This window comes from Streptomyces sp. NPDC059092, from assembly GCF_042756365.1.
GTDB lineage: Bacteria > Actinomycetota > Actinomycetes > Streptomycetales > Streptomycetaceae > Streptomyces.
The window spans coordinates 1-57,671 of the sequence record NZ_JBHZEJ010000012.1; the positions used below are offsets into that span (position 1 = coordinate 1).

42 protein-coding genes and 4 pseudogenes are annotated in these 57,671 nt (G+C 70.3%); 17 read left to right on the forward strand and 29 right to left on the reverse strand.

The features are described 5' to 3' along the window. Nucleotides 1–59: 59 nt before the first annotated feature. Nucleotides 60–1,085, reverse strand: a complete 1,026-nt coding sequence (locus ACFXPL_RS10035; protein WP_384915443.1) for an LLM class flavin-dependent oxidoreductase — start codon at nt 1,083–1,085, stop codon at nt 60–62. A 122-nt stretch (nt 1,086–1,207) separates the two neighbouring features. On the opposite strand from ACFXPL_RS10035, the gene ACFXPL_RS10040 reads away from it, so the two are divergent. The 4 genes from ACFXPL_RS10040 to ACFXPL_RS10055 all read left to right on the forward strand — a co-directional run bounded on the left by ACFXPL_RS10040 (nt 1,208) and on the right by ACFXPL_RS10055 (nt 5,876). Continuing rightward, on the forward strand, nt 1,208–2,026 hold the full coding sequence (locus ACFXPL_RS10040; RefSeq protein WP_384915775.1) for a response regulator transcription factor: 819 nt from the start codon (nt 1,208–1,210) through the stop codon (nt 2,024–2,026). Then, nucleotides 2,023–4,167, forward strand: a complete 2,145-nt coding sequence (locus tag ACFXPL_RS10045; protein ID WP_384915446.1) for a sensor histidine kinase — start codon at nt 2,023–2,025, stop codon at nt 4,165–4,167. The genes ACFXPL_RS10040 and ACFXPL_RS10045 overlap by 4 nt, the downstream gene beginning before the upstream one ends. 145 nt (nt 4,168–4,312) lie before the next feature. Next, the gene (locus ACFXPL_RS10050; RefSeq protein WP_384915449.1) at nt 4,313–4,834 is read left to right on the forward strand and encodes a hypothetical protein; all 522 of its coding nucleotides are present in this window, start codon (nt 4,313–4,315) and stop codon (nt 4,832–4,834) included. Nucleotides 4,835–5,198: 364 nt separating this feature from the next. Further along, entirely contained in the window at nt 5,199–5,876 is a 678-nt protein-coding gene (locus tag ACFXPL_RS10055; protein ID WP_384915452.1) for a class F sortase, read from the forward strand. Between the two features lie 54 nt (nt 5,877–5,930). Here the strand turns inward: ACFXPL_RS10055 and ACFXPL_RS10060 are convergent, their stop codons facing one another. From ACFXPL_RS10060 to ACFXPL_RS10075, 4 genes are read right to left on the reverse strand one after another with little or no spacing between them, the layout of a single operon-like run. Beyond that, nucleotides 5,931–6,974 (reverse strand): NAD-dependent epimerase/dehydratase family protein, encoded by a 1,044-nt coding sequence (locus ACFXPL_RS10060; RefSeq protein ID WP_384915455.1) that lies wholly within the window; start codon nt 6,972–6,974, stop codon nt 5,931–5,933. Next, nucleotides 6,971–8,968 (reverse strand): fatty acid CoA ligase family protein, encoded by a 1,998-nt coding sequence (locus tag ACFXPL_RS10065; protein ID WP_384915458.1) that lies wholly within the window; start codon nt 8,966–8,968, stop codon nt 6,971–6,973. Before ACFXPL_RS10065 ends, ACFXPL_RS10060 begins: the two co-directional genes overlap by 4 nt. A gap of 5 nt (nt 8,969–8,973) precedes the next feature. Further along, a complete protein-coding gene (locus tag ACFXPL_RS10070; protein WP_384915461.1) occupies nt 8,974–9,882 on the reverse strand; it encodes a hypothetical protein in 909 nt (302 codons plus the stop codon). Nucleotides 9,883–9,884: 2 nt separating this feature from the next. Continuing rightward, the gene (locus ACFXPL_RS10075) at nt 9,885–10,940 is read right to left on the reverse strand and encodes a 3-oxoacyl-ACP synthase III family protein (RefSeq protein WP_384915464.1); all 1,056 of its coding nucleotides are present in this window, start codon (nt 10,938–10,940) and stop codon (nt 9,885–9,887) included. A 324-nt stretch (nt 10,941–11,264) separates the two neighbouring features. Here ACFXPL_RS10075 and ACFXPL_RS10080 point away from each other — a divergent pair, with 324 nt between their 5' ends. Continuing rightward, nucleotides 11,265–12,728: a cytochrome P450 gene (locus ACFXPL_RS10080; protein ID WP_384915467.1), complete on the forward strand. Its 1,464-nt coding sequence runs from the start codon at nt 11,265–11,267 to the stop codon at nt 12,726–12,728. 30 nt (nt 12,729–12,758) lie between these two features. Here the strand turns inward: ACFXPL_RS10080 and ACFXPL_RS10085 are convergent, their stop codons facing one another. After that, nucleotides 12,759–13,670, reverse strand: a complete 912-nt coding sequence (locus ACFXPL_RS10085) for a LuxR C-terminal-related transcriptional regulator (protein ID WP_384915470.1) — start codon at nt 13,668–13,670, stop codon at nt 12,759–12,761. A gap of 309 nt (nt 13,671–13,979) precedes the next feature. Then, nucleotides 13,980–14,227, reverse strand: a pseudogene (locus tag ACFXPL_RS10090) (spore photoproduct lyase family protein); the annotation flags it as partial. Nucleotides 14,228–14,536: 309 nt separating this feature from the next. Between ACFXPL_RS10090 and ACFXPL_RS10095 the strand changes: the two are divergent. From ACFXPL_RS10095 to ACFXPL_RS10105, 3 genes are all read left to right on the forward strand, one after another. Continuing rightward, the gene (locus ACFXPL_RS10095; protein ID WP_384915473.1) at nt 14,537–16,057 is read left to right on the forward strand and encodes a cryptochrome/photolyase family protein; all 1,521 of its coding nucleotides are present in this window, start codon (nt 14,537–14,539) and stop codon (nt 16,055–16,057) included. 356 nt (nt 16,058–16,413) lie between these two features. Further along, complete coding sequence (locus ACFXPL_RS10100; RefSeq protein WP_384915476.1) at nt 16,414–17,013, forward strand: hypothetical protein; 600 nt, start codon at nt 16,414–16,416, stop codon at nt 17,011–17,013. A 628-nt stretch (nt 17,014–17,641) separates the two neighbouring features. Next, nucleotides 17,642–18,418 carry a polysaccharide deacetylase family protein gene (locus ACFXPL_RS10105; RefSeq protein WP_384915479.1) on the forward strand — a complete coding sequence of 259 codons (777 nt, stop codon included), beginning with the start codon at nt 17,642–17,644 and terminating at the stop codon, nt 18,416–18,418. 138 nt (nt 18,419–18,556) lie between these two features. On the opposite strand, the gene ACFXPL_RS10110 is transcribed toward ACFXPL_RS10105, so the two are convergent. Continuing rightward, entirely contained in the window at nt 18,557–19,300 is a 744-nt protein-coding gene (locus tag ACFXPL_RS10110) for a hypothetical protein (RefSeq protein ID WP_384915482.1), read from the reverse strand. A gap of 215 nt (nt 19,301–19,515) precedes the next feature. Beyond that, complete coding sequence (locus ACFXPL_RS10115; protein WP_384915485.1) at nt 19,516–20,163, reverse strand: TetR/AcrR family transcriptional regulator; 648 nt, start codon at nt 20,161–20,163, stop codon at nt 19,516–19,518. Nucleotides 20,164–20,729: 566 nt separating this feature from the next. Between ACFXPL_RS10115 and ACFXPL_RS10120 the strand changes: the two genes are divergently transcribed. Next, nucleotides 20,730–21,290 (forward strand): hypothetical protein, encoded by a 561-nt coding sequence (locus tag ACFXPL_RS10120; RefSeq protein WP_384915488.1) that lies wholly within the window; start codon nt 20,730–20,732, stop codon nt 21,288–21,290. Between the two features lie 40 nt (nt 21,291–21,330). Here the strand turns inward: ACFXPL_RS10120 and ACFXPL_RS10125 are convergent. From ACFXPL_RS10125 to ACFXPL_RS10145, 5 genes and pseudogenes are all read right to left on the reverse strand, one after another. Then, nucleotides 21,331–21,441: pseudogene (locus tag ACFXPL_RS10125) on the reverse strand (short-chain dehydrogenase); the annotation flags it as partial. Nucleotides 21,442–21,536: 95 nt separating this feature from the next. Further along, nucleotides 21,537–21,905: a nuclear transport factor 2 family protein gene (locus ACFXPL_RS10130; protein ID WP_384915491.1), complete on the reverse strand. Its 369-nt coding sequence runs from the start codon at nt 21,903–21,905 to the stop codon at nt 21,537–21,539. A 37-nt stretch (nt 21,906–21,942) separates the two neighbouring features. Continuing rightward, a complete protein-coding gene (locus ACFXPL_RS10135; protein WP_384915494.1) occupies nt 21,943–22,788 on the reverse strand; it encodes a DUF1684 domain-containing protein in 846 nt (281 codons plus the stop codon). 292 nt (nt 22,789–23,080) lie between these two features. Beyond that, a complete protein-coding gene (locus ACFXPL_RS10140; protein WP_384915496.1) occupies nt 23,081–23,701 on the reverse strand; it encodes an NAD(P)H-dependent oxidoreductase in 621 nt (206 codons plus the stop codon). Nucleotides 23,702–23,833: 132 nt separating this feature from the next. Further along, nucleotides 23,834–24,673 carry an NAD(P)H-binding protein gene (locus tag ACFXPL_RS10145; protein WP_384915499.1) on the reverse strand — a complete coding sequence of 280 codons (840 nt, stop codon included), beginning with the start codon at nt 24,671–24,673 and terminating at the stop codon, nt 23,834–23,836. Nucleotides 24,674–24,754: 81 nt separating this feature from the next. Between ACFXPL_RS10145 and ACFXPL_RS10150 the strand changes: the two genes are divergently transcribed. Further along, the gene (locus ACFXPL_RS10150) at nt 24,755–25,711 is read left to right on the forward strand and encodes a cupin domain-containing protein (protein WP_384915502.1); all 957 of its coding nucleotides are present in this window, start codon (nt 24,755–24,757) and stop codon (nt 25,709–25,711) included. A 123-nt stretch (nt 25,712–25,834) separates the two neighbouring features. Here the strand turns inward: ACFXPL_RS10150 and ACFXPL_RS10155 are convergent, their stop codons facing one another. From ACFXPL_RS10155 to ACFXPL_RS10165, 3 genes are all read right to left on the reverse strand, one after another. After that, entirely contained in the window at nt 25,835–26,050 is a 216-nt protein-coding gene (locus tag ACFXPL_RS10155; protein WP_384915505.1) for a DUF6243 family protein, read from the reverse strand. A 94-nt stretch (nt 26,051–26,144) separates the two neighbouring features. After that, entirely contained in the window at nt 26,145–26,546 is a 402-nt protein-coding gene (locus ACFXPL_RS10160; RefSeq protein WP_384915508.1) for a DNA-binding protein, read from the reverse strand. After that, a complete protein-coding gene (locus ACFXPL_RS10165; RefSeq protein WP_384915511.1) occupies nt 26,543–26,791 on the reverse strand; it encodes a hypothetical protein in 249 nt (82 codons plus the stop codon). Before ACFXPL_RS10165 ends, ACFXPL_RS10160 begins: the two co-directional genes overlap by 4 nt. A 271-nt stretch (nt 26,792–27,062) precedes the next feature. On the opposite strand from ACFXPL_RS10165, the gene ACFXPL_RS10170 reads away from it, so the two are divergent. After that, entirely contained in the window at nt 27,063–34,079 is a 7,017-nt protein-coding gene (locus tag ACFXPL_RS10170) for a glycoside hydrolase domain-containing protein (RefSeq protein ID WP_384915514.1), read from the forward strand. Between the two features lie 112 nt (nt 34,080–34,191). Here the strand turns inward: ACFXPL_RS10170 and ACFXPL_RS10175 are convergent, their stop codons facing one another. The 8 genes and pseudogenes from ACFXPL_RS10175 to ACFXPL_RS10210 form a co-directional block, all read right to left on the reverse strand. Continuing rightward, the gene (locus tag ACFXPL_RS10175) at nt 34,192–35,025 is read right to left on the reverse strand and encodes a PIG-L family deacetylase (RefSeq protein WP_384915517.1); all 834 of its coding nucleotides are present in this window, start codon (nt 35,023–35,025) and stop codon (nt 34,192–34,194) included. 879 nt (nt 35,026–35,904) lie between these two features. Continuing rightward, on the reverse strand, nt 35,905–36,186 hold the full coding sequence (locus ACFXPL_RS10180; RefSeq protein WP_384915778.1) for a hypothetical protein: 282 nt from the start codon (nt 36,184–36,186) through the stop codon (nt 35,905–35,907). A gap of 43 nt (nt 36,187–36,229) precedes the next feature. Then, nucleotides 36,230–36,484, reverse strand: a pseudogene (locus tag ACFXPL_RS10185) (transposase); the annotation flags it as partial. 269 nt (nt 36,485–36,753) lie between these two features. Next, nucleotides 36,754–38,727, reverse strand: a complete 1,974-nt coding sequence (locus tag ACFXPL_RS10190; protein ID WP_384915520.1) for a hypothetical protein — start codon at nt 38,725–38,727, stop codon at nt 36,754–36,756. 79 nt (nt 38,728–38,806) lie between these two features. After that, nucleotides 38,807–39,628, reverse strand: coding sequence for a carbohydrate ABC transporter permease (locus ACFXPL_RS10195; protein ID WP_384915523.1), 822 nt, complete (start codon nt 39,626–39,628; stop codon nt 38,807–38,809). Nucleotides 39,629–39,659: 31 nt separating this feature from the next. Beyond that, nucleotides 39,660–40,589 (reverse strand): carbohydrate ABC transporter permease, encoded by a 930-nt coding sequence (locus tag ACFXPL_RS10200; RefSeq protein ID WP_384915526.1) that lies wholly within the window; start codon nt 40,587–40,589, stop codon nt 39,660–39,662. Nucleotides 40,590–40,594: 5 nt separating this feature from the next. Next, complete coding sequence (locus ACFXPL_RS10205) at nt 40,595–41,884, reverse strand: ABC transporter substrate-binding protein (RefSeq protein ID WP_384915529.1); 1,290 nt, start codon at nt 41,882–41,884, stop codon at nt 40,595–40,597. Nucleotides 41,885–41,959: 75 nt separating this feature from the next. Beyond that, entirely contained in the window at nt 41,960–42,994 is a 1,035-nt protein-coding gene (locus ACFXPL_RS10210) for a LacI family DNA-binding transcriptional regulator (RefSeq protein ID WP_384915532.1), read from the reverse strand. A 123-nt stretch (nt 42,995–43,117) separates the two neighbouring features. On the opposite strand from ACFXPL_RS10210, the gene ACFXPL_RS10215 reads away from it, so the two are divergent. Continuing rightward, the gene (locus ACFXPL_RS10215) at nt 43,118–44,728 is read left to right on the forward strand and encodes an FAD-dependent oxidoreductase (protein ID WP_384915535.1); all 1,611 of its coding nucleotides are present in this window, start codon (nt 43,118–43,120) and stop codon (nt 44,726–44,728) included. A gap of 13 nt (nt 44,729–44,741) precedes the next feature. Here the strand turns inward: ACFXPL_RS10215 and ACFXPL_RS10220 are convergent, their stop codons facing one another. Beyond that, complete coding sequence (locus ACFXPL_RS10220; RefSeq protein WP_384915538.1) at nt 44,742–45,779, reverse strand: LacI family DNA-binding transcriptional regulator; 1,038 nt, start codon at nt 45,777–45,779, stop codon at nt 44,742–44,744. 18 nt (nt 45,780–45,797) lie between these two features. Next, entirely contained in the window at nt 45,798–48,266 is a 2,469-nt protein-coding gene (locus ACFXPL_RS10225; protein ID WP_384915541.1) for a glycoside hydrolase family 2 TIM barrel-domain containing protein, read from the reverse strand. A gap of 149 nt (nt 48,267–48,415) precedes the next feature. Here ACFXPL_RS10225 and ACFXPL_RS10230 point away from each other — a divergent pair. Continuing rightward, nucleotides 48,416–48,574 (forward strand): annotated as a pseudogene (locus ACFXPL_RS10230) (integrase core domain-containing protein); the annotation flags it as partial. Nucleotides 48,575–48,743: 169 nt separating this feature from the next. Then, nucleotides 48,744–51,938, forward strand: a complete 3,195-nt coding sequence (locus ACFXPL_RS10235; protein WP_384915545.1) for a family 78 glycoside hydrolase catalytic domain — start codon at nt 48,744–48,746, stop codon at nt 51,936–51,938. Between the two features lie 375 nt (nt 51,939–52,313). Here the strand turns inward: ACFXPL_RS10235 and ACFXPL_RS10240 are convergent, their stop codons facing one another. Then, on the reverse strand, nt 52,314–52,544 hold the full coding sequence (locus ACFXPL_RS10240; protein ID WP_384915548.1) for a DUF6243 family protein: 231 nt from the start codon (nt 52,542–52,544) through the stop codon (nt 52,314–52,316). A gap of 505 nt (nt 52,545–53,049) precedes the next feature. Here ACFXPL_RS10240 and ACFXPL_RS10245 point away from each other — a divergent pair. Together ACFXPL_RS10245 and ACFXPL_RS10250 are read left to right on the forward strand one after the other, a co-directional pair. Next, complete coding sequence (locus tag ACFXPL_RS10245) at nt 53,050–54,468, forward strand: DEAD/DEAH box helicase (protein ID WP_384915551.1); 1,419 nt, start codon at nt 53,050–53,052, stop codon at nt 54,466–54,468. A 375-nt stretch (nt 54,469–54,843) separates the two neighbouring features. Continuing rightward, complete coding sequence (locus ACFXPL_RS10250; RefSeq protein ID WP_384915554.1) at nt 54,844–55,014, forward strand: hypothetical protein; 171 nt, start codon at nt 54,844–54,846, stop codon at nt 55,012–55,014. An 868-nt stretch (nt 55,015–55,882) separates the two neighbouring features. On the opposite strand, the gene ACFXPL_RS10255 is transcribed toward ACFXPL_RS10250, so the two are convergent. Then, nucleotides 55,883–57,100, reverse strand: coding sequence for a DUF4365 domain-containing protein (locus tag ACFXPL_RS10255; protein WP_384915557.1), 1,218 nt, complete (start codon nt 57,098–57,100; stop codon nt 55,883–55,885). A 280-nt stretch (nt 57,101–57,380) separates the two neighbouring features. Here ACFXPL_RS10255 and ACFXPL_RS10260 point away from each other — a divergent pair, with 280 nt between their 5' ends. Continuing rightward, nucleotides 57,381–57,650 carry a hypothetical protein gene (locus ACFXPL_RS10260; RefSeq protein WP_384915560.1) on the forward strand — a complete coding sequence of 90 codons (270 nt, stop codon included), beginning with the start codon at nt 57,381–57,383 and terminating at the stop codon, nt 57,648–57,650. Nucleotides 57,651–57,671 lie beyond the last annotated feature (21 nt).

Here is a 57,671-nt window from a genome sequence, read left to right on the forward strand (position 1 = left end):
GCACAGGCCCGTACGACGCGTCGTACGGGCCTGTGCCGGCCGGTGGCGGCGGACCGGCCTCAGCCGGTGGCGGCGGGCCGGCCGAGCGCCGGTCCGAGGCGGGTGGCGATGTCGGTGAGGATCTGGACGTAGTCGTCGTGGCCGAAGGTGAACGGCAACGCGAACGCCACCTCCTCGACCTCGCGGAACGCCGCGTGGGAGTGGAGCCGTTCGGCGATCTCCGCCGAGGTCCCGACCAGATCGGGCGCGAACATCAGGCGTGCGGGACCCTGCGGAGTGGTGGTACGCGGCAGGCGGGTCCTGGCGTACTCCTCGTACTTCGCGCGCTGTGCGGGCGTGGCGCTGTCCGTCGGGATGACGACGAGCCCCTGCGAGACACGGGCGCGTTCGCCGTCGGGGTGGTGGGCGCGGAAGGCCCGGATGTGCGAGAGCTGGATCGCGGCGAAGTCCAGGGGCTCTCCCGGCCCCTCCGGTGTCTCCGCTTTGACGACGCTGCTGGTGAGGAGGTTCATGCCGTGCTCGCCGGCCCACCGCGCCGACCGCAGGCTGCCGCCGCCGTACCACATGCGCGCGCCGAGGCCGGGGGAGCGCGGCTCGACCCTGTCGGAGAAGGACTCGAAACCCTGGACGCCGCTGAAGCCGGAGGCGCGTTCGCCGCGTACGAAGCCCAGCAGCCGCCGCACGCGGCCGTGGCCGAAGTCCTCGGCCTCCGCCGTGTCCGGGTAGAGCGCTTCCTTGACCTGGTCGTAGTTCATCGGCGGCCCGACGCTGACCCCCGGGTTGAGCCGGCCGCCGGAGAGGATGTCGACGGTCGCCAGGTCCTCGGCCAGTCGCAGCGGATTCTCCCAGCCCAGAGGGATGACCGCCGTGCCCAGCTCGATCCGGGAGGTGCGCTGCGAGGCCGCCGCCAGCAGGGCCACGGGCGAGGAGACGCCGTACTGGAGATGACGGTGGCGCACCCAGGCGCTGTCGAACCCCAGCCGCTCGCCCAGCTCGATGATCTCCAGGGTCGACTCGTGTCCCGGGCGGGGATCGGCGCCGTCGAACAACCCGATCGTCAGGAAACCCAGCTTCCGTAGCTTCATGCGGGGCCGAACGCCGGGCCGGGCCCGGTTCATTCCCGTACGCGAGCCTTTCGTGCGCAACTCGCGTTCCGGGTAGGGCAGTTGGTGTTTCGCATACGATCGTACGCGTGTGCGCAAACATCATGGTCGCCGAAGACGACGCGAAGCAGGCCGAACTGGTGCGCCGCTACCTGGAGCACGAGGGGCACGCGGTCACGGTCGTCGAGGACGGCCGTGCCGCACTGGAGGGGGTCCGGCACAGAGAGCCCGACCTGCTCGTCCTCGACGTGATGATGCCCCGGGCCGACGGCCTCGACGTCGTACGGATCCTGCGCGCCGAAGGCCGGGAGGTGCCGGTGCTGATGCTGACGGCCCGCTCCACCGAGGACGATCTGCTGCTCGGCCTGGATCTGGGCGCCGACGACTACATGACCAAGCCGTTCAGCCCGCGCGAGCTGATGGCACGCGTGCGGACGCTGCTGCGCCGCCACCGGCGCAGCGGCGCTTCCCCGGATCCGGGACCCGGCTCCGGGCCTGTGCCGGTCCCCGCGACCGCGACCGCGACCGCGCTCGCGCCGGTGCCGGTGCCGGTGCCCGCTCCCGCCGTGGAAGCCGGGCCCGAGGACGAGGTGCTGTCGGTGGGCGCGCTCCGGGTCGATCCGGCCCGGCACGAGGTGTCGGTCGCGGGCACGACGGTCGTGTGCACGCCCGGCGAGTTCCGTATCCTCGCCGCGATGGCGGCGGAACCTGACCGGGTCTTCACCCGGCAGCGGCTCCTGGCGGAACTGCACGGCTTCACCACGTACATCAGCGGGCGGACCGTCGACGTACACGTCATGCATCTGCGCAAGAAGATCGAGCGTGCTCCGCGCCGGCCGACCCGGCTGCTCACCGTGTTCGGTGTGGGTTACAAGCTGACGGACCCCGCGAAGAACGGACCCCGTGAAGAACGGACGCCATGACCCGTCGTGAGAAGCGCACCGCCGCACGCCTGCCGCTCCGCAAGAGCCTCCTCGGCCGGCTGCTCACCGTGTCGGCGCTGGTGGCCTCGTGCTCGGTCGCCGCCACCGCCTGGCTCGTCGTGCAGACGACCACCGTCGCGATCCGCCAGGAGCAGGGCCAGAACCTCAGCGCCGACGCCACCATCTACAACACCCTGATGGGGTACGCGGCCACCCACCCGAGCTGGGAGGGTGTCGACGCCACGGTACGGAAGCTGGCCCGGGACTCCGAGCGCCGGATCACGCTCACCACCCAGGACCGGCGGCCGCTCTTCGACTCCGCCGCCTCCGAAGCCTCCGCGTCCGGGCCGGGTCGGGCCTCGTCCGCCGACGCGTCCGTCGATCCGCTGCCGTCGCAGGCGTCGGCGGTCGTCGATCCGCTCTCCGTCGACACCGCGCTGGTGCCCGACGCGTCCTCCGGGGACGCGGACCGTGTCGATCCCCGCGCCGTCGGGCCGTTCCTGCTGCCCGCGGACGAACGCACGACCCTGCGCCGGATCGCCGTCAGGAAGGTGGAGTGCCTCAACGGGCTGGGCGTCGCCGCGGACATCGTCGACAGCCCGAGCGGCCGGCCCCGTATCCACTTCGTCAGCAGCAGCGACAACGAGCGCTCCATGGACGCCAAGTGCCTGACGAGCAAGTCGGACGGCCCCACCGAGACCGAGAAGAAGGCCCTCGACGCCCTCAACCAACTCGCCGACGCCTGCCTGAAACGGCAGGGCAGGACCGGCGTGGAACTGAACCTGGACCTGTCCTGGCGGCGGGAGTACACGGAGGCCACGGCCGGCGCAGTCCCCGCCGAGCTCCCCGTGGACGACTCCGGCGGGGCGAGGCCGGCCGGGCAGGAGGCCGCCAAGCGGGCGGAGGACGAGGAAATGGCCCGTGCGACGGCGGCGAAGGAGCGGGCGGCGGCGGCCTACGGGAGCCGGGGGCCGCTGACCGAGGTCCGGAACAGCAAGTACGACCGGGCCATCGCCTCCTGCGTCGGCAGCGCCCGCCGCGAACAGCTCACCGGTCATGTCGCCGCGCCCGCACTGCTGTTCATCGGCGGCCCGCGCGCCGTCAGCGTGCCCGGGTTCGACCTCTCACCGACGAACACCGCCCGTATCGCCGGGGTCGCGGCCCTCGTCCTCGCCCTCACCGTCGGTGCCTCGGTGATCGCCGGAACCCGCTTCGTACGCCCGCTGCACGCGCTCACCGGCGCCGCCCAGCGGATGCGGGACGGCCTGGACTCGGCACCCGTGCCGGTCGGGGCGGACAACGAGATCGGCCGGCTGGCCACGGCCTTCAACGACATGGCCGCACACCGCGCCCGGCTGGAGGCCCAGCGCAAGGCGATGGTCAGCGACGTCGCCCATGAACTCCGTACGCCGCTCAGCAACATCCGCGGCTGGCTGGAGGCGGCACAGGACGGTCTGGCCGAACCCGACCCGGCGTTCGTCTCCTCGCTGCACGACGAGGCGGTACAGCTCCAGCACATCATCAACGATCTCCAGGACCTGGCGGCGGCGGACGCGGGCGCGCTGCGGCTGCACATGGAGCCGGTACGGATCGACGACCTGCTCGGCCAGGTCGCCACGGCGCACCAGGCCCTGGCCGAGACCGCGGGCGTCACGCTGGCGCTCGCCCCGGCCGCGCCCGGCACCCCGGGACCGCCACTGCTCGACGCCGACCCGGTGCGGCTGCGCCAGGCCGTCGGCAACCTGGTCTCCAACGCCGTACGGCACACCACGCCCGGCGGACGGGTGACGCTGCGCTCGTACGTCACCGACGCGGCGGACCCCGGTGAGGAGGTGGCCGTCGAGGTCTCCGACACCGGTACCGGTATCCCGGCCGCCGATGTCCCGCATGTGTTCGACCGCTTCTGGCGGGCGGAGAAGTCCCGTAACCGGTCCACCGGCGGCAGCGGCCTCGGCCTGGCGATCGTCCTCAAGCTCGCCGAGGCCCACGGCGGCACGGCGAGCGTGGCGAGCACCGAGGGGGAGGGCTCGGTCTTCACCCTGCGGCTGCCGGCCGCGCCGGAGACCGGCCCGGTCGGCAGAACCGGAGAGACGGGGGAGGTTCAGGGAGGCCACGAAGGCCAAGGAGGCCGGAGAGGCTGACGGTCCCATCGCTCGGCCCTGATGCGATGACTATGACGCCCTGACAGGTTCTTCACATGTGGCCGACAGGCTGGGGCCATGCCCGGAACCTGGTGCGACTCGGCAACCAGGCACCACCCACACCGGGCCGGAACTGGAGCATCCCATGTCCCGTCATCTCCGCCTGCGTCTCGCCGTGCTGACCGCTGTCGCGGCCGGCGCGCTGCTCGCCCCGGCCACCGCGGCCGTCGCCTCCGACCAGGCCCAGGCCTCGGCGCCGAACGCGGCGGCGACCGCTACGCCGGGCAAGGAGTCGGCCGAAGAGTCCACCGACGCGAAGATGAAGGAGGCCGCGGCGGCGAAGAACGCTGCCGCCAGGAAGGCCGAGGCGGCCAAGCGTGCGGAGGACGGCGCGGTCCCGCGCGGCGCCGTCGCCGCGGGCGACGCGCCGTCCGACGGCTCCGTGACCGCCAAGAAGAAGCGGGCCGAGGACGAGAGGGCCATGGCGGCCAGGAAGGCCGAGGCCGCCAAGGCGGCCCCGCGCGGCGGCGTCGCCGCGGGCGAGGCCCCGGCCGGATCCTCCTCCGGTGTCGCCCCCCTCGCCGGTACGGCCGCAGGCGCGCTGCTGCTCGCGGGCGCCGGCACCTTCGTCCTGCGCCGCCGCTCCACCACGCGCGCCAACGGCTGACCCGAACACCGCACACCGCCACACCGGCGCACCGCTACACCCGCGCACCGAAACGCCGTTACACCCGCGCACCTGCCACACCCGCGCACTGCCAGCCGAGCCCGTGAGCCGTACGGGCCGGACGTGAGGTGAACACCCGCGCACTGCCACACCCGCGCACTGCCACACCCGCGCACTGCCACACCCGCGCACTGCCACACCCGCGCGCCGATACGCCGCGCACCCCTACGCACCGCGCACCCCTACGCCGTACACCCCGTGCCGCACACCGCACGACGCCTGATCAGGCACACCGTGGCGCCGCCCCTTTCGCGGGGCGGCGCCATCGCTTCTTTCCCCGCCCGTCCCACCCCTGGAGCCCGTCGTGTCCACCGCGCACCCTCAGGTACGGCGCCCCGGCACCCTGCCGGCCCTCGTCCTCGCCCTCACCGCCGCCGTCCTCCTGACGCTCACCGGCTGTTCGTCCACCCCCGGCGCCGCGGCGTCCGACTCCGGCACCGTGGCCGTCGGCGCCCCCTCGTCCGACGGCGGGAAGGCGGACCAGGACGGGGCGTCCGACGGGGACGCGGAGCCCTCCGGCGGTACGGAGGGTGGCGCGCCCGCCGCGCCCGCCGAGGTCGACATCCCCTCGGTCGGGATCACCAGCTCCCTCATGGACCTCGGCCTCAACGCGGACGGCACCGTCGAGGTCCCGCCGGCCGAGAAGGGGATGACCGCGGGCTGGTACACCGGCGGCGCCGTACCCGGAGAGACCGGCGCCGCCGTGATCATCGGCCACAACGACACCCGCTTCGGCAAGGCCGTCTTCCACGACCTGAAGAAGATCGCCAAGGGTGCGGACATCACCGTCACCGACGAGCGGGGCGAGACCGCGCACTTCACCGTCACGGCCACCGAGAGCGTCAGCAAGAACTCCTTCCCCACCGACAAGGTCTACGGCCCGACGGACGACCGCGCCCTGCGGCTGATCACCTGCGACGGCGACTTCGACGCCCAGGGGCACCCGGTGAACAACCTCATCGTCTACGCGACGCTCGCCTGACGGGCCTCCGGGCGGGCGGGAGCAGCCGTCACCCCACGGCGTCACCTCAAAGCCTCACCGCACGGCGCGCTTGAACTGCTCCACTCCGCCGACCGAGGCGACCCACGCCATGAGCTGTTCCAGCCCGTCCTCCTGGCTGATCACCGGCACGTAGCCGAAGTCCCGTTCCGCCGCAGCCGTGTTGTACGTGGTCGAGCGGGTGAGCAGCGCCACCGCGTAGCGGGTGAGCGGCGGTTCGCGGCGGGCGGCGAGCGCGGGCAGGCGCCATGCCAGCTCGACGGCCTCGACGAGGGCGTCCCGTACGAGCGGGGGGATCCGGCGGGTCGGCGGCCGTACGTCGAACAGTTCGGCCAGCCGTACCAGCAGCTCCCGCAGGTCGGTCCGCTCCCGGTCGGCGACGAAGTACGCCTTGCCGCCGACCCGTTCGGCCGGGGCGCCCGCCGCCAGCAGCGACGCGGCGACCGCGTTGTCGCAGTGGCAGAGCGAGGTCAGCACCTGCCGTCCCGCCGCCAGGTCGGGCAGCCGTCCCGCCGCCATCCGCCCGACCATCCGGGGCAGGAACCCGGCGCGGTCGCGCGGCCCCCAGACGCCGCGCGGGCGCAGCGAGACCGTGGTGAACTCCGGCCGGTTCGCGGACAGCACCAGGCGTTCCGCGGCTGCCTTGGTCTCGGAGTAGAGGTTGTAGTAGCGGCTGGGGTAGGGGGTGGACTCGTCGATGCCGAGCCGGTCCCCCTCACCGACCCGCATCAGCGCGCTGGGGCTGCTGATGAAGACGAATCGCTCCGCCCCGGCCTTGCGGGCGGCGTCCATCAGCAGTCTGGTGCCGAGGACGTTGGCGCTCCAGAACTGCTCCCGGGTGCCGTGCTCGACGACCCGCGCGGCGCTGTGGTGGACGACGTCCACGCCCCGGACGGCGCGCTCCAGCGAGGCGGCGTCCTCCAGGTCGCCGTACGCCGGTTCCAGGCCGGGGTTGGCGCGCAGCCGGGTCGGGTCGGCGCTCGGCCGGACGAGGACCCGTACGTCGTGGCCCGCGTGCAGGGCTGCCTCGGCGAGGTGTCCGCCGAGGAATCCGGAGGCGCCGGTGATCAGGACCTTCATGACGCTCCCGTGCTCTCGTCCCGTGCCGGGGCGGCGGGCGGCAGGGTGCGCCACCAGGTGGCGCCGTACAGCATGGTCAGGCCGGCGGTCGCGGCCCCGCCGTATCCGGCCGCGCGGCCCCGCGGGAGCGCCGCCGGGATCTGGGCGGCGTGGACGCCGACGCTGAGGAAGGCGTCGGCCCACCACAGGGCCCGTACGACCGGATGGTTCGGCAGGACCGGCCCGGCCAGCAGGTAGGCCCAGCCGGCCAGCGGTACGGCGCGCAGCGCCCAGGTCCGCGCGGTGGTGGCGGGGCGGCGGCGCGCGGCGAGTTGCCGCGCGGCCCAGACGGCGAGCTGTTCCCGGCCGATCTTGGCGTTGTGCCGTATGTCCACGGGGAAGGCCGGGTGGCGCAGGAACTCCTCCAGGCCCTGGGTCACCTCGTGCTCGGCGGCCAGCTTGCGCAGCTGCGGTACGAGTTCGCGCCACCGCTCGTCGGTGACGCCCGGTTCGGTCTCGACGCAGACCACCGGTCGCTCGGCGCCGGGCTCTCCGACGCCGACCAGGGCGGCGCGCCGGACCTCCGGGTGGGCGTTGAACACGCCTTCGCACCGCACGGTGTGCAGGTCGCCGCCGGGGGTGCGGACCCGCTGGGCGCGCCGGCCGCAGAACCAGAGCCGTCCCGACGTGTCCAGGTAGCCGAGGTCGCCGGTACGGTGCCACAGCCGCGTGGTGCCGTCGCCGGTCTCCTCGGGGATCTTGTACTGGGCGTTGGCGGCGGGGTCGCGGTGGTAGCCCTGGCTGACGGCGTCCCCGGCGAGCACGATCTCGCCTATCTCGCCCTGCGGCAGGGCCAGTTCGGAGTCCCATCGGGCCACGGGTCCGTCGGACACCTGGATGATCCGTACGGCCATGCCGGGCAGTGGGCGGCCCACGCACGTACCGGCGCCGGACGCCGAGAGCGCGGCCGTCCCGCCGAGCACGTCGGCCGACTCGACGGAGGAGATCGGCAGCGCCTCGGTGGCCCCGTAGGTCACATGGAGCTCCGCCTTCTCGCCGAGCGCCCCGCGTACGGTCGCCACGACGTCCGGCGGTACGGGGGCCCCGCCGGCGGCCACGAACCGCAGGTCGGGCAGTGCGGTCCGGTGCTGTTCCAGATGCCGCCCGAGCACCCGCAGCAGGGCCGGGGAGGCGATCATGCTGGTGACCCGGAAGCGGGTCAGGGCGTCGGTCAGCAGTTCCGGCCTGGCGTCGGCGACCTTGGCGGGCGACACCGGCGCGAGGACCAGGGTCGAGCCGAGGAGCAGGTCGAGAATGCCGTACGCCGGCAGGGTGATCAGGGAGACGTCGTCGCTGTCGCGCTCGTGGACGGCCTGGAGGAGACGCAGCATGGGCGCGCTCATCCGGTGGGTGTACTCGACGCCCTTGGCGGGGCCGGTGCTTCCCGTGGTGAAGGCGATCATCTGGAGGTCGCCGGCGGACGGCCGGGGCAGGGCCTCCGCGCGTGGGCCGGCGCGCAGCCCCGCCAGTGTCTCGCCGCCCCAGAACCAGCGGCGGCCCACGGTGACCTTGGCCCGGACGTCGCCGAAGGCGCGGCGGCCGAGGACCCGTACGACATGCGCGACGGGCAGGCCGATGAACGCCTCCGCGCCCACCGCCCGGTAGCAGTGCAGCATCCGTTTGACGCCCATGCCCGGGTCCACCACGACCGGGACGGCGCCGATCCGGATCAGGGCGAAGACGACGGCGAACAGGTCGGGGCCCGGGGGAGTCATGAGGATGGTCCGGGTGGACCGGGTGATGCCGATCCGGTGGAAGCCGGCCGCCAACCGCTCTATCTGGTCGTGGAGTTCGCCGTAGGTCAGCTCGCTGTAGCGGATCGACCCGTCGGCTTCGTGGCCGTCCGGGTAGACGATCGCGGCCTTGGCGGGGAAGGTGCGGGCGTTGCGCTCCAGGATGTCGGCGGGGCCCTCCTCCGGGCCCTCCGGGCGCGTCGCCGCCGGTGTCGTGGTCATCCGGGTCACCGGTCCTGGGGCCGGTAGCGTACGCAGGTGACGCTCGGGCCGGCTCCGGCGGCCACGAACAGCAACTCCTCGTAGCCGTCGGGCAGTCCGTCCCGTACGGCCTGGAGATAGCTGAGCACCGGGGCGGCGGTGTGCGGTTCGCCGCCCGCCGTGTCCGGCACCTCGGGGGCCACGACGGCCGCGCCGTCCAGGCCCAGGCGCCGGGCCAGCTCCTCGGGGAAGCCGGGTGCGGGCCGGTTGCAGACCAGCAGCGTACGGTCCGGTGCCAGGTCCTGTTCCCGGACGTACCCGGCGACGCTGTCGGCGGCGAGGTCCAACAGCCGCTCCGCCCAGCCCTCTTCGTGGCGTACGGTGATCTGCCCCCGTTCGGCGCCGGTCCCGCCGGCCAGGTTCACGTAGCCGGTCGTCCCCGCGGTGGACCGGGCGCTGTAGGCGCGCACCGGCCCGAAACCGCTCCCGCCGTCGGCGCAGCGCTCCAGCAGCAGGGCCGCGCCGAGGTCGGCGTACGGATAGTCGGGGTCCAGGCGGGCGTTGCCGCCGGGGTGCACGTCGGCGGCCGTGACCAGGACGCGTTCGGTGCTGCCGCTGCCCAGCAGGGCCTGGGCGACCTGGACGGCGTTGAGGACGCCGCAGGCACCGTTCATCAGGTCGAAGGAGAGGCCGGGCGACCGGTCGACGGTGTAGTCGAGGCTGGTGCCCACCTCTTTCTGCACCAGCGCGGCCATGGCGGGTTCGATGGCGTTGTTCTCGCGGTAGACGCCGACGTTCACCAGCACGCCCACCGCCTGGGGCGCCAGCCCCGCCTGGGTCAGACAGTCCTGGGCGGCCTCGGCGGCCAGCCGTATGTCGGAGGTGTGGACGGCCCGCGGCGCGGTGGCGGAGGCGGCCCTGATGATCGTACCCACGGTCAGACTCCCAGATTGGTGATCGTCACGGACAGGCCCCCGGTGACCACGCCCGAAGCGGCGGGCACCAGCAGGTACTTGGCGCCCCGGCGCGCGGTCCCGGCCCGCAGGTGCTCGCCGAGCGTGACGAAGTGCGAGGTGCTGGCGGTGTTGCCGAGGTAGTCCGCCGTGGACAGCGTCTCGGGCATCGCGGTGCCGAACTCCGCCTCCCCGTGCTCCTGCATGAACTCGATGAAGCGGGTGGAGACCTGGTGGTGGATGACGTAGTCGAACTTCTCGCCCGCGAAGTCGGCGCCGTCCTTGGCGAGGAAGTCGCTGTAGAAGCCGGACCAGATCTTGCGCCGGCCCTCCGCCTGCTGGGTCTTGGAGTCCGTGTACATGGCGAGGCCGCCCGTACGCTCGGAGGGCATGGCCAGGCACAGGTGGGAGTACTCGGCGGCGGTCATCAGCTCGACGTGGTGGATCCGGTCGGCGTCGTCCTCGGACTCGTCGAGGATCACCGCGGCGCCGGAGTCCCCCACCGTGAGGGAGGCGAACTGGGGGTCGCGGGACGTGTCCATCTCCGCGGCGGCCGTCCGCGCGATGGGGGTGATGCGCTCACCGCTGACCACCAGGCCGTTACGGACGATGCCCTCGCGGATCATCCGGTCCAGGATGTGCACGCCGGTGATCATCCCGGCGCAGGCGTTGGACAGGTCGAAGTGGATCGCCGTGTGGGCGCCGAGCTCCTCGATGAGCATGCGGGCGAACGACGGCTCGAAGAGGTACGTGTCACCGCCCTTGCTGCGGCTGATCGACGTGGAGATCACCACGTCCAACTCGGCAGCTTCGTAACGGGAGTTGCGCAGCGCGTCCTGGGCGGCGCGCAGGGCCAGCCCGAAGGAGTCCTCGCCGGCGTCGGCATCGGCGACCCGGCGGGCCGTGACGCCGGTGACGCGCTCCAGGGGCACTTTCCGCGCCCCCCTGATCGTGGCGACCAGCTCGGATGTCGGCTGCACCGCGGCGGGCAGATAGGTCCCCAGCGCTTCGAAGCGGCTGGCACGCGCGTTCGTCGCCATCCCGTCCTTCTTTCTCGATCCGGGTCCCGCGCGGGCGTCTGCCGCGCGAAACGGTGCCGCGCCCGCACGGTTGCGGACGCGGTCGGGCGGAGGGTGGCACCGGCGTCGGGGCGCGGCCCGCCGTCGGCGGACGGCCGCGGCCCCCGGCGGCGTCGGGACCACATTCTTCGCGCATCCCGTCCTCCAAGGTCACTACGTGGACACGTAGGACCGGCACTACGTATCCACGTAGTGCCGGTCGCCGGGCGGGTCTGCCAGTCTCGACGGTGACGCGGTGATCACGGAGCGCAGGGGCGCGGAGGGTCGCGGAGGGGAGCGGAGAGGATGAGCATGACGGACGGCGCGCACCCCCCGGGACCGGCCGGTCCCGGCCTGGAGGTCCCGGGACCGACCGGCTCGCGGCTGGTCCGCTCCCTGCTGGAGCTGCGCGGGAATCCGATGCGTACGTTCCGGCGCGCCCAGCGCGAGTACGGGGACGTCGTCCGCCTCGGCGCGGACCTGCCCGGTCTGCGGCTCGACCTCCATCTGGTCTTCTCCGCCGACGGCGCGCGGGAGGTGCTGGCCACGCAGGCCGCGAACTTCCGCAAGGACAACGTCATGTACGAGGTGATCCGGGAGTCCTTCGGCAACGGTCTGCTCACCAGCCAGGACGACGCGTACCGGCGTCAACGCCGCCTGATCCAGCCGCTGTTCACCCGCCGCCGGGTCGACGGCTACGCCGACGCCGCCGGTACGCAGGCGGAGTCGCTGGCCGAGCGGTGGCGCGGCGCGCCCGATGCCACCGTCGACCTCACCCGCGAGATGCCCGCCTTCGCGCTCCGCGCCCTGTGCCACATCCTCTTCGGCGCCGACTCCGACGCCGCCGTCCAGGTGGTGAACCGCTGTCTGCCCGTACTCATGGACTACACACTGGAGCGCGGCAACACACCGCTCACGCTGCCCCGCCACTGGCCCACGCCGCGCAACCGGCGGGCCGCCGCCGCCCAGCGGGAGCTGTACGAGCTGTGCGACCGGATCATCGCGGAGCGCCGGGCGGGCCGGGCGGCGCGCGGGGCCGCGGCCCTGAGCGCCGGCGGCGAGGCGGACGACGACCTGCTGGGCCTGCTCATCGGCGCCTCCGGCGAGAACGACGACGCGCTCGGCGTCGACGAACTCCGCGACCAGATACTGATCTTCCTGGTCGCCGGGCACGAGACCACCGCGACCGGGCTGGCCATGGCCCTGTACCTGCTCGCCCGCCACCCGGAGGCGCAGGCCCGCGCCCGCGAGGAGGTCGACCGGGTGCTCGCCGGGCGCCGGCCGGGAGCCGCCGACCTGGACGCTCTTGCGTACCTCACGCGGGTGCTCAAGGAGGCCATGCGCATCCAGTCGCCGGTCCCCTTCATCTCCCGCCGGGCCGTCGCCGACGCGGTGGTCGACGGGCACCGCATCCCGGCCGGGGCCGATGTGATGGTCTGCGGCGCGGTCACCCAGTACCACCCGGCGTACTGGCCGGACCCGGAGCGCTTCGACCCCGAGCGCTTCACACCGGAGGCCGAGGAGGGCCGCCCGCGCTACGCGTGGTTCCCGTTCGGCGGCGGCAGCCGGGCCTGCATCGGCCAGCACTTCTCGATGCTGGAGTCGGTCCTCTGCCTCGCGGTGCTGCTCCAGCGGTACGAACTGCGGCCCGTGGGCGCCGAGATCCCGCTCGGCAACACGGTGACGCTCAAGGAGAACGGCCCGATCCGCTGCCACCTCACCGCACGCACCGCCGCCCCCGCCTCCGCGAAGCGGTACGCCGCCGGATGAAGGTGACCGGACGGTGCGGCGGCGGCGTCGTCAGCAAGCCCCTTCGACGTTCGGCGTCCGGTGCGCGGCGAGCTGCCCGACCGGCGAACTGAGCATATTCGCCAACTGGACACGCGACCGGACTCCCAGCTTCTGGAAGATGCGGCGCAGATGAAAATCGACGGTATGGGGTGAAATGGAGAGTCGGCCCGCTATCTGATGATTGCTGAGCCCCTCGCGCGCCAGATTCGCGACGGCCCGTTCCGACTTGGTCATACGGGCCCAGGAGGCGTCCGGTACGGAGCGGGCGCCGGGTAATCCGGCGGCGGAAATTCCGGCAGCCTGAATTCCGGTGGCGGAGAGGTCGTCGGCGGATCTGTCGGCGACCCGTTCGGATAACTTCCGCAGCCGCCGGACGACCCGCTCCTCGTCGCGGACGGAACCGATCTTCCGGTAGATCTCGGCCGCTTGCCGCAGCCGGAATTCCGATTCCGCGTACGGCCGCTCCGGGTCCGCCATGAGCAGCACCCCCAGATCCTCGACGGCCGACGCGCGGGCCCACGGATCCCGGTAACGCTCGACGACCCGGTGGAGCCCCGCGGCGTCCCGGTCCAGCAGGCTGCGCGCGTGCAGCGACCCCGGCCGCGTCTCGGGACCCGCCGCCGCCACGACCGCCTCGGCCGCCGCCCGGTCGTCGGCCCGTAACAGAACCCGGACCAGCCACGGCGCGGCCTCCGGCTCCAACGAGAGCATGACCCCGTCCGCCAGCTTTTCCGACTGCTCCGCCATGAACCGCTCAACGGCGCGCCGGGGTCCTATCGAAGCCGCCGCGAACTGGAGTATCAGCCAGCTGTAGCGGGCCAGTTCATCGGGCGGGGCGGAATCCGAGATCGCGTCATGGACGGTTTCGACATGCCGGGCCGCAGCCAGCAGATCCCCTCGCCGTATGGCTGCTGTGGCCAATATGGAAGGAGCGAATTGTCCCTTGTTCATGGCGATGGAAATTTCCCTCGTAGGTCGCGATTCGACTGCAACTGCAAGGCGCGGTACGTTCCCGGGGGGTTACGGCCGGGTTATCTTTCCGTGTACGCCGTGCAGGTAAATTCGCCGCCGACAGGAGAGCGTATTTTTATGTGGAACTTCGGATCAACTGGAGTCTAGCCCCGATCCCGCACGAGGGGCTGTGAGCTTGTCGGACGCGCCTTTCGTCCCACTTCGGCGTGTCCGCGTCGACCGTCATGGGCCGGAGTCGCTGTCGGCTCCCCGGGAGCTTCCCGCCTCGACTACGTGCCGTCGTACGCGGGTGACGATCGCCTCGATGCCGGTGAACGGCGTGATCGGGTTGGCGTACCCCTCGCGCCGTGGGACGTAGCGGTAGGCAGGCCATGGCGCGGCCGTTGGAGGCGCCGGGGGGCGATCCAGCCGGCCGACCTGCCGTTGGGACGGGTCGTGAGGGACCTCCTGACGCCCAGGACCAGAGTCTCGCTGATACGGGCCCCACGGGCGATGCTGCCCTCATTTCGCGGGCGGGGCCCCGCCTCCCGCCGAGCCCGTGGCAGCCCGGGGGGAGGGCGCCGACGGTCGGATTCGACCCGGCGGGGGAGGGCGGAGTGTCGGCGCGCGGGCGCGGGCGGAGGCTGACAGCATCGGCCCGGAGGGCGAGCCGCTGGTCACCGTGCGGCGCGGCGTACCGGCGGCCCTCCGGCCACCACCGCACCGACACCTCCGACCACCGCACCGACACCTGCGACCCGCCCCCGTCCCGGCCGCGCCGCCACCTCGGCGCCGTATCCGCGCGCGGGCCACCGGCCGTTGAGAGGCGGAACCCCATGGCGCCACGCCCCCACTGGCTGTTCGGGGACCAGCTCGGTCCGCACTTCCTCGACCCGCGCCACGGCGGCCCCGACGCGCGGGCGCCGGTGATCATGATCGAGGCGCGCTCGGTGCTGCGCAGGCGTCGTTTCCACCGCGCCAAGGCCCACCTGGTGCTCTCGGCGATGCGGCACCGCGCCGCCGAACTCGGTGACCGCGTCACCTACGTCCGCGCCGATACGTACACCGAGGGCCTGGAGCAGGCCCTCCGGCACCGCGACACCGGTGACCGGGTGACGGTCCGCCACCCCACCTCGCGCCGGGCGCTGGACTTCGTCGGTGCGCTGGACGGCGTCGAGATCCTGCCGCCGAAGGGCTTCCTGGTGGGCCACGACGCCTTCGCCGAGTGGGCCGGCCGCAGCCGCGGCCGGAGCCTGCGGCTGGAGTCGTTCTACCGCTGGGTGCGCGAGCGGCACGACCTGCTCATGGACGGCGACCATCCCGCGGGCGGGCGGTGGAACCTCGACCACGACAACCGCGAACCCCCGCCGCGCCGACAGGAGACCCTCGACGTGCGGGGCCCCTGGCAGCCGGCCGAGGACGCCATCGACGACGAGGTCCGCCACGACCTCGACCGCTGGGAGCACGACGGCGACGTCTCCTTCGTCGGCCGTGACGGCCCCCGGCGCTTCCCCGCCACCCGGCGCGAGGCGCAGTCCGCGCTACGGCGCTTCGTCACCCACCGGCTGCCGGACTTCGGCCGCTACGAGGACGCCATGCTCGGCGCCGACCCGGTGATGAGCCACAGCCTGCTGTCCGCACCCCTGAACCTCGGTCTCCTCGACCCGGCCGAATGCGTGGAGCGCGCCGAGCGGGCCTACCGGGCCGGCGACGCGCCCCTCAACAGCGTCGAAGGCTTCGTCCGGCAGATCGCCGGCTGGCGCGAGTACGTCTGGCACCTGTACTGGCACTTCGGCGAGGACTACCGCCACCGCAACGCACTGCGCCACACCACCCCCCTGCCGGACTGGTTCCTCGGCCTGGACGCCGACGCGGTCACCGCCAACTGCCTGTCCACCGTGCTCGCGCAGGTCCGGGACACCGGCTGGACCCACCACATCCCCCGCCTGATGGTGCTCGGCAGCCGCGCCCTCCAGGACGGCTGGGACCCGGCGGCCGTCACCGACTGGTTCCACCGCTGCTTCGTCGACGGTTACGACTGGGTGATGCTCCCCAACGTCGTCGGCATGTCCCAGTACGCCGACGGCGGCCTGATGACCACCAAGCCCTACACCTCCGGCGGCGCGTACATCCACCGGATGAGCGACCTGTGCGGCCCCTGCGCCTACCGCCCCTCCGACCGCACCGGTGACCGTGCCTGCCCCTACACCGCCGGCTACTGGGCCTTCCTCCACCGCCACCGCCCCCGACTCGCCGCCAACCACCGCACGGCCCGCGCAGTGAAGGGCCTCGACCGGCTGGGGGACCTGCCGGAACTGCTCGACACGACGGCACGGCGGGGCGACACACCCCCTTGACGGCGACACTCGAACGCGGCCTCCGAGCGGGGGGAGCGACCCGAGCGGGCCGAAGGCCGTGCGGCCGGTCGGCCGGTCGGCCAAATCCGCCCGCTTTCCACGCGACGAGTTACTTCGTTGCTGAAAACACCGCCGAAGCGGGCAGGCCATCTCTTGATCCTCGCCGTATTTCTCTACGGATTCCTCGTTTCGCTCGCGATGCGAGAGGGTTCGTCCCCGGTCCTGCGAAAGGAATTGCTCGGAGGATTGACCCGTACTGTCATGACCGTGCAGACATGCATAACGGGAACCGGGCGGGCGTTTTCGTGATAGGGTTTCAATGAATTCACAGGACGCCACGAAAAAAGGGGAATGGCGTGAACACCGAGAAGGTTACGGCTCGACGTCTTACGGCCGGAGAGGTTTCGGAGTTGGGCCTCCAGGACGGAATCTTCGTCTCGGCAGAGATGAATGGCCTTCCTCTCGACTGCTACGCCCCGGCTTTCCTCACAGAGCCGGGTAAGAACTTCGAGGGAGGGTTCTTCGCCGCGAGGACGGCCTTCGGCGAGGAAATCCGTGTCCTCCCGGACGACGCCGAAGACCGCGGGATCTGGGTTGCCGACAAGACGGGGGAGGAGATCGAGGTTCTCCGGAGTGCCGGCGTTCTCCTGAACCTCGCACTCTTCGTTCCCAATGGGAACAAGGAATCCCTGGACTCGCTCTACGCCGCCGCGCGGGACGCGTTCGGCGCGGGGATCGTTCAGCGCTGGAGCGAGGAATCCGTAGCGGTGCCGGACGTCAAGGTCGACCTGTTCGAGGAGCCGGCCCGGGGGCGTAAGAACACGAGCGGCCAGAACCGCGACCGCCGCGCCCTGGACATCTACCCGACCCGAGTGCGGTTCATGGAGCCCAGCGACGGCTGGAAGTTCATCGTCGAACCGCACAAGGAAATCGTCGACGAGACACCGACGATCTGACCTGATGGCAGTCCAGAGAACACACCGGCAGTACACGGCCCCCCCGATGAAGAATTCGAGGGGGCGTGGGGACTGAAAATGAAGAGGCTGTTGCCGGCAGCCACTCAGACGCTCGGCCGGGGTTTCCTGGCCGAGCGTTTTCGAGTAGGTGGACGTGGGGTTCTGCGGCGACCCAGCCGCTCGTGCCTCGGAATCGCGGATGCCCTGAATGCCGCAGCCAGATGTGCATCGGAGCAGAGGTATCGCATGCGCGACGTCGCGACGAACCCCGTCCGCGCGGCTCAATTCACATGACATATGTCCAGCCATTCGAAAAGCCCGGCGGGGAGAGTCCGCGGCAAGCCGCCCGGTTCGGGGACGCACGGGCCACGGCCAGGGCTGTGGAAGCGCCGCGCTCCGGCGCCTGATGGGGAACGACCGCCTCGCGGCCGGTGCGGACGCCGGCGCCCTCACCCCCCCGAGGACCAGGTGCGGGCCAGGCCCGCCCCTCTCCGTCCCGGAACTCCTGTGTTTGTCGCCGACCCCCTGCGGATTCGTCCGTGATCGGTAACAGGGGGATCCTGTGCGGGCGTTCGTATGTCTTCATGGGTGCACGGCATCGGCGGAGACAGCAAAGGGGCGGGCGGACATGGCGAAGCACAAGGGAAGGGGTTGGTACAGCCGGCTTCTCGCGGCGGCGCTCGGTGTGACAGCGGTGGCCGCCGCCACGTCGGTGTGGACCGCGCAGGCCGACCCCACCGGAGGGCGGCAGCCACAAGCGCGTGTCTCTGCGCCGGACAACCAGGACCGGACAGTGGCCAAGGTGGCGGCGGACATCGCGCACGCCTCGGACCGCGGCGACCGGGGTGTCAACATCACCATCGACGACGGACCGGACCCGGTGTGGACGCCGGAGGTGCTGCAACTGCTGAAGGACAGCGATGTGAAGGCTACGTTCTGCATGGTCGGCACGCAGGCCAAGGCGTACCCGGACCTGGTCAAAGCGGTCGTGGCGGACGGGCACCGGCTGTGCAACCACACGGTCTCGCACGACACCGCCATGGACAAGAAGTCCGAGGCCTACCAGTCCCAGCAGATCCTGGATGCCGAACGCATGATCACCGAGGCGTCCGGAGGCGTCCGGCCGCAGTACTACCGGGCCCCGGGCGGTGCCTTCACCCCGTACAGCCGACAGCTCGCCGCGTCCCGGGGCATGCGGCCGCTGGGCTGGAACGTCGACTCCAAAGACTTCGAGCGTCCCGGCACGGACACCATGGTCGCCACCGTCAAGAGGGAGATCTCCGACGGGCCGACCGTCCTCTTCCACGACGCGGGAGGGGACCGCTCCCAGACCGTGGCCGCTCTGCGCGAGGTGCTGCCCTGGCTGAGGGAGCAGGGGTACTCGTTCGGCTTCCCCGTGCGGTGAGTACGACCGGCCCGCGCCGACAGCGGGTGCGCGGCGGGCGGCGATGGCGATGGCGATGGCGGCGGTCATGAGGCCGGGTGGTCGGGTGGGGCGCAGGTATGCGCTCCTCTCCCCGCTCCACCGGCCACGTTCAGGTGTCTACAACCTCCTGTCCCCTTGCCAGGTGACCGACGTCAGCGCCTCCAGGCCGCCATGTGCGAGTCCCTTGTAGGTGACTTTCCTGGCAGGGCCGAGTTCGTGTGCGGTCCGCACCGCCAGGTCCGTTCCCTCCCGGAACAGCCGCTGCCACTCGCCGTCGTACTTGCCGTCCTCCCGGTCCCGCAGGTCCAGGTTCAGCGTGGTGTCGATGCTCTCCGCCCACGTGTACAGAGCGGCGACGAGGCCGTCGGACAGGGGCAGGGCAGCGGCGGGATCATCGGGGAGGAAGTCCCCGAATCCGTCGGAGCGCAGCGGACCGAACCCGTACTCGCCCTCGACCGTGATGTCGAGCGGGTGCGGGGGCGTGCCGTGGGGGTCGCGCTCCCAGTGGAGGCGATCACAGCCCCAGCACAGCCACTTCGCCGTCCTGCGGCCCTCGTCCCAGTAGCGCACCGTCCACGACGGCCCGAGCTGCCTGGCCAGCCGTTGGGCGGCCGCCAGACCCTGCTTGACGTACCTGCGCAGGTCCGGACGGGAGACGAAGCCCCCCGGTGGGTGGGTCAGCGACCAGGAGCGCAGCGCGTCCGTCAGATCTGCCGGCAGATCCAGCCGGGGATCGTCCAGCCGGATGGCGCGGGTGAAGGCGCCGAGGTCCTCGAAGGCCCCGGGATCCCGCGACTCGTACAGCGGGGACGGTTCGTCGTGGGCCCGCACGAGCAGGTGCCGCGGTTCGTCGAAGGTCATGCGGGATGTGCTCCGATCACGAATCCGCTGTCGGCCGGGGAGGTGCCGGCCGGGGAGGTGCCGGCCGGGCCGACAGGAAGGTTGCGGTGGCTCCGCTTCCCCGCCCCGCCTGTCCGGCGCAGGGTGCCGCCGGGCGGCCGTGCGGTGAGGGTGTCCGGGGGACGGGGCGTGCACACGGCGGAGACGTTCCTGTGCCCCGAGTACTCGAACCGGTGTCAGCGGCGCACGTTCCGGCCGGAGTCCGCGTTCGGCGCAGCGGTGCGGGCATCGGCCGCCAGTTCCGCGCTGCGCGCTTCCAGAATTCCTTCGACGCCTTGCAAGAAGGTCTCGCAGACCAGTTCCGGGTCGAAGAGGCAGCCGGCTGCCATGGCCCCGTCCCGGAGCATGACCAGGTGTCGTCCTGCCGCGTCGGCGGGTGTGGCGCCGGTCTGTGCCAGCAGGTCCGTGACGGTGTCCAGGAACCATTGCCGGTGGGCCAGGACGGCCAGGTGGATCGGGTGGGCGGGGTCGGGGTACTCGGCCACCGCGTTGAGGAAGGCGCAACCGCGGAAGCCGGGGGACCGGATGCCCTCGGCGATGGACCGGCTGACGGCCCGGACCCTGTCGCCCGGCGACCGGCCGCTCGCACGGGCAGCCGCGACCTGTGCCCGGATGCCCTGGTCGGCCTGGTCGAGATAGGCGAGGATCAGCGCTTCCTTGCCCGAGAAGTGCCGGTACACCGTGGCCCGGGTCACCTGCGCTTCCGCGACGATCCGGTCGATGCCGACGGAGTGGATTCCCTCCGCGTAGAAGAGCCCGGTCGCTGTGGCGAGCAGCCGCGATCGCGCCTCGGACGTGCTCTCGCCTTTCGTACTCCGACTCATGGCGACCACCCTACCAAGCCGTTGAGGGAGAACGTTCGGTCTTGACAGGGGGTGCGTCCTTCGCCTTGACTTCGGCAAGACCGAACGTTCTCCCTCCTGATGGGTGGTGCCCTTGTGACGCTCAGCCGCAAGATCGTTTTCCCGGATGTGGCTCGGGCGGCCGTGGTCGGCTCCGCGACGGCTTCACCCGCCGTCGCCGGACAGCCGCCCGCGGCCTCCGTCGCCGACACGAGGCCGACGACCTCCCGTCGGCGTCGCGGCGAACACGGCCGCGACACGGCGCCCGGACGGCGCCACGGGTCCGGCCGGACCCGGCTCCGCCACGGCCTGGAAGGACATCCCCTCCAGGTACCCGGTACCTGGTCGCCGAGCAGGACCGCGCCCGCGCGCCCGACCCGGAGCGCCGCACGGCCGACCGGACCGGCGCGCACGGAACAGGTCAACGCCTCCCACTCCCTGCCGGTGAGCCGGCCCGGCACGCGCACGCACCTGATCGAGGAAGCGGACGACGGCACGCGATGACCGAGCCGTTTCGCGTCCATTCGCTGTCACTGAAAGGAACTTCCGTGGAAACCATCGTCGGTACCGTCCCCACCAGCGTCCCTGAGGCGCTGCGCAAGCTGTATTTCCTGCGCTTCGCTTTCGCCGCCGTATGGGCCGCCCTGCTGTTCGCGACCGCCGACACACTGGGCCCGCTCAGCGTCACGCTGCTGGTGATCTACCCCTTGTTCGACGTGGCCTGCGCGGTCGCCGACGTCCGGTCCGCCCGCGCGGACGGCGGCCCGGTCCGGGGCCTGTACGCGAACATCGCGCTCAGTACCCTCACCGCTGTCGGCCTGGCCGTCGCCGCCACGTCCGGCATCCCGGCCGTCCTGCGGGTCTGGGGCATCTGGGCCGTCACCGCGGGCATCGTCCAGCTCGTCGTCGGCGCTGTCCGCCGCCGGCTGGGCGGACAGTGGGCGATGATCGCCAGCGGTGCCATCTCCACCCTCGCCGGGGCGTCCTTCTTCGCGCAGGCGGGCATGGACGGCGCCGCCCTCACCGATCTCGCCGGCTACGCCTTCCTCGGCGGCGTCTTCTTCCTCGTCTCCGCCCTCCGTCTGAAGCGCGCCGAGAAGAAGGCCTGAGCCCTCCTCGGAATCCGGGCGCGTGACCCGCCGGCGCTTCATCCGCCACCTCTGCGGGCAGGTTCTTGTGCAGAATGCCCGTGTCGATCGGCCCAGGGCTCACCGCACGGACACGTACGCCGCGCGGCAGCGGCTCCCGAGCCCAGGTCTGCGCGGTGAAGCAGGGCCCCTGGTGTCGGCCGGCCGGCCGCTTCGCGGGAACGGCCGCGGTCAGCGCTGGTCGGGGGATCCGGACGGCGGCATGGATCAGTTGATCGGTACGACGTTGAAGTATTCCTCGATGCGGTCGATGAGGCCGCCGTCGAACCGGAAGTACATCGCCGCGTGTACCTCACTGCGGGACCCGTCGGTCGTCGTCAGGTGGAGTACCTGCTGCTGGAGCACCTCGTCGCGGTCCTGGAACTGCCGCACGATGTCGTACCGGAGTGTTTCGACGTCTGCGGCGAGTCGCCTGAGCAGTTCCATGTTCTCGTCGATCGGCTGGTCGCCGCTTCCGTCGCTGTGCCACACGGTGGCGGTTTCGGTGCACAGGGATCGCATCGTGGCGTAGTCCCGCACCTCCCACTGCCGGAGGTAGTGCACCGCTGCTGCGCGAAGGTCCTGGTCGGATGTCATCGTATTTCCTTTCGGGGTGCGCCGGTTGCGGCGGATGTCAGACGGCGGGGCCGGTCGTGGTGCCGGTGGCCGCTTCTTCTTCGAAGACGGGGGCGCGTTCCCCCGCTTCGACGCGTAGCGGGAGGTGGTTCTCCCGGGGCGGCAGGGGGCAGGGGAATGCCTCCGAGAACATGTGGTGGGGAACAACGGCCTGGTTGAAGTCGATACGGGTCGTACCCGTGGCGTCCTCGGGGCGGGTCAGGATCAGCCACCGGCCCATGCCGGGCGTGTCCGTGCCGCTGGTGCCGTCGGTGAACGTGATCAGCAGGGTGTCGCCGCCCACACCGAACGCCCGGAGCGTGTGCCGCTCGCCGCGCAGATCGAAGACGAAGTCACCAGGGGCCGGGAGGGTGTCCCGCGTACTCGGGCTGGTCAGCCGGGTCACTTCCAGGAGACGTCCGGCATCCGCCGGACGGTACTCCGCCTCTACGGTCCAGGCCGGGTCCCACGGCCACGCCCCGATCCCTCGAAGGCCGACGAGAGTGGGCGCGGCCGGATCCCACACGACGAGGACATGGGCCCCCCGCAGTTCCTCGATGGTGCCGCGCCGCCCGCCGGGGAAGGACAGGCGGCTGGCGCTGGTCAGTTCCACCGTGCCGTCCACGGCCTGGTCCTCGACGGACACGCCCTCCGCACCGGCCGCGGTCAGCGTCAGGCTCCCCGAGAAGCCGGTGGACGTCCACCGCCCCGGAACCTCGGGGACTTCCTGACCCGGTTCCGTGATCAGCCGATAGGCGATGCGGCCCGCCTTCCCGTCCGGGCCCGCCATCTCCTCCCACCGGCTCCGACGCCACCGGTCGTACCCGGCCGACGCGCCGTCACCTTCGAAGCAATCGCTGGACACAGTGTTCTCCCCTCTCCGTGTGGCGGTCACCCGCGACCGCCGTCAGGACTCACCGCCGACCGGAAACTTGACCTGCCGTCGCGGACCGACCGGTGGGGTCGGTGGTTTGGATGATGCGCTCGGCCTGAGCAAATCGGCAAGGCTGTTTGCTGTTGTGGCAAACGCGGGAGGGTTCCGCTGCACCCGGCACCCTGCACCCGCCCCGTGCAGCCGGCCCCCGCCCGCCTGACCGCTTCCTCCCGAGCGCGGGGCCGCGGTCGGTCAACAGGTCACAGGACTTCCGCAGGAAAGGTCACGCGCGTGGCGAGCCGGCCCGAACAGCTCCGCTGATGATCCGCACCGCGCGGTCGACGCTCTCCGCCGTGGCTTCGGAGGAAGGCCGCTCGGATTCGTGGATGAACGCGGTGGCACCGCGGCGGCTTCCGCAGTAGTCGACGACGCCATGCTCGATCTGCGTCCGTAGAGCCCTCTCGTACCCATGACGCTCGAACGCGCCGGAATCGTCGCCGGCGATGGGCAGAAGATGCGTCGTGAGCCGCTGAAGCTTCGGTCGCAGGCCCGAAGCAGCGGAGTGCTCGAAGGCCCAGCCGTTGACGAAAACGCGATCGATCCACCCCTTCAACAGGGCCGGCATCGACCACCAGTACACAGGGAAGACCAGAACGAGGTCAGTGGCCTGTTCGAGACGACGCTGCTCACGGACAACGTCGGGTGGGCAGTCGCCGCCCTCGTGGTACACGCGGCGATCCGCCAGGGTGAACCTGGGGTCGAACCGCTCCTGGTGCAGGTCCGCGACCTCGACCGCCCGGGGGTGAAGGGCCGACGCCAGCCTTTCCAGCACGTGATGTGTCAGGGACTGAGGGTCTGGGTTCGCGGTGACCAGCAAGGTCAGCGAGCTGTCGTCGGTGCTCATCCAATTCCTTCCAGCAGGTGAGGAGTACGGCGTCGAGTTCGTCGAACGAGGCGTCGACCAGGTGGTCATGGCTGTGCCGACGCCCACGGTCGGGTCGGGCAGCGGCGGCCGGGGGGAGGATTCGCCGGGCGATCACCGCTCGTGCCATGCTCCCGCCGCCGCTGCCCGTACGACGTACTCCTCGAAGGTCCGTGGTGTCCGTCCCAGTACGGTGGCGAGGTCATCGGTCGGTTCGGCGATCAGCCCGCTTTCCATCAGCGCGAACATCTCGGCGACCTGATCGGCTTCATGCTTGCTCAAGCCCTGCTCGACAAGGTTTGAGGTGTACTCGGCCCGGGTGATCTGCCGGTAGGTGAGAGGACGTCCGGACGCCTGGGCGATCAGCTCGACGGCCTCGGCGAAGGTGAGGGCACGCGGGCCGCTCAGCTCGTAGATCCGTCCGGCGTGCCGGCCTCGCTCGGTCAACACCGCGACCGCGGCGTCGGCGACGTCCTCGATGTCGATGAAGGGCTCGGGGACCGCCCCGGCCGGGAGCGCGAGCTCGCCGGCGATCAGCGGCGCGTGGAAGACGTCCTCGTCAAAGTTCTGCGCGAAGTTCGACGCGCGCAGGATGGTCCACTCCAGGGACGAGCCGCGTACGGCCTCTTCGGCCGACCGCATGTCCAGCCCGAACGCGGAATCGCCCCAGCCGTCCGCGCCGCGCCCGGAGAGCAGGACCAGCCGGCGCACCCCGGCGGCCTCGGCCCGCGCCACGAACTGGTGCGCCGGACCCGGCACGGGCGGGGGTACCACATAGGCGACGGTGACATCTTGCAGGACCGTGTCCCAGGTGCCGGTATCGGACCAGTCGAACCGGTCCCGGCTCGACCGGGAAGCGGCGCGCACCGGTGCGCCGCGCAGCCGCAGCCGGGCGGCGACCCTGCGGCCGGTCTTACCTGTCGCACCGAGGACGAGATGGGTGTTTTTGCTCATGACAACGATGGAACACGACCGGGGCGGACGATCCCATGGGTAAGAAGCCGGAATGCCTTTGTGATCGTCTAACCTGTTGAGGTGGACGTGTTCAGTGACCTCATCCGCGGGGTGCGAGCCCACGGCTCCCTGTTCGGCAGCTCCACGCTGTCCCCGCCCTGGTCCCTGCACTTCGTGGACGGGGCCTCGCTGACCCTGTGCACCGTCCTCACCGGGGCGGGCTGGATCGTGCCGGAGCACCATCCGCCCGAGCGGCTGGGCGTCCGCGAGACGATCGTGGTGCGTGGCCCCGCGACGTTCACTTTCGTCGACGAGCTCGGGACCCGGGCCGAACCGATCGTATGCGGAGAGGACTGCGCGACGCCCGAGCACGGCGGAACCCGGCACCGGCTGGGCTGGCACGACTCGGGCGAGGGCACCGGTGACAACGATGGCGCGACGACCTTGATCGTCGGCGCCTATCCGGTCCGCGGGGAGATCAGCCGCCGACTGCTGGATGCGCTGCCCGTCGTACTGCGCGTGGATGCCGGGGGCACGAGTGACGCGGTGCTGGACCAGCTTGCCGCCGAGGTCGCCCTCGACATACCGGGTCAGCAGGTGGTGCTCGACCGGCTGCTGGACTGGATGCTGGTCTGCACGCTGCGCGAATGGCTGGACAGGCCCGGCGGCCACCCCCCGGCCTGGTGGACCGCACAGCGGGACCCGGTGGTCGGCGAAGCGCTGCGCCTGCTGCACTCCGAACCGGCAGCACCATGGACGGTGAGCCGGCTGGCCCGGCGCTCGGGGGTGTCACGCTCGACACTGGCCAAACGGTTCGCCGATCTGGTCGGCGAACCGCCACTGGCCTACCTCGCCCGCTGGCGCATGACGCTGGCGGCGGATCTCCTGGTCGAGCAGACGTCCTCAACTGTCGCTCACATTGCCCGTACCGTCGGCTACGCCGATCCGTTCGCGTTCAGCGCCGCGTTCAAGCGAATCCGAGGCACCAACCCGAGCGAATTCCGGCGCACCGCCGAAGTTGGTGTGAGGGCGCCGTGATCTCGCACCCTCGCACCGCCGGGGGCGAGCCGCTACGGCAGGCCGCCGGTCGCGAAGTACGTCCTGCGCACCGATCCGTCGACGGCGGTGACGAGGTGCCTGCCGCCCTGCGGCGGCGGTGCGTCAGCTCTGTGCGGTGTCGTCGCCCGTCTGCTCGGCGCCCTCGGCCGCGCCTGCCCTCTCGCGCATCTTGCGTACCAGCTCTGCCTTCTGGTCGGCGGCGCCCTTGCGGTCGAGGTTGCGGTGCGGACCGTTGTTCTGCCGTTCGGCGCGGGACAGCCTCTTGCGCTGGCCACCACCCATGCCCACGGGGTTGTTGATGTTCTTGCTCACGGTCATGGGTTCTCCCGGAATGATGTGAAGTGATCTACGGGTTCATCGGTGGGGACGGGCGTGGCGACGTCGAGGGGCGGCAGCAGGGCCCATCACGCTCTCACCCGTAAATGATGCGGACCTGGCTGCCGCAGAGCTTGGTGATGTCGTCGCTGCCGGAGGTCAGCAGGGTGACCGGTCTCGGCTGGCGCAGTGCGACTTCGGCCACCGTGGCGTCGATGGCGTACTCGTGGCCGCGCAGTCCGGCGCCTTTGAGGAGTTCCGCTGCCGCTTGGGCAGTCTGCTCGGTGACCGGCTCCACCTTGATGCGGGACAGGACCCGGTTCAGGCGGGGGGTGTTGGTGCGGGAGCGGATGACTTCCACGATGGTGTTCGCCCCGATCACCAGGTCGGCCCCCATGTCGTGGAAGACCCGCAACATCGCGAGGAACTCGCGGTCCTGGGCGATCCAGGCGGAGAGCCCCGCCGAGTCCAGGACGACGGTTTCGACGCGCTCGCTCACGCCGCGCCCACGCTCTTGGTGGAGCCGGCGGTGCCGAAGATCTTCGCGTGGGCTTCGGCGAGTTCCTCGGTGCTGAAGCGTCCGTGTTCCTCTTCGTGCCGGCGAAGGTCTTCGCCCAGAAGCTGGTGCCGGATCTGACGGGCCACGGCTTCCGCGACGTAGCCGGAGACGTTGTCCGTGAGCTTGCGGAGCTCTGCCACCTGATCGCTCGGGAGCGTGACGGTGATGCGAGTCGTTGAGGACATGCGGCAAGCATACTGGAGTATGCGCCGTAGGGTTCGGGCTTCCGTGCCTGGCCTCGGCAGCCGGGGTGCGTCTCGCGCGTACCTCCCGTGTGGATTCTGTTTGCCCGTTGTACGCCTTTTCCCTGTCTGATGGCGCACGTTCGTGAACGCGACGGGTGTTGTTCCGTGCGTCCACTGCCGTTCTGCTCCGCACGTTCCGGTGTTCGATTTGACAACGTTGTCTTACTCTGGGGCGGACTGTGTGGACGTATCGCGACGATGGAGAGGTCACGTGCCCATCAGATTCCGAACTCCCTTGCCCCGCCCGGTTCTTCCGCGTAACGCCCGCCGACGTCATCGGCCCCTGCAGGCGACGGTCGCCGTGCTGCTCGCCGGCGCGCTCGGCTTCGGCACGCCGGCCGGTGCCGGCGCGGCTACCGCGGCGCCCGGCGCCACCACATCCACGGGGTCCGGAGGGACGTCCGGCGGGACGGACTACACGGAGCTCGTCGATCCGTTCGTGTCGACCGCGGGCGACGCCGGCAACGACATGCCGGGCGCGCAGGCGCCCCACGGTCTGGCCAAGGTCAACCCGCTGACCACGCCGAACCGCAACCACACCGGGTACGACCACAACGAGGACCACATCGCCGGGTTCACGGCGACGAACCTCGACGGCGTCGGCGGCTCCGGAGGCGGTGGCGACCTGCTCGTCGTCCCGACCTCCGTGCGGTACGACAGCCGGCCCGCCAGCGGCACGTACGCCCACGCGTTCAGCCACGACGACGAGACCGCGACGCCCGGCTACTACCAGGTGGGCCTCGGGGCCATCTCCGGTACCGCGTCGTCGGTGAAGCAGGACTCCGGCACCATCAAGGCCGAGATGACCGCGACGACGCGCACGGCGCTGCAGCGGTACGGCTTCCCCGCCGGATCGAACCCCGAACTCGTCCTCGACCTGGCGAACAACTTCACCAGCCGCACCCGCTCGACCATGAAGGCGACGACGCTCCCGAACGGGACCACCTCGATCACCGGTCTCATCGCCGGGTCGTTCAACGGCGCCTCGTACAAGCTGTACTACGCCGCCACCACCAACGTCCCCGTGACCTCCCTGAAGAGCTGGGGCAACGACGGCAAGCTGAGCGACGCGACCACGCGGGACGGGTCCGACACCGGCGCCGTCCTCGGGTTCGACCAGGCCGCCGGCGACGACATAGAGCTGCGCGTCACGCTGTCGCCGATCAGCGCCGAGCAGGCCGCGACCGACCAGCGCAACGAGGTGGGCGACCTCACCTTCGACCAGGCGCGCGCCCGGACGAGGGCGGTCTGGAACACGTCGCTCGGCGCCGTCGACGTGCGCGCCTCGGCGAAGTCCGACCCCGGGGCGACGCTCACCAAGGAGTTCTACACGCACCTGTACCGCATGTACGCGCTGCCGGTGAACGCCACCAGCACCAGCGGTACGTACCGCGGCGCCGACGGAGCGGTGCACAAGGCGAACGGCTTCACGTACTACGACGGCTGGTCCACCTGGGACGACTTCCGCAAGTACTCGGTCGAGGCGTACATCGACCCGGCCACCTACCGGGACATGATCCAATCGCTGATCGTGCTCTTCGCCGACACGCGCACCTCCGGCAAGAGCCTCGGCAGCCTCACCCACTCGGTCCCGACCGTGCGCTGGGAGCGCTCGGCCGTGCTGGTCGCCGACGCGCTGTCGAAGGGTTTCAAGAACTTCGACCGGCTCGACGAGGCGTACCCGGCGCTGCTGTCGTACTCCGGGTACTACACCGGGGCGCAGTTGCGGCAGGGGTACGTGACCGGTGATCCCGGTACGACCGTGCAGCGTGGCTACGACCAGTGGGCGCTCTCCGTCGTCGCCGACGCGCTCGGCAAGAAGGACGACGCGAAGGAACTGCGCACCCGGGCGACGATGGCGATCGACAACCTCGTGAAGCCCGGCGCCTGGACCGCGGCCGACGGCACCGAGGTCGGTCTGCTCACCCCGCGCGCCGCGAACGGCGACTGGCAGAGCGCGGACCACGAGAAGTTCGAGGCGGCCGGCCTCTACCAGGGCACGCTGTGGCAGTACCACTGGTACGACGCGTACGACATGGGCGGTCTCATCGAGGCCATGGGCGGCGAGAAGGCCGGCAGGGCCGCGATCAGGCACATGTTCGGCGAGGACTCCGGCGCCGACGACGGATCGACCATGCTGCACTCCAACGCGAACGAGATCGACCTGCAGGCCCCGTACCTCTTCAACTACGTCGGCGAGCCGAGCCTGACGCAGAAGTGGGTGCGTGCCATCTACACCGGCACGACCTGGAACCGCTACATCGCGACGGGCTCGACGAACGAGGCCCCCAGCTCCGGCGGCGAGTTCACCCCGCCGGTCAGGACCAAGGTCTACAAGCTCTCCCCGAACGGCTTCCTGCCGACCATGGACAACGACGCCGGCACCATGTCGACCATGTTCGTCGCCGCCGCCCTGGGCCTGTTCCCGGTGACCGCCGGCTCCAGCCAGTTCCAGATCGGCAGCCCGTTCTTCGACTCCACGACGATCACCTACGCCAACGGCTCCCGGTTCGCGGTGAAGGCCGACGGCGTGTCGCCGAGCAACTACTACGTGCAGAACGCGACCCTCAACGGCAAGCGGTTCGACAACACGTGGCTCGACTACTCGCAGATCATCTCCGGCGGAACCCTGGACTTCACCATGGGTTCCAAGCCCTCCCGGTGGGGCGCCCACACCGAGCCCGCGTACTCGCTGAACACCGACTCGGGCGACACCGGTGACGGCGGCGCGGGCACGGGCAGGGGCCACACCGTCGTCTCCGCCCGCCCGGGCACCGTCGCCACCACCGAGGACGGCACCGTCCACGACGGTGTGAAGCTCACCCTGTCCGGACCGGCGTCCTTCGACGCCCGCAACGGAACCAGCCTCACCAGGACCGGGGCCGCGCGCGTGACCGGCCTGCCGGCCGGTGTCACGGCGGACCTCCGCGTCAGCGGCTCGCGCACGGCGACGCTGTCGCTCACCGGCACCACGAAGGTCGACGCACGCCTCGGCATCACCTTCCGCGACGCGGCCTTCGCCCACGGCGTGCGGGCCTCCACGGTGAGCGGTACCGGGATCTCCCCGACCGACCCGCTTCTGGTCTCGGCGGCCGCGGTGCACCGCGAGGCCCTCGGCGCACTCGTCGACCAGGCGTCCGTGGTACGCGGCGCCAACTACTCCGACGGCTCCTGGAACCTGTTCCGGTCGGCCCTCGAACGCGCGCGGACCGTCCTCGCGGACACCACCTCCGCGACGGGCACGATCATGGCCGCGCAGGACGCGCTGCGGACCGCCGTCGACGGGCTGACCATCGACGAGGGCGGCTACGCCGTCCTGCAGGCCGAGGACCCCGACCAGAAGGAGGGCCCCAGCCTCATCAGCGAGCGGAACAACTCCGACGGCAACCTCGGTGGTGTCACCGAGGGATCGTGGGAACGGTTCACCCAGCTGGACTTCGGCGGGGTCGCCCCGCGGACCGTCTCGGTCCGCTACGCGAACTCGCAGCCGGCGAACGGGAAGCCGAGCCGCGTCGACATCCACGCCGGCGCCGCCGACGGCCCCGTCGTCGCCACCGTCCCCCTCCCCGGAACCGGCGGCTGGCAGAACTACAGCACGGTGCGGGCGGCCGTCACCGACCCCGACGCCCTGCTGGGCGCGAAGAGCGCGACGTTCGTGTTCCACGCCCCGTCGGGCCAGCAGTGGGTGTCGAACTTCGACTGGTACCAGTTCTCGCCGTACGAGGTCTCGGCGTCCCCCACGACCACACTCGCCACGCTGACCGCGGTGAACAGCACCACGACCGGCAACGGCTCGCTCCCGCTCGAACTCTCGAACGGCATCTTCGAGAACGTGACCAACAGCGCGTGGGCGCGGTGGAAGGACACCGGCCTCCGCGACGGCGCCGACACCGTCACCGTCCGCTATGACAAGCCCCGGTCCCGCGCGGCGTCGGACTCCCACATCGAACTGCGCCTCGGCTCGAAGGACGGCCCGAAGAGCGTCGACATCCCCCTCGACTACAGCGGATCGGGCTGGGGAACCGTCGCCACGACGAGCGTGCACCTCGACCCGAGCGTCTTCACCGGCGTCCAGGACGTGTACGCGGCGTTCGTCTCCAGCACGCAGACCGCCTCCCAGCCCTACGTGGGCAACATCCACTCGCTGGCCCTGACGAGGACCGCCGACGCCCCCGTGGGCTTCGACGCCACCGCGTTCCGTTCGCACAGCGGCGGCGGCCTCAAGAGCGAGCCCGTCGGCTGGACCGGCTCGGGTTCCACCACCGACCTCGGCGGTACCTACGACGGCGCCTGGCTCAACTACGGGGACATCGACTTCGGCACCTCCCCGAAGAGCACCGTCACGATCACCTACGCCAACAACTCCGCCCGCTGCGGCACCGGCTCCGCCGTCCAGCTCTACCTGGACTCCTTCGACGCGGCCGACCCCGGCACGCCGTACGCGACCGTACCGCTGCCGGTCACGGGAAGCGCGTGGTCGTCGGGAGGGACGACGAGTCTGACACTGCCCCAGGCCATCACCGGCACGCACACCGTCCACCTGCGGCTGACGACGAACCCGGACACCTCGCACCCGTACGTCGCGAATCTGGGCCGGATCACCTTCCACCACGTCGAGACGCCCGCCGTCACGGACAGGTCCGCCCTGCGGAAGGCGATCGAGCGGTACGAGGGACTCTCCGCCGACGCGGGGCGCTACGGCGCGGTCGACTTCGGTGTGTACGAGCGTGAACTCGCGGCCGCGCGCACCCGCGTCGCCGCCACCGACGCGACCCAGCTTGAGGTCGACACGCAGACGCGCGGCCTCACCCTGGCCGCCAACCAGCTGATCCCGCTCCCGAGGCTGAAGCTGGAGGACCTGGTCGCCACCGCGTCGGCCCGCGACGACGACCGCTACACGGACACGTCGTGGCAGGCGTTCGCGGCGGCACTGGCCGCGGCGAGGACCGCGGTCGCCGACGGCGCGTCCACGGACGTGACGCTCACCGCCCGGTACGACGTCCTCCGCCGTGCCCTGTCCGCGCTCACCACGAAGCCCAGGACGGTGCCGGCCGCGCCCGACGCGGTGTCGGCGACCTCGTCCGGCACGAGCGTGACCGTCGCCTGGTCCGTACCCGCCGACACCGGCGGCTCACCGGTCATCGGCTACAGGATCACCCTCAGCGACGGTCACCAGATCAAGATCAACGATCCGGAGAGCCGGAGCGCGACGCTCACCTGGCTGCGGGCCGGCAGGTCCTACACGGCACGCGTCCAGGCGGTGAACGCCGTCGGCACCTCCCACCCGAGCGCGGCCACGGCGCCCGTGGTCACCGGCGGCGGCAAGCCGCAGAAGCCGGCTGTGACGGGTGTGATCACCGACGGCAAGCAGGTCCGCGTGGTCTGGCAGGCGGTCGGCGACGGCGGATTCCCGATCATCGGCTACACCGTGGCCCTCGACGACGGAACCACCGCGCACGTCCCCGCCACGACGGGCACGACGCTGCTCACGACCACGGGCAGGGCCAAGACACACACGGCCACCGTCACCGCGGTCACCCTGGCCGGAACCTCGGACGACCCCGCGGCGACCGTCCCGGCGACCACCGCGGCGGACGCCTCCGACCCGGCGTACGAGCCGTCCCCCTTCCCGGACGACACGCTCAACGCCACCTACGCGTCGGACAAGTGGCCGGGCACGGGCGACGGGACCGACTACTTCCACGACCTGCTGGGCGGCGTCGAGGACCTCGACTCCGGCATCCTCGGAGCCAACGCCAAGGTGCCGAACGGCGCTGTGCTCACCGCTGAGAACGACCGGATCGCCGCGCGCGTCAACAACGCGGCGACGCAGAAGGAGGTGGACCGGGCCGAGGTCGACGCGGCCAACAGCAGCACCGTCACGATGGCCGACGGCCTCGGCTCCCGGCTCGGCCCGATCTACCGCGACGCCCTGAAGGGCGGCCGGCTGCCGAAGACCGGCGCACTGTTCTCCCGCGTCACGAAGAACCTCGACAAGGTCGAAGCGGTGAAGAACCGCTACGGCTACCTGCGCCCGTACGTGCGGCTCGGGTTCGTCGGCGACGGCGGCGACATCTACGAGTCACAGGACGGCTCGTACGGCAGCCTCACCACCAGCGGCTCGTACCCGAGCGGCCACACCTACGGCGGCTACGAAGCGGGGACCATCCTTGCCACGCTCCTGCCGGAGCTGGCACCGTCGATCCTCGCCCGCACCTCGGAGTACGGGGACAACCGCGTCGTCCTCGGGTTCCACTACCCGCTCGACGTCATGGGCGGCCGCATCACCGGACAGGCCACCGTCGCGCACCGGTGGGCGGACCCCGACTTCGCGAAGCTGCTGACGCAGGCCCACACCGAGATGGAGAACGTACTGCTCGCGCAGTGCGAGAAGGAGGGCTACGGCGACACGCTCAAGGAATGCGAGGGTGACTCCTACGCGGGCCTGAGCCCGGCGCGCCACGTCGACCTGTACACGCGGCGCCTGGACTACGGATTCTCCCAGGCCGGGAAGTCCGGACAGGCCCTCAAGACGCCGTCCGACGCGGCGGCCCTGCTGATCACGGCCTTCCCGGACCTCACCACCGCGCAGCGCACCCAGATCCTCGAACAGACCGCGACGGACTCCGGCTCCCCGCTGGACGTCACCGCGGACGGCGAAGCGAGCTGGGAGCGGATCAACCTGGCCGCCGCGATGTCGGCGCACGTCGTCGTCGACGCCGACGGGTCGGTCAAGGTGACGAACTACTCGGACGCCACCAAGGCCAGTGTTGCCGACGCCAAGGCGATCACCGTCGGAGGCATCGCGATCGACGGGTTCGGCCCCGCCGTGTCCACGTACGTCGTCGACTGGCCGAAGAACAAGAGGATCCCGGCCCTCTCCGCCGTACCGGCGCAGTCCGGAGCGCGGGTCAAGGTCACCGACGGCAGTCCGGTCCTCTCCTCGACCGGGTCCCGGTTCACCACCCGCACGATCAAGGTGACCTCGGCCAACGGTTCGGTCACCCGGACCTACACGGTCGGGTTCCAGCTCACGGACCGCGATGACCGGCCGGTCACGGCCGGCGGCAACGGTCGTGACGGCGGGGACGGTCGTGACGGCGGTGACACCGCCATCGCGGGATCCGGCCTGCGGCCCGCCTCCGGCCTGTTCGGTGTCGGAGGCATCGGCGCACGTTCGGCCGTCGGCGCCGGCCTCCGGCCGTCGGCGTGGACGGAGCCCAGGTGATCCCCAGGACGCCGGGCACGACGTAACAGCCGGACCTGCCGCGCCCGGCGGCGCCGTGGCAGGGTCCCGCTGATCCTCGGGAGGGTGCACCGCCGCTGGCCGGCCAGGTGGATCAGCGCAGTCCGGCGAAGAGATCGTTCTCGGGTACGGCCGCGCCGGTGGCGTCCTTGACCCGTACGAAGGTCTCCATTCCCATCAGCTCGCCGAATTTCTCCTTGCCCATCTTGAGGAAGAAGATGTTCTCGCCCTGACTGGCGTGCGCGGCCAGTGCGTCGAACTTCTGACCGCTGAACGCGGTGGTGTCCACCCACGTGGTGATCTCGTCGTCGGGGAGGCCGATCTCGGCCATCGCGGCGGCCTCGGCAGGATCCGGCTCCGGCATGTCCTGCTGGAACTCGCGCATGGTCTCCCCGAACCGCTGCATCATCGAGCGGGGCATCGTCGTCCAGTACACCTTCGGTGTCAGCTCGGTCATCTCCAGCGCCGCCATTGTGATGCGGTGGGCCTGGATGTGGTCGGGGTGGCCGTAGAAGCCGTTCTCGTCGTAGGTGACGACCACGTCGGGTCGGTAGTGCCGCATGAGTTCCGCGAGCCGGGCCGCGCCCTCCTCCACGGGGGTCTGCCAGAAGGATCCGGGGGCGTCGTTGCTCGGCCAGCCCGTCATCCCGGAGTCGGCATAGTCCAGCATCTCCAGATCGCTGACCTTCAGCACGTCACAGCTCGCATCGAGTTCTCGACGGCGCATCGAGGCGACGGCCGCCGGATCGTGGCCGGGATCGCTCGGCTTGGCGCCCCCCGGTCCGTCACCACAACTGCCGTCGGTACACGTCACGAGAACCGTGCGGATGCCTTCCGCCGCGTACCGCGCGAGGACCCCGCCGGTGCTGGTGGCCTCGTCGTCGGGGTGAGCGTGTACCGCCATGAGCGTCAAGGGCCGGTCGGTCATGAAAAACAGTCCTCCTGTAGAACGTACGTCTGGTTCCGAGTGCGCGGCGGGCGTACCACGATCCTGGGCCCGGGGCCTGGTGGGGAGGACGGCCTTGTGGTCTCCGTGTTCCCCGCCCGTGCGGCGCCGCCCCCTCGGTAGCAACCGTGCCGGCCGGACCGGTTGTTCCCGGCGCGGCCGTTCGGCCTTCCGGGCGTCGGCGGTTCAACGAAGGACCGGCCACGCGGGGCGGGCCCCGACGGCCTCGTCTTCGTGGGGGAGCGGGTGCGGCCCTCCGGGGGCACCCGCTTCGGCCGGAAATGGCGCACGGCCCGTGACGCGGTCGGCTTGCCGAAGGAGTTTCGCTCCTACGACCTGCGTCACACCCGCGGTGCCCTCGCCGCCGCCGACGACGCAGTCGTCCGCCGCCGAAGCATGTCAGTAGACCCGGTATCTGGCGTCGGCCCGGTCAGCGCCGCCCACCGACTCGTGTCCCCGCTCCCGAGGCGCTGCTCAGTGGCTAACCTGACGCGCCGTTACGGAACTCATGGCACGCGATACGGCGCGCGGGTTTTGAGAGGTCTGGACAAGCGGACAGCCCCGGGCCGCTGGCCTGGGGCTGTCCATGGAGCGGGTGACGAGAATCGAACTCGCGCTCCGAGCTTGGGAATCACCGGCGCTTGCGATGGTCGAATACGCTCTGACCTGGCAATAGGCCGTTCTGGAGGTGTTCCCGTCGCGGCCTCTTGGTTCCCCTGTTGACCGCTGTTGACCGCTCGGCCGGGCACGGATGGGGCACGAGCGGCGCGGGGCGCTTTGCACGTCGACTACGGGTGCACGCCAGGGGCCATTTCGATGAGAAAGCGCCGAAGCGCCACCTTCACGAAGGACGCAGGCGCGTCAGAGGGAGATGATCCGGACGTGACGACCGCAGGGCTTCGTCATGTCGTCGCCGTCGGACGTCAGCGGCGCGACCGGCTTCGGCTCGCGAAGTGCTACTTCGACCACGGCGGCGTCGACGGCGTACCTGTGGCCGTGCGGTCCGGCACCTTTGAGGAGTGCGGCGGCGGCCTTGGCCGCCTGCTCCGTGACCGGTTCCACTTTGATCCGCGACAGCGTCCAGTTGAGACGCGGAACGTTGGTGCGGGAGTGGCCGACCTCCACGATGGTGTTCGCGCCGATGGCGAAGTCGGCACCCGTCTCGTGGAACCTTCAGCGTGGTGAGGAGACCGTCCTGACGCCACAGCGTGAGGTAGTGGGACACCGCCGACCAGGCCGGCAGGTCATGGGGCGGGTAGTGCCACTGACAGCCCGTCCGGTTCTGGCGGAAGATCGCGTTCACGGCCTGCCGCAGGTCGCAGGACCCGGGACCACCGGTCGCCGACCGGCTCACCCGGCCCTGCTTCCAGGCTGTGATCATCGGCTCGGTCAACGCCCGCTGCTCGGCCGGCAAGTCGCTCGGATACGGCCTTCGTTCCATGCCCGCATCCCGGCATGGACATGGTGAACAGTCGGTCCGTACGGCGATCGGTCCCACGACCGAGCGATCATGAACCGGGAGGGAAGGGGCTCAACGACCTCTGATGAGAACGCGCAACCGCTCACAGCCCTGGCCGGGCCTCACCCGCGATTCGATCGCGCCAGGGCGGTGGGCGTCGTCGGGTAATCCGCGGCATGCCGGTCGAGAAGCCGCCGGGCGGTTCGTGCCGGCGCCGGAGAGCTGACCAGCGCCGACGCGGACCGCTCGACTCAGCTCACCGGCTCGACGCGGAGATCCACGGAGAGCGTCCCGGAAAAGCTGACGGTGAGGATGCGATGAGTGCGATTGCCCAGGTATGACCGGTCCAGCGGCGCGTACTTCGCTTCACGGTCCACTCCCCAGTCGATGATGAACCTCATGCTTCCGCGGGTGACGGTGAGCCCTCGGGTGACGGTGATCGTCTCCTGTCCGTAGGGCGCGGGCGTGCCGTTCGCGAAGGCCACTTGATCTCCGGTGCCGATGATGAGGGGGATGCGTTCGCGGGACGCTCCCGGCGTGGTCAGCGCACGCCTGATTCCATCGGCGCGATGCGTCACGTCCGTTGTCACAGCGCCGTCCGCGGTCACGTACCTCGTGGTGAACACGCCCGTGTATCCGGTCAGCGCGTCCGCCGGGATGGCGGCACCGGACGCCGTCGACCCGGCGTGATGCGTCGCGTTCACCGGGCCGCGTGAGGAGGCGGTGCCGACGGTGTCGGCGACGGTCGTCCAGTCGTCCGGACCCGTGCTGTTGACGGTGAGGGCGAGCATGCCCGCGACCGGGTGCCAGAACGCGTTCGTCCCCATCCGCTGGAGCGAGTTCTGCCGTACGCCGTAGAGACCGGCGGTGTAGTACCCGGGACGGCGGACGAACACGTACTGCTGGTCGAGGGTGCCCTTGCGGAGTTCGGTGAACGTGGACTCGCGCAGATAGCGCAGGGCGGCGACCTGTGCGTCGCGCTGGGCTCCGGGGATCCCGACCGGGGCCTGCGGGACGTGCATGTGCAGCCGCGGCGACGAGTCCTGCTTCTGCCGAGGGGAGACCGGCGCCGTGGAGGCGCTCCAGGCGTTGCGCGCCTGCGTCTTCTCCTCCGAACTGGCGAAGAACGCGCCCAGCGCGGGCACATGGGGCACCAGGGTCCGCGCGAGCGCGCTGCGGTCCAGGTCGTCCACCGGGGTGGTGACGAACGTCGCGACGATGTTGCGCGCGCTCGTCCCGGAGAGGATGAAGCCCTCGTCGCGTCCGGGTTCCATGACGACGATGTAGCCCCACCAGGCGGCGAACCGCTCGGCCAGCTGGATGATGGCCGGGTCCGGCAGCCGCTTGTACAGCGCGCCGAGATCGGGGAGCATCACGTCGAAGTTGTACCCGGCGTCCGGTGCGACGGGCTCGTGGAAGAACCCGGCGGGTGCCTGTCCGTCCTTGAGGATGATCTGAAGCCGGTTCGGGACGGAGGCGCTGACGGCCGGTTCGCCGAGGATGTGCGCCGCTTCGACGACGCCGGAGAGCCCTGCGACGACCTGGTTGGCGAACTGGACCGGGCGGTTCCAGTGCGGACGAGAGGTGTCGACGAGCCACGCGGAGCTGGCGCGGATGGCGTCGCGGATCTGCAGTCGGCGGTCGTAGAGCTCACCGGCCGCGCGGAGGTCCCGGAGGACGGCGGCGAGCGCGACGGTGCCGAACCCGGTCGGGGAGAGATGGTGCTCCGTCGGCGAGTACTCCGGGTACGATCCGTCGGCGTGCTGCAGGGAGAGGTAATGGCCCAGGGCGGCGTCCAGGCGCGCGAGGAGCGCGGGGTCGCGGTAGTACGGGTTCCACGGCCGGTCGTTGGCGTAGAACCACGAGAGGGTGGCGACGTGCTCCATGATCCGCGAGTTGTACGGCTGGTTGGGCGTGCGCTGCCAGCCGTCCTCCATCCACCCGTAGTTCGGAGCGACGTCCCGGACGCTGTTGGCGAGCGGAGCGACGATCATCAGGTACGCGGCCAGTACCTGCTCGTTGGGCGCGAACTGGGTCCGCACCGGCCGCCCGGCCGGGAGCGGGGCGACGAGCGGCAGCACCGTGCCGTCCGAGGTCGCCAGCGCGGGCGCCGCTCCCGCAGTCCCCGTCCCGATCACCGCCGCGGCGGTGCCGACGCCGACCAGGAAGTTCCGTCGGCTGAGCGGCGGCAGCATCGGTGGACGTGTCTGATCCTCATGCATCATCTCGACTCCTTCGTCTCTCGACCGGGGCGATGAGGTCAGCGGCGGCGTCCGGTCCGCGTCGTCGCTGTGGTGGGTCAGCTCATCCCTTGAGCCCGGTCTGGGCGAGGCCCTGGACGAACTGCTTCTGCGCGATGAGGAACACCACGAGGATCGGGACGACGGTCAGCGACGCGGCGCCGAGCTGTGTGTTCCACATCTGCTCGCCGTAGAAGTCCTGATAGCGCGTGATCGCGAGCCCGAGCGTGAAGTTCTCGGGGGTGCGCAGGAAGATGAGCGCCTCGAAGTACATGTTGAACGAGCGCAGGAACGCCATGATCCCGACCGCCGCGACCGCCGGCGTCGCCAGCGGGAGGGCGATCCGGAAGAACACCCCGGCACGTGTCACACCGTCCAGCCGTGCGGCCTCCTCGTACTCCTTCGGGAAGCTGAGGAAGTGCTGCCGGAAGATGAACACGGAGACGACCGCCGTGGGCCCGAAGATCGGCAGGATGATGAGCGGCCAGTGCGTGTTGGTGAGACCCATCGCCCGGACCGCCGTGAAGATCGGGATGATCGTCACCTCGGTCGGCACCATCATCGTCGCGAGCATGAGCGTGAACGCCGCGTTGCGCAGAGGGAAGCGGATGCGGGCGAACGCATAGCCCGCCATCGCCGACAGCAGGATCGATGCCAGGGTGACGACCACCGCGATGTACATCGAGTTGCCGTACTGCCGCAGGAACGGCTGCGCGGTGAACACCTGCGCGAATCCGTCCAGCGTCCACTCCCTGGGCAGCAGCGTGGGGGGCTGGAGGAAGATCTCGTTCGCCGGCTTGAACGACGAGAAGATCATCCACAGCGTCGGATAGAGGAACGGGAGGGACGCGACCACGAGCAGCACGTACAGCGTGACGGTCGTCACCCGTGAGCGGCTGCGTGCCGCGCTCGACGCATCAGACCTCATCGTGCACCCACTTCCGGCGGGAGGTCCACTGCAGCATCGTCAGTGCCAGGATGATGGCGAAGAGCACAACGCCGATGGCGCTGGCGTATCCGAACTGCTGGCTGACGAAGGCCGTGCGGTAGAGGAAGAACGGCAGGACGTTTGTGGCATTTCCCGGCCCGCCGTCGGTGAGCAGCTGTACGGGGGCGAACACCTCGAGCGAGCCGATGGTGGTGAGGATCCCGGTGAGGAGGATCGTCGGCGCGATCATCGGGACGGTGATCGACCAGAACGATTTCCACGGCGACGCGCCGTCCAGCTGGGCGGCCTCCCGGATCTCCTCCGGGACGCTCTGGAGAGCGGCGAGGAAGAGCACCATGTTCATGCCGACGCCCTTGAACACCTGCACGACGACGAGGGAGATGAGCGCGGTCGAGGAGTCGGCGAGCCAGTTGGTTCCGTCGATGCCGAGGAGCCGGAGCGCGCCGTTGATGCCTCCGTCGGGGGCGAGGAGGAAGCCCCATGTCACGGACCAGGCGACCACGGACACCACGACCGGTGAGAAGAAGATCGTACGGAACGCGGTGATGCCCTTCATCCGCCGGTTGAGGAGAACGGCGAGGCTGATGGCGATCACGAGATTCAGCACGAGGACGCCCGCGCTGAAGAACAGACTCGCGACGACCGACGCGGAGAAGGTCGGATCGGCGAAGAGGCGGGAGTAGTTGCCGAGTCCGGTGAACTCCATCTCGCCGGTGAGCGGCCGCCACTCGTTGAGGCTGTACCAGATGACAAAAAGGAAGGGGACGACGCCGAGGATGATGACGCCGAGGACCTGGGGCGCGACGAAGGCCACGCCGAGCCAGCGGTCCCGGTCAGGACGGGGGCGCGGGTTCGGCACGACTCTTCGGCCGTTCGCTGCGGAGGTGCGTGCGGTCACTGGGGTCAGCCCTTGAGCGTCGGCGAGATCTGTTCGCATATGCCGGTGACGGCGGTTTTCACGTCGCCTCCCGACCACACCGAGTCGAGGCCCGCGCGGACCTTGTCGGAGAACTGTGAGAGCACCGGGTGCTGCGGTTTCACCGAGGCTTCAGGGACCACGTCGATGATCGCCGACTGGATCGCCTCGGGCGAGAGATTCGGCGCGGCCTGGGAGAGCGTCTTCACGTTCAGGAGCGACTTACGGGGCGGCGGGAAGAACTGCGCGAGCAGCTCGGCGTTCGTGGGGTTCGTCAGGTAGGCGAGGAAATCGGCCGCCTGCTCCTTGTGGGTGCCGCGTTCAAGCACGCTCACCCCCGCCTGTCCGACGATGGGGTGGTAGCCCTTCGGCCCTGCCGGGAGGGGGAGGAACGACCACTTGAAGCTGTCGCCGAGGCTCCCCGACTGGCTGAGCTGCGCGATGCTGAAGGCCACGTCGCCGCTCGCGAACGCCGCGGGCTCCGCTTTTCCCGAGATGGTGGGGATGGCGCCGCGGCTCATCTGCTTCTGGTACCAGGTGAGGTAGTCGATCATCTCCGGCGACGTGAACTCGCACGTCGCGCCGTCCTCGGACCACGGGGCGGCACCCCATGCGTTGCCGAGCATGGTCACCACGCTCCAGTTCGTGGGGTTGAACGTCGGGATGTTCAACCCCACGGCCTTTGTCTTGCTGTGCGTCGCCGCGGCGATGTCGCTGACCGTCTGCCACGTGTAGTCCGGGGTCCCGACCAGTGCTGCCACATCGGGCTGGCCGGCGGCCTTCAGGAGGTCTTCGTTGACGTAGAGCGCGAACGGCGAGTTGGAGAACGGATACGCGTAGACGCCGCCCTTGTCGTCCTGCCACGGAGCGAGCGCGGCGGGGAGGATGTCGTCGAGGTCGTAGCCGTCGGCGCCCTTCAGCGTGTCGCGGACATCGTGCAGGACGCCCGCGTCGACGAACTCGGGGCCGCTCGCCTCGGGTATCCAGGCCAGGTCGGGAATGTCGCCGCCGGCGATCTGCGTCGTCAGCCCGGCGATGTAGTCCGGGTTCGTGACGGGCTCGAACGTGATCGACGCGACCTCGTCACGGTGCTCCGCGACATAGGCGTCGCCGACCTTCTTCAGCAACGCCAGGTGATCCTTGTTGGATGACCAGAGCGCCATCTTCAGCTCGACCGGACCTGACGCGCTGGTGTCGCCGCCGCCGCATGCGCTGAGGAACAGGGCCAGAGCTCCGGTGAGCGCTATGGCGGCTCTTCGGGATCGGGTAGCTCGCATGAAGTACTCCTTCGTACTCATTCCGCGGCTCGTAGCGCTCCGCAGGAAAGTAAAATACCAGCGCTACCGAGAAAATCAATCCATATTTTCGGGAACTTGCGGAGCCGCTGTCGAGTCCCGCACGATGAGTTCTGTCGCGAGATCGGTGTGGAACACGGGAGGCGCTCCGCCGAGCAGCAGCTTGTGCGCGACGTCCACCGCGTACGACCCCATTGCCTCCGACGGCTGCCTGATGGTCGTCAGCCGCGGCGCCGTCATCCGCGCGACGGGCTGATCGTCGAACCCGATGACACTGAGGTCGCGCGGGACGGACATGCCGGCACGCCGCGCGGCTTCCAGGACCCCGGCCGCCTGCGCGTCACTCGCCGCGAAGATCGCCGTGACGCGGTCCGGTCGGTCCAGGAGGGACTCCGCGGCCCGCAGCCCCGATTCGTACGTGAAGTCGCCCTCCTCGACGATGTCGGCGCCGGGCTGGATCCCCGCGGAGGCGAGCGCGGCCAGGTGCCCGTGCTTGCGCGCGATCGACGCCTGCGTGTCGGACACGCCGCTGAGGAAGCCGATGCGCGTGTGCCCGAGCGACAGCAGGTGCCGCGTGGCCGCCATGCCGCCCGCGAAGTTCGTCGCGCCGACGGAATACGAGTCGTTGTCCGGCAACCGGTAGGTGTCGACCTCGACGAGCGGGACTCCGTTCTTCGCGAGCTTCGCCCGCTCCTCCGTCCTCAGGCGGGATTTCAGCGCGACAACGGCTACCGGCCCGTTCCGCTTCGTCCGCTCGATCCACCCCGCGGCGGGCACTCCATCGGGAAGGTCGAGAAGGACGAGCTCAAGCCCGGCCTCGTGGGCCGCGCGCATGGCTCCGCGCAGGATCTCCACGGTCAGCGGCGACGACATGCTTGAGCTCGAGAGCACGACCACCACCGTCGCCAGATCACGCCGGGAGCGCTGCTTCGGCGACAGGTACTGCTTGTCGCGCAACACGGACTCCACTCGCACACGGGTGTCGGCGGCGACGTCCGGCGCCCCGTTCACGACCTTCGAGACGGTGGAGATCGAGACACCCGCCTCGCCCGCCACCTCGGCGAGCGACGGTCGACGCTCCTTCTCACGCATGGGTATCCCTTCGATCACTTTGAGTTCTGGAAGTCTACGGCGGACGACGTCACCTTGAGAGATTTTGCTTAAGTATGATCGAGAAACCTACCGAGAGTTCTCGGGAAAGAAAGGTGTTCTCCCGTGACAGGACAGCAAGCTGACCTTCTCATCGTCGGTGGTGGCGTCGGCGGCGTCTCTGCCGCCCTCGCGGCTTTGCGCCGCGGCAGATCGGTGATCATGACCGAGCAGACGCCGTGGCTGGGAGGACAGTTGACGGCTCAACTGGTGCCCAGCGACGAGCACCGACGCATCGAGACAACCGGCCGCAACCGCAGCTACGCCCAGTTCCGCGAGCTCGTACGCGAGCACTACCGGACTTACTATCCGCTCACCGCGGCCGCGAGAACCGACCAGCACCTCAACCCCGGCGCGGCGTGGGTCAGTCCGCTGAGCGTCGAGCCGAAGGTCATCCTCGCGGTGATCCACAGCATGCTGCGCCCGTACGAGGCGTCCGGACGGCTCACGCTCATGCTGGAGACGTCGCCCGTCGCCGTCCACACCGACGGCGACCGCGTCACCGCGGTGACGGTGCGCGACCACGCGGGAGAGGAGCACGACCTCTCCGCGCCGTTCGTGCTGGACGCGACCGAGCTGGGCGACCTCCTGGAACTCGGCGGAGTCGAGTTCGTCACCGGCCGCGAGTCCCGCGGCGAGACCGGCGAGCCCGGCGCACCGGAGACCGGCGATCCCCTCGACATGCAGAGCGTCACCTGGTGCTTCGCGGTCGAGCACCTCGCCGGCCAGGACCACACCATCGACCGGCCCGACGACTACGGCTTCTTCCGCGAGTGGCGACCGCCGCAGCTCGACGGCGAGAAGATGCTCGGGTTCCGCCGCGCCGCCCACGACGGATCGATCGCCAGGGAGTACACCCTGCGCGTGAACGACGACGACGACCCGTTCGCCATCGACGTGGACCACCGCAACATGGGCGAAGCCCCCGAGCTGTGGAACTACCGCCGCGTCGCGGCGCGGCGCCAGTTCGAGGACGGCGCGTACGAGAGTGACATCGTCATCGTGAACTGGCCGATGAACGACTACGTCGGCGGTACGTTGTTCGGCAGCGACGACGCGGCGGTCCACTGGGACCGGTCGAAGGCGCTGAGCCGGTCGCTGCTCCACTGGCTTCAGACGGAGGCTCCGCGACCCGACGGCGGCGTCGGCTGGCCCGGACTCCGCCTCGTGCCGCGCGTCACGGGGACGCCGGACGGTTTCGCCATGATGCCGTACTTCCGGGAGTCACGCCGCATCCGGGCGGAGCGGACGATCCTTGAGCAGGACTTCGACCGGGACCTCCGCGACGGCCGGGGCGCCGAGCGCTATCCGGACACCGTGGGCGTCGGTCACTACTACTGGATCGACCGGCACGCCACGACCGGTGGCAGCGCGGGCGGCGGCGGCCTGCCGGAACCGTTCGAGATCCCGCTCGGCGCCCTCCTGCCCCGGCGCGTACGGAACCTTCTGCCCGCCGCGAAGAACATCGGCACCACGCACATCTCGAACGGCAGCTACCGGCTGCAGCCCGTCGAGTGGTCCATCGGCGAGGCCGTGGGAGCCCTTGCCTCATACTGCCTCGACCACGGCGTCGAGCCGTCCGCGGTGCGCTCCGATGCGCGCCGGCTCGGCGACTTCCAGCGCGACCTCGAACGCGGAGGCGTGCAACTGCGGTGGGATCCCGCGCTCCGCTGGTAGACCGCCGCGAAGGTCAGACCTCGACCGGCGCACGACCGGTCGAGGCTCTGAACTGCAATGTTGGGGTCGCGTCCTGATGAGTGGACGGGTCCGCACCGTCGACGACGTCGAGAAGCCGACGCGCGGCATGGGCGCCGAGGGCGACGACATCGTGGCCGAGCGCCGTCAGCCCCGGCGTCACGAGGCGGCAGAGCAGCGAGTCGTCCCACGCGATGATGGAGACGTCGCCGGGGACCGAGAGACCCAGTTCGTGTGCGGTGGTCAGCGCTACGACCGCCATGACGTCGTTGTCGAACAACAGACCCGTCGGCGCACGGGGCGACGACAGCACGGTGCGCGCGGCTGCCGCACCGGACTCCTGTGAGAGGTCGGTGCGCACGATGTCGTGTTCGAGGCCCGCGGCGCGGGCGGCGTGCTCGAAAGCGTCGTCGCGGATGGCCGTGTACGCATAGCGGCGGGGGGCCGCGACACGGGTGACGCGTCGATGGCCGAGGGCCGCGAGATGCTCGACCGCCTGCCGCATCGCCTCGGCGTCGTTCGTCCACACCGTCGTCAGTCCGGCCGCGACGCTCGGGTCGCCGACGACGACCGCGGGGATGCCGCCCTCCGACACGACGGAGATCCGCGGATCGTCCGGGATCAGATCGGTGAGCAGGACGCCGTCGACCCGACGCGACCTGTGCCAGCGCCTGATCGCCTCGGCCTCGGCGTCCGTGTCGGGCACGACCTCCAGCAGGAGTCCCATCGAGCGGGACGCGAGCGTCGTCTCCACGCCGGCGATGAACTGCATGTAGAACGGCTCGACGGAGAGATCACGAGGGTCCTTGGCGAGCACCAGACCGATCGTGTCCGCGCCCGCGCCCGCCAGCGTGCGGGCGGCGCTCGCCGGCGACCAGCCGAGCCGGGCCGCCACCTCCAGAACCCGTTCGCGCGTGGCCGAAGACACACCGGACCGGCCGTTCAGAGCGTAGGAGACGCTCGCGGTCGACGTCCGCGCCTCCCGTGCGACGTCCGCGATCGTGACCCGCCGGGGCTGCGGAGCACTCGTCATCACCGATGCCAGCTCCCGTCATTCGGAGTCGATGCTATCCCTGAGCGAGGCGACGACGAACGCTGCCCGCGGCGAGGCGGCGTCGAGCGGCTCCGGCGCGCGGACACGGAAGATCTCCGTCTCCCCCGGCAGCACGGTGGTGAAGCCGCGGTCGACCGTCGCCCCGGGATGGATCCGGTCCGGCTGGACGAGCACATCGCGCGCGAGGTGACGTGAGTGAACACCGATGTCCAGCCCACCGGTGACGGCGGTGACCGTGATCTCCAGCGGCGTTCCGTCGAGCCGTGCGTCCCTCGGCGCGGCGAAGTGCCAGAAGGCCCGCTCGTCGTCGACCGTCGCGAGGAGGAACTCGGCGCCCGGATCCGACGACTCGGCGACAGCCGGCGGCAGCGTCACGCGGGTCACCGAACGCGGCGGAACCGAGAGCGCGTACGACCGCTCCGCGACGGGCTCGCCGTCGAGACGCCGCCGGGCGAGGTGCGCCGTCGTGTCCCACGCCTCGTCGTCGTCGTTGATGACGCAGAGCCGCAGCACGCCGTCACACGGCTCGATGGTCACGGCCCGCGGCGCGTACATGTCGCGCAGGGCGAAATAGAGCGGCTTGCGGCGGCCGGCGCTGTCGATCGCCGACCACGACGTGACGGGCCAGAGGTCGTTGAGCTGCCACACGATGGTGCCCGTGGTCCGCGGCCGGCTCGCGCGCCAGTGCAGCACGCCGGTGCGGACCGCCTCGACCTGCATCCACTGCGTCTGGAGGTGCCACCGGTCGAAGTCCTCCGTCGGCGGGAGGTGCCGGGCGAGGTTGCGCGCGAGCTTCGCGTGTCCGTCGATGGCCTTCTGATGGTGGCGTACGTTCTCGGCGTCGACGCGCAGCTCGGGGTCGGTGATCGCGTCCCGGAGCGTTCTCCAGGCCGCCGCGCCCTGCCAGCCGAACTCGGACACGAAGCGCGGAGAGCTGTCCCGGTAGACCGCGTAGTCGTCCTCGTTCCAGGCGTCCCAGGAGTGGAACGTCTGGTGGTCGGTGTCGTTCGGCTCGTACGCCCAACTGCCCGACCAGGGGCTCCCCTCCGTGTAGGGGCGGGTGGGGTCGAGTTCGCGAACGAGGTCCGGGAGCCAGTCGAGGTAGTACCGCTCGCCCCAGGTGAGCGCGCCTCCTGGCTGCGCCGCCCAGTCCTTGTCGAGGCGCATCCAGAGGTTCTCGTTGTTCCCGTTCCAAACGGCGAGGCTGGCATGAGAGCTGAGCCGCACGATGTTCTCGCGGGCCTCGGCGAGCACCTCGGAGCGTATCGGCTCCTCCTCGGGGTAGGCGGCGCACGCGAAGAGGAAGTCCTGCCACACGAGCAGGCCGAGCTCGTCGCACGCCGTGTAGAACGCCTCGCTCTCGTAGACCCCTCCGCCCCATACGCGGACGAGGTTCACGTTCGCGTCGGCGGCCTGTTCCAGACGGGTCCGGACGCGGTCGTCGGTGACCTCCCCGGGGAAGACACTCTCGGGGATCCAGTTCACGCCCTTGACGAACAGAGGGCGTTCGTTCACCGTCACGACGAACGGGGTGCCGTGGGCATCGGGTTCCCGGTCGACGGTGACCGTCCGGAAGCCGACCCGTGTGCGGTGCTCGTCGAGCCGCTCCTTTCCGGACCGGAGCGAGACCTCGACCGGATACAGGTGTGGTTCGCCGAGTCCTCGCGGGTACCACCGCCGTACGCCGGGAACGGCGACGACGACGGTCGCGGAGTCCTCGCCCGGCTGGACCTCGGCGTGGACGGCCTGCCCGGCGATCTCGACCTCCAGGTGCAACGGGAGTGTCGCCCCCGAGACGGTTCGCTCGATGTCGATGTGGGCGGTGAGGATGCCGGTGTCCTCGAACACGTCGACCAGGGGACGGACCGCGGCGATCCGCGCCGTGCTCCACGCCTCCACCTTGACGTCACGCCACAGTCCGCACCCCGGAAGGGTCGGTCCCCAGTCCCAGCCGAAGCTGCTCGCCATCTTCCTGATGAACGCGAAGGGCTGCGGGTAGGCACTGGGCCGGGCTCCGAGCGCGCGCTCCCATTGCTCCGCCTCCGTGTACGCGGACGTGAACCGGACATCGACGGCATTCGTTTCGGCCGCGACCGCCGTGATGTCGAACCGGAAGGAACGGTGCATGTTCCGGGTGCTTCCGACCGTCCGCCCGTTCACCGCGACGGACGCGATGGTGTCGACACCGTCGAGGACGAGGTCGATCCGCTCCGCGCCAACGGCGGCGGCGAACGTGCGGCTGAGTCCCCAGTCGCATCTCGACACCCACGCGACCTCGTCCTCGTTCCGGTCGACGAAGGGGTCGGGGATGAGGTCCGCCGCCAGCAGGTCGAGGTGGACCGCCCCCGGGACCTGCGCATCGATGGCCTGGCCGATGAGCGGGACGGCCGCTTCCGGCACCGGAGTCCGGCCGTCGGCGACGACTGTCCATGTCCAACGTCCTGCCAGGTCCAACGTCGTGCGCATGCGGACTCCTCCTCGCCGGGCCAAGTGGGATTCCAGCGTAGCCTAAGCGCTTAAGTTCCGCCGGGACAGGACCGGGCCGCTCCATGCGCGCATCTGCGTCTGTCCGTCGTTGTCATCCGGTGACACCGGATGCCGGCATCGCGGCGGGTATTGGGTCAGTCGGGGACGCGTAAGACAACGCCCTGATGGAGTCAACGACCGGTCTGTACAAAACCGAGTTGATCAAACCCCAGCGTCCCTGGAAGTCGCTCCCCCAGGTCGAGTTGGCCACCGTCGAGTGGGTCGACCGGTACAACCACCGGCGCCTCCACTGACAGCGACCGCAGTGTCGATGCGGAGCGAGAGCTCAGCTCCACCAGAATGTATCGTTTCACTTCTACCTCGGTCGTTTCTTTCGTCCCATCTGTTGACCCGCTTTCTGGACGGCGCCTAGCCTCCGAGCACCCGAATGAAACCTTTCATCCACTGGGGCTGCCCATGTCCAGACACCCGACGCGCAGAACCGCCCTGCAGTTGGGGGCCGCCGCGTCCGCCTCTGTCGTGTTCACCGGACCCCGGGCGTCCGCCGCCGCGCAGGGCAAAGGCAAGGGCGTGCCCCCTGCGCCCACCGGCCTGCTGACCGACCTGCTGCCGCAGGCTCTGGGTAGCACCGCCGGACAACGGCCCCGGTTCAGCTGGCAGGTCCCCGACCTCGGCCCCTGTACCCGCCAGCGCGCCTACCAGCTGGAGATCGCCACCACCCCGGCCGGGTTCAAGAACCACCGACTGGTCTGGAGCAGCGGCAGGGTGGCCGCTGCCGAGTCCACCGCCGTGGCCTACGGTGGTCCGGCGCTGAAACCGCGTACCGCCTACTGGTGGCGGGTCCGCAACTGGGCGGACAAGCCGTCGTCGTGGTCGGAGCCCGTGCTGATGGCGACCGCGGTGGAGGACGAGTGGCAGGCCGAGCCCATCTGGGCCCCGACCGGGCCCACCATGACGGACGGCGCCTTCGCCGCCCGCCTCAAGATCACCGCGGTCGCCGCCGGTCTGTGGTTCCGGGCCACCGACACCGCCAACAACTACATGTGGCAACTGCGCGCCGGCGTTACCGCCGGAGTGCTCCGCAAGCACGTGTGCGTGAATGGTACGTACAGCGTCCTCGGCGAGGTGACTCTGCCCTTCCCGGTCGCGACCGGTGAGTGGGTGGACCTCTCGGTCACCATGACCGGCTCCGCCTTCACCACCAGCGTCAACGGCACCGTCGTCGACACCACCACCCACACCCGCTACACGGCGGGCAACATCGGCTTGCGCAACGGCCGCACCGAGTCGCAGGTGTACGACAGTGTCCGCTTCACCGCGGCCGACGGCACCGTGCTGTTCCAGGACGACTTCGCCTCCGACAAGGGCACGTTCTCCGCGGGCACCGTCGCGAACGGTGTCCTCACCTTCCCCACCGACGCCTCCTCGCTCTCCTCCTACGGCGCCGACAACACCTGGGCGCTGCTGCGGCACGAGTACGGCCTGGCGTCCAGCAAGAAGGTCGCCGCCGCCGTGCTGCACGTTGCCGCCACCTCCGCCAACCCGGCCAGGCAGTACGTGGCCAAGGTGTGGAGCAACGCCAGTCTGGTCGGCTACGCCTCCGTACGCTCCGGTTCCGGGGCCGCGTATCAGTCCTTCGACATCACCGACACCCTGCGCGCCGACGGGGCCAACGCTCTGGCCGCGCTGTGTCACACCCCCTCGGAGCAAAAGTTCCTGGCCCAGCTGGAGATCACCTACACCGACGGCAGCCGGACCACCATCGGCTCGGGCGGCGATTGGAGAGCCCGCGGCCAGGACGGTCTGCTCCCGGCCGGGGGCAGCGCGGGCAGCACCTTCTTCACCGTGCCCCAGGAGTACTGGGATCTGCGCAACGAGCCCGTCGGCTGGACCGAGCCCGGCTTCGACGACGCCGACTGGCTCACCCCCGCATCCCGCTCCGCCATCGACGGCCTGGTCCCGGCGCTCATCGAGCCCGTACGGTTGCACGACGTCACCCCGGCCTCGGTGACCGAGGTGGCTGACGGCCGCTGGCTGGTGGACCTCGGCCGGGAGATCGTCGGCGGGCTGGCCCTGGAGGTCACCGGGAACGCGGGCGACACCGTGGAGGTGCGCCTCGGCGAGGAACTCAACGCCGATGACACCGTGAAATATCAGTTGCGGGCCACCAACCTCTACCGCGAGGTCTGGACTCTGCGCGACGGTGCTCAGCGCTTCGAGCACTGGGGCTACCGCGGCTTCCGCTGGGCCGAGCTGCGCACCCCCGTCGACCTGTCCCGGGCGACCGTCAGGGGCCGCGCCTGGAAGCTCGACTGGGACGACTCCGACTCCCGCTTCAGCAGCTCGGACCCCGATCTGGACCAGGTCTGGGACCTGTGCCGCTACTCCATCGAGGCGACCCGCGGCGACCTCTACCAGGACACCCCGACCCGCGAGCGAGGCCCCTACGAGGGCGACGCGCTGATCAACCAGCTCTCCGAGTACGGCGTGCAGCGCTCGTACGCGCTCGCCCGGTGGTCCAACGACTACCTGGTCCGCCAGGGCACCTGGCCCACCGAGTATCGGCTGATGTGCGCGATCTCCGCCTGGGAGGACTATCTCGCCACCGGCGACGACCGGCAGCTCGCCAAGGACTATGCCCTGCTCGCCGCCAAGAACCTCACTTCCTATCTGGGTTCCGACGGTCTGGTTCACAAGTCGCCCGGCAACTCCAGCCAGAATCTGGGCGACTTGGTCGACTGGCCCGCCACCAGCCGCGACGGCTACATCTTCACCAGTGTCAACACCGTCGTCAACGCCTTCCAGTACGCGGCCTTCGACGCTCTCGCCAAGTGCGCCGCCGCCCTCGGCAAGAGCGATGAGAAGGCGTTGATGCGGGAGCGGGCGGACACCCTCGCCGCCGCCATGCGCGACACCCTGCTCGACACCTCGGCGGGCCGGTTCCGCGATGGTGCGGGCACCACCCACAGTGCCCAGCACGCCACCGCCTTCCCGGTCGCGCTCGGTGTCGACGCCGCCCTCGACGGCGAGGTGCTGACCAGGATGGGCGACACTCTCGCCGCAGGCGGTATGAAGATGAGCGTGTACGGGGCGCAGTTCCTTCTCGACGCGTTGTTCCGACTCGGCCGCGCCGACGCCGCGCTCGCGTTGCTCACCTCCAGGGCCACCAACTCATGGCTGCACATGATCGACGACCTGAAGGCCACCATTGTCACGGAGGCATGGGACCCGTCGCTGAAGTCGAACATGACCTTCTCCCACGCCTGGGCCTCCGCCCCCGCCAACGCCGTGGCCCGGCACGTACTGGGCGTCCAGGTCACGGAAGCGGGCGCGGCCGGGTTCCGCGTCCGGCCCAGGACAGGGAAGCTGACCGAGGTCGAAGGAACGGTCCCGTCCCTGCGCGGCCCGGTCTCGGTCTCCCTGCACCGTTCCAAGGGCACGCACTCCCTCAAGGTGACCGTGCCGCCCAACAGCCGGGCGGTGGTGGAACTGGAGATCGGCGACGCCGACCCGGCGGCGTACCGGGTGGCCATGTCGTCCGCGGACGCGCACGGAGGCATCAAGATGACGTCGTTCAACGACCTGACCGGCACCGTCCTGCGGGTGGGCCCGGTCGGCTCCGGCACCACGGTGATCTCGCTGCGTGCGTAGGCGATGCGCTCTGCCGCTCCGGCGCGGGGAGCGGCGGCTGAAGCCACGAGCTGACGCGTTGTAACCCTACTTACACCACGGGGTCCATCCAGTACTGCGTAGGCTTGCCCGCCTCTGACCTGGGAAACGCGTCCCTGCGAGCGTGCCGCAGTGGCTTCGTTCGGGCCCCAGCTGACCGCTGTCCACCGTCCTGACTGGCACGTAGTGGCACGTTCATCCCCGGGTGGTCGGCTGAGACACTGGTGGTCGGCCGAAAGCTGAGCGGGAGCGGCCGCGTTCGGTACGGCCGCAGACCCCGGTACGGCAGCGGGGCCCGGGCCGTGCGTCGAGGCCCTGGCCGTGCCCCGTGCGGTGCCGCCCTGCGACAGTGGTGCGTCAGCTCTGTGCGGTGTCGTCGCCCGTCTGCCCGTCTGCCCGTCTGCCCGACGCCCTCGGCTGCGCCTGCCTCTCGCGGATCTTGCGCACCAGCTCCGCCTTCCGGTCGGCGGCGCCCTTGCGGTCGAGGTTGCGGTGCGGACCATTATTCTGCCGTTCGGCGCGGGACAGCCTCTCGCGCCGGCCGCCGCTCAGGCCCACAGGGTTGTTGATGTTCTTGCTCACGGTCATAGGTTCTCCCGGAATGATGTGAAGTGATCTACGGATTTATCGGTGGGGGACGGGCGCGGCGACGTCGAGGGACGTCAGCAGGGGGCCATCACGCTCTCACTCGTAAATCGGCCTTCTGGCCTTCCGCCGGGTATGCGCCGTGCACGGACATGCTGGTCACGTATCAGTGCAAGCGCGAGACAGCGATCCCGAACTCCCCGATCGCCCGCACTTCGACCGTGCCCGCCATGGTCTCCGTCTGCGGGGCAATCGCGTCCAGCGTCCAGCGCCCGGCCACCTACGGCAGGAACCCTTGTACCGCTCGGCAAGAGCATCCCGGATGTCGAGGGGTCTACCGGCCTTCAGCGCGTGACGATCCCCGTGGGCGGGTACCCGGCCGGGCCGCGGGACGGCCGGCGCGAGGCCCGCGCTGGTAAGGTCGGGTCACGCTTGCAGAGAGCCTGGGCCCGTGCCGGACAAGGTACGGGCCCAGGTCCGTTCAGGGCGCCGAAACGAGGAACCCCCAATGAAGGCGAAGCAATCGGCCTCCGGTCGCTCCGGACCCAGCAGGTCCGACCGGGGGAGCGCCCCGCGGGGCGAGCTCTCGGTGCCGGGGACACCGACGCCTGGCCTCCCACCGGCCGGCTCCTTCTCGGAGCTGGAACTGCCGGTCGAGCTGATGGGGGTGCTGGCGGGGCTCGGGATACGGGAGCCGTTCCCGATCCAGGCGGCCACCCTGCCGAGTGCGCTGGCCGGCCGGGATGTCCTCGGCCGCGCGCGGACCGGCTCGGGAAAGACCCTCGCCTTCGGGCTTGCGCTCCTCGCACGTACGGCGGGCCGGCGCGCCGAACCGAAGCGCCCTCTCGCGCTGGTCCTGGTGCCGACAAGGGAACTCGCGCAGCAGGTGAGCGAGGCGCTGGCTCCCTACGCGGAGGCGCTCGGGCTACGCTCGGTGACTGTGGTCGGCGGGCTGGCGATCGGCCGGCAGGTGGCGGCGCTCCGGGCGGGTGCCGAGGTCGTGGTGGCGACGCCGGGACGGCTGGCCGATCTCGTCGCCCGGAGGGACTGTCACCTGGACCGGGTGCGGATCGCGGTGCTGGACGAGGCGGACCAGATGTGCGACATGGGTTTCCTGCCGCAGGTCTCGGAGGCCCTGGACCGGACGCCCCCCGGCGGGCAGCGGATGCTGTTCTCCGCGACGCTCGACCGCAACGTCGATCAACTGGTCAGGCAATATCTGAGTGAGCCGGTGTTCGCCGCGGTCGATCGGGCGGAGGGCTCGGTCGCGACGATGGAGCACCACGTACTGAATGTCCATCCCGCCGACAAGTACGTGACAGCCACCGAGATCGCGGCTCGGGACGGGCGGGTGCTGATGTTCCTGGACACCAAGCACGGTGTGGACCAGTTCACCCGCCACTTGCGGAGCAGCGGCATACAGGCGGGTGCTCTGCACAGCGGGAAGTCGCAGCCGCAGCGCACGCACACGCTGGCCCAGTTCAAGGACGGGGAGATCACTGTGCTGGTGGCCACCAACGTCGCTGCCCGTGGCATCGACGTCGAGCACCTGGACCTCGTCGTCAACGTGGATCCGCCCTCCGACCCCAAGGACTACCTCCACCGCGGCGGGCGCACCGCGCGTGCCGGGGAGTCCGGCAGCGTGGTCACGTTGGTCACGCCCGGCCAGCGCCGGGACGTGAACCGGATGATGTCGGATGCCGGGATCCGGCCCACGGTCGCTCAGGTTCGCTCCGGTGAGGAGAGGCTGACCAGCATCACAGGCGCGAAGCGCCCGCCGGTGCAGGACGGGGCGAAGACCGGCGACGCGGCGTTCCGGGGGCTGGGTACCCGCGCGGGCCGCCCGCCGAAGGAATCCCGCAAGGCCGCGGAGGCGCGCACGATGGCGGAGGCCCGCAAGGCCGCCCGAGCGCGCAGGGCGCACTGACGGGCGGTACGGCCGTCGCGGTCGGGAGACACCAGGAGGCACCCACTGCCTCGCACCGAGTGGAGCGTCAAGGAGTACCGATGGCGAACAGGGTCCAACGGCCCCGTGAGGAAGCCGAGTTCGAGTTCATCCTGGCGAGGGCGGATGTGCCGGTGCTCGCGTACTTCCACGGGGTGTGGCCCAAGGCCGCGGCAGCATGCAAGGAAATGGATGTCCTGGTGCGGGAGGTGGCCGACGTCCACGAGGGCCGACTGATCGTCGTGCGGGCCGACATCGCACGGTGCCCCCGGCCCCGTACGGCGGTACGGCGTCACCGGCGCGCCCTCCTTCGTGCTGATCGATCGGGGCGAGGCGATGGCGACCGGGAGCGGTCCGATGTCCAGGGCCGCGCTCGGGGAGTTCCTGGACGCCATGGTCCGCACCGGCCAGTCCTCGGAGAAGGCGGGCCCTGATCTACCCCCAGCATTCGACGCCCGCGTGCGCGCGGAACAGCATGACGTGGCCGACGGCGAGGCAAGTGGTGCGGAAGTGCTGCGCCGGGCCTGACGCTGGATTGACCGATCGTTCTGGGGCTGACGTGACGTGGCGTCAGCTCCTGAACCGGTGAATTGCCACGTGGAGTGCTCGGTTCTGTCCGCTCGGCGGTGATGCTTGTGCGCCGATCAACCGTCGCGACGTTCAGTGATTTCGGAACGACCAGAGGCGTGGCGCACATCACGCGACGTCGATCTCGGGATTCAAGAATGTGCCCGAACGGACACTCGGCAGGTCTCGGAGACTCGCGTCGTTGCGCCGATCGACCGCCAGGTGGTGCACGAATGGTGCGTGGTCTTCGAATTGGCCTGGACAACAAACAACCCCCGGGTCGTTGACCTGGGGGTTCGTCGTGGAGCGGGTGACGAGAATCGAACTCGCGCTCTGAGCTTGGGAATCAGCGGTTCTTGGGCTGTTGGAGAGATGCTGAGATGCGCTTTTGCGTCGGTCGGCATGGATGGACACGGTCTGTGGAAGCCGTACCTGACCGCTGTTGTCCGCTCTGCTGGGCACGGATGGGGCACGAGGGTAGCGGTGTGGCGGGCCCTGCCAGGGTGTGCTCGGAGAGTATCGGGTTCGCGAACTTTTGACGGCTCGTCTGATTCGGGGCCTGGCCTCTCCGGGACGCAGGTTCCGCGTTGTCGGAAGCTGAACATCACGGAGCTCTACGGCGACAGTCAATGGGCTGCCTGAGGCGGTTGGCGCGGTGACGAAGAGGCGATTGTCTCTGTGTGATCACTCATTGATCATGTGCTGGACGGAGTCACCGAGGGATTTCCCGAAGAGCAAAGTTCTTACCGTCGCTACAGGGAAGTTGTGGCCCGGTCGGCTGACGGCGTCGTCGCCGTCAGGTACGGACGCTCACGCGACGATCCGGATGTCACTCCCTCCCTGTCGGCTCGGGGATGCGCCAGATGATTCGGACCTGTTCGTCGAGGGGGAGCGAGGGGCCGCCCACGTAGATGCGTTGGATGAGATACAGGATGGCCAGCCGGTAGGCTTCCGGTTCGATGTCGTCCACCGATTCCACCGTTGCCCGGCTGAGCTTGCGCACCTGTCGGACGATGCGTGGCTCAGTTTCGAGGGAGCCGAGTTCGGCCACGATGTTCGGTTCCAGATCGGTTTCCTCCCGCATCGCTCGGATCGAGCGCTGCACGAGGTCGGGCTCGGCATCGATGCGGTCGAGCATGCGCTCGAGCACGTACGTATGGATGACGTCCGCTGCGATACTGCCGTGTTCCGGGGGCTCCTCCCCGGTGCAACTCGGGCAGCCCTCGCACTCGACGAGTTCGCCCTCCGGGCCTTCGTCGGCCTGCCGGGTGGAGGCGAAGCACGCGGCCACCCACATGAGTTCGGTTCGGTCCAGCCCCAGGTCTTCGGCGGTCAACAGATCGATGTCCGGGGCCCCGAGGCCGTCCTGGGGCTCGGGCAGCTGAAGCTCGGACCGCATCAGCGACTCCAGAGTGACCCAAGCCGGTTCCCATTCCTCGGTGCTGAGCAGCAGTGTCGCCACTGCGTCGCCCGGGCGCTTCCAGAAGATGAGGTCTTCGTCGTCACCGTTGACGAAGTGCAGAACGTGATCGGCAGGGTCGAATTCCGCTCCGGACATCTCCTCAAGGTGAGTAAGAACGGCCTGCCGGCCGCGGTAGCGCCCGACGTAGCGGCGTGCCTGGGCGACGAAGGAGCCCAGGGTGGTGTCGTCCAGCACCGCATTGGGGCTGATCCCGATGAAGCGCGGCTCATGGAAGGAACCGGAGCGGCGGAGCTGCTGGGTGGCGTTGGCCCAGTACAGCTTCTTGGCGTCCGGGTCGTACACCACGCAGTAGACCGGGATGTTGCCCTCCGACCAGGTATCGCGATGCCGGTCGACGGGCACGACATAGCCGTTGCCCCGACGCCAGCTGTCGCCTCCCTTGACCTGGACCTTGATCGTGTCGCTGGTGACATCGTCGTTGTCGGTGAAGGTGACGTAGAAATCTTCACCGAAGTCGTTCTGCCCGGATATCTCCTGCACGATGTGGTCGTGCTCCTCCAGCAGTGTGCGCAGCGCGTTCACCGCGGCCTGGCCCACCCGCCGCCCTTTGGGGATCTTCGGCATGTCACTTTCTCCACAGGTTCCTCGTCCACCCGGGCGAACCGCGACAGCCCCGCCCCCGGCTACCTTGCCCCATGCGTCTGACATCGCATCCGGGAGTGCTCGGATGACCAGGGCCGGCTCGATGACCTGGACTTTGATCGTGGAGCGGGTGACAACGGGCGGGAGTCCAGTACGAGAGCTAGGCATCGGCGTCGGTACGGTCCCTCGCCTACGCGGAGCGCACCGCGAAACTGCCCAGCTAGCGAGCCCGTTCCGAGTCCGGTGCGGCAGCTGAAAGCCCGTGGCGGTGCAGCAGTGGGTCCGGCATCATCCCCATGTGATGGTGATGCAATCCGTTCTGGAGATCTCCGCCGTCGACGACTTCGCGCTCTGGCCGGTTGGCGAGCACGAGTTATACGGCTACCTCGTGCTGAACGGGGAGCTCACTCCTGCGGAGGTGGGCACGGCGGTGAGGCGCATCGCCGCCTGGAAACGAGCCGGAGGAGAAGCAGGGGCAGTGCCCGACCGACCCGCTCAGCGCCTTCCTGCACGGCCTGCTCACCATGCCTGACCTGTTCGCCGCAGAAGGTTC

Coding starts and splice junctions, on each gene's coding strand:
- ACFXPL_RS10035 (WP_384915443.1), bottom strand. CDS start 1,085: ATGAAGCTACGGAAGCTGGGTTTCCTGACGATCGGGTTGTTCGACGGC.
- ACFXPL_RS10040 (WP_384915775.1), top strand. CDS start 1,208: ATGGTCGCCGAAGACGACGCGAAGCAGGCCGAACTGGTGCGCCGCTAC.
- ACFXPL_RS10045 (WP_384915446.1), top strand. CDS start 2,023: ATGACCCGTCGTGAGAAGCGCACCGCCGCACGCCTGCCGCTCCGCAAG.
- ACFXPL_RS10050 (WP_384915449.1), top strand. CDS start 4,313: ATGTCCCGTCATCTCCGCCTGCGTCTCGCCGTGCTGACCGCTGTCGCG.
- ACFXPL_RS10060 (WP_384915455.1), bottom strand. CDS start 6,974: ATGAAGGTCCTGATCACCGGCGCCTCCGGATTCCTCGGCGGACACCTC.
- ACFXPL_RS10065 (WP_384915458.1), bottom strand. CDS start 8,968: ATGACCACGACACCGGCGGCGACGCGCCCGGAGGGCCCGGAGGAGGGC.
- ACFXPL_RS10075 (WP_384915464.1), bottom strand. CDS start 10,940: ATGGCGACGAACGCGCGTGCCAGCCGCTTCGAAGCGCTGGGGACCTAT.
- ACFXPL_RS10080 (WP_384915467.1), top strand. CDS start 11,265: ATGAGCATGACGGACGGCGCGCACCCCCCGGGACCGGCCGGTCCCGGC.
- ACFXPL_RS10095 (WP_384915473.1), top strand. CDS start 14,537: ATGGCGCCACGCCCCCACTGGCTGTTCGGGGACCAGCTCGGTCCGCAC.
- ACFXPL_RS10105 (WP_384915479.1), top strand. CDS start 17,642: ATGGCGAAGCACAAGGGAAGGGGTTGGTACAGCCGGCTTCTCGCGGCG.
- ACFXPL_RS10110 (WP_384915482.1), bottom strand. CDS start 19,300: ATGACCTTCGACGAACCGCGGCACCTGCTCGTGCGGGCCCACGACGAA.
- ACFXPL_RS10115 (WP_384915485.1), bottom strand. CDS start 20,163: ATGAGTCGGAGTACGAAAGGCGAGAGCACGTCCGAGGCGCGATCGCGG.
- ACFXPL_RS10130 (WP_384915491.1), bottom strand. CDS start 21,905: ATGACATCCGACCAGGACCTTCGCGCAGCAGCGGTGCACTACCTCCGG.
- ACFXPL_RS10140 (WP_384915496.1), bottom strand. CDS start 23,701: ATGAGCACCGACGACAGCTCGCTGACCTTGCTGGTCACCGCGAACCCA.
- ACFXPL_RS10145 (WP_384915499.1), bottom strand. CDS start 24,673: ATGAGCAAAAACACCCATCTCGTCCTCGGTGCGACAGGTAAGACCGGC.
- ACFXPL_RS10155 (WP_384915505.1), bottom strand. CDS start 26,050: ATGACCGTGAGCAAGAACATCAACAACCCCGTGGGCATGGGTGGTGGC.
- ACFXPL_RS10165 (WP_384915511.1), bottom strand. CDS start 26,791: ATGTCCTCAACGACTCGCATCACCGTCACGCTCCCGAGCGATCAGGTG.
- ACFXPL_RS10175 (WP_384915517.1), bottom strand. CDS start 35,025: ATGACCGACCGGCCCTTGACGCTCATGGCGGTACACGCTCACCCCGAC.
- ACFXPL_RS10190 (WP_384915520.1), bottom strand. CDS start 38,727: ATGATGCATGAGGATCAGACACGTCCACCGATGCTGCCGCCGCTCAGC.
- ACFXPL_RS10205 (WP_384915529.1), bottom strand. CDS start 41,884: ATGCGAGCTACCCGATCCCGAAGAGCCGCCATAGCGCTCACCGGAGCT.
- ACFXPL_RS10210 (WP_384915532.1), bottom strand. CDS start 42,994: ATGCGTGAGAAGGAGCGTCGACCGTCGCTCGCCGAGGTGGCGGGCGAG.
- ACFXPL_RS10220 (WP_384915538.1), bottom strand. CDS start 45,779: ATGACGAGTGCTCCGCAGCCCCGGCGGGTCACGATCGCGGACGTCGCA.
- ACFXPL_RS10225 (WP_384915541.1), bottom strand. CDS start 48,266: ATGCGCACGACGTTGGACCTGGCAGGACGTTGGACATGGACAGTCGTC.
- ACFXPL_RS10235 (WP_384915545.1), top strand. CDS start 48,744: ATGTCCAGACACCCGACGCGCAGAACCGCCCTGCAGTTGGGGGCCGCC.
- ACFXPL_RS10240 (WP_384915548.1), bottom strand. CDS start 52,544: ATGACCGTGAGCAAGAACATCAACAACCCTGTGGGCCTGAGCGGCGGC.
- ACFXPL_RS10245 (WP_384915551.1), top strand. CDS start 53,050: ATGAAGGCGAAGCAATCGGCCTCCGGTCGCTCCGGACCCAGCAGGTCC.
- ACFXPL_RS10250 (WP_384915554.1), top strand. CDS start 54,844: ATGTCCAGGGCCGCGCTCGGGGAGTTCCTGGACGCCATGGTCCGCACC.
- ACFXPL_RS10255 (WP_384915557.1), bottom strand. CDS start 57,100: ATGCCGAAGATCCCCAAAGGGCGGCGGGTGGGCCAGGCCGCGGTGAAC.